This is a genomic window from Bradyrhizobium sp. 164, assembly GCF_023073715.1.
Lineage (GTDB): Bacteria > Pseudomonadota > Alphaproteobacteria > Rhizobiales > Xanthobacteraceae > Bradyrhizobium.
The window spans coordinates 56,751-111,699 of the sequence record NZ_JADPKA010000006.1 but is presented as its reverse complement, the minus strand read 5'-3'; the positions used below and the strand labels follow the sequence as shown (position 1 = coordinate 111,699).

Below are 54,949 nucleotides of genomic sequence, written 5' to 3'. Positions count from 1 at the left end.
GGCTGCGCCGGCCATCCTCGCAATGGCGCAGGCGGCGGCGCAAGGGAGCAAGATCACGCTCGTGGTGCCGTTTCCGCCGGGCGGATCGACCGACGCGATGGCGCGGCTGTTGCAGTCCAATCTGCAAACCAGGCTTGGCCGCATCGTCGTGGTCGAGAACAAGTCGGGCGCCGCTGGCGCGCTCGGAGCGGCGCAGGTGGCCAAGAGCCCCGCGGACGGCTCGACATTTTTGGTGACGTTCGATTCCCATGCGGTGATTCCATCCATCCTCGACAAGCCGCCGGTGGATGTCGAGCGTGAGCTGATGCCGGTCCTGCTGATCGGCACCGCGCCTTACGTCATCGCGGCCGGCGCCGGCCGTCCCTACAAGAGTTTCGCGGACGTGGTGGCGGCCTGCAAGGCGACGCCCGGCGCGGTGAAATATGCCTCGGTCGGCATCGGCACGCTCGGCCATCTCGCCATGACCGTGCTCGGCAGCAAGGCCGGTGTCGAGATCATGCACGTACCCTATCGCGGCGGCGGCCCGGCGATGAACGACGTGCTCGGGGGCCATGTCGATCTGATTGCGGGATCGGCGGCGCTGGTCGCAGCCCAGCTCGGCACCAACATGCTGCGACCGATCCTGCAGCTTGGCCGCGAGCGGCTGCCGGCACTGCCGGACACGCAGACCGCGATCGAGGCGGGCTTTCCGGACTTCGAGACGCTCGCCTGGTGGGGCATCTTCGCGCCCGCCGGCACGCCGCCGGACATCGTTTCGGCCATGGCGACGGCCTCCAAGGAGATCCTGAGTGAGCCCGCGACCGCCGCCCAGCTCAAGGACACCCAGCACATGACGCTGCTGCTCGAGGACGGCGCCGCGTTCAAGGGCTTCTTCGACAAGCAGGTCGCTTATTGGGGCAAGGTGGTAAAGGATAACAATATCAGGGCTTAGCTATCCGGCCTCTTCAAACTCCGCGGAGCGGCCGCGCGAAGCTGAGCTCATGGCCATCGGGGTCGGTGAGATGGAAATAACGTTCGCCCCATTCCGCATCGCGCGGCGTGGTCGAGGGCCGCCATCCGGCGGCGCGCGCCTGCTCAAAAGTCGCGTCGACATCGGCGACATAGAAGATGACGCGGCCCCACCAGGACCAGCGCTTGTCGTCCGGCTGTGCCGTCAGGTTGAGATAGCCGGTCCCGGCGCGAAAGCTGGTAAATGCCGCGGCTTTTCCGCCATAGAGGAGCTCGAACCCCAGCGAATGATAGAAGTGAACGGCGCGCGCCATGTCGTGCGTGCCGAGGGTGATAGCGCTGATGCTTTCGATCATGGGAGCTGCTCCGCAGGGTCAACCCAGACGCGATTGTACAGCCTCCTCGCTCGGCTTGGCGATGACCCGCCTTGCGGCTGGCGAACGGCATCCTGCTCTGCTATGAGGGGGCCGAACCCGCAACTCCGGGTTCCGCGGTCCCGTAGCTCAGCCGGATAGAGCGGCGGTTTCCTAAACCGTAGGTCGGAAGTTCGAGTCTTCCCGGGATCGCCATTTTCAGGGCACCGTTACGGTTTGCCACGCCGCTCGGCGCAAAAATTGCTAGAAGCGAGCGGCTTCCTTCCTTGCTGGCCCGGCCGACGTGCCCGCCACACCTCACAGCACTATCCGGAGACGACGATGCCTTTCGACCTGATCCTGCGCGGCGGCCGTGTGGTCGATCCGTCCCAGAAGCTCGATGCCGTGACCGATGTCGCTTTTGCCGGCGGCAAGGTGGCAGCGGTCGGCAGCGGGCTCAAGGCCGATCCGGGCACCGAGGTCCGTGACGCGTCACGCTACATCGTGACGCCGGGGCTGATCGATCTGCACACCCATGTCTATTGGGGCGGCACCTCGCTCGGCATCGATGCCGAGGAGTTCTGCCGCCTCTCCGGCGTCACCACGGCGGTGGATACCGGCAGCGCCGGGCCGGGCAATTTCGCAGGCTTTCGCAAGCATGTGATCGAGCCGAGCCAGGTCCGCATTCTCGCTTATCTGCACGTCTCGCATGCCGGCATCTTCGGCTTCTCGCACCGGATCATGGTCGGCGAGAGCGAGGAGCTGCGGCTGATGAATCCGATCGACGCGGCCAAGGTGGCGGATGCCAATCGCGATCTCATCGTCGGCATCAAGGTGCGTGTGGGCCTGCACTCCTCGGGCACGTCCGGAACCGTGCCGCTCGACATCGCGCTCCAAGTCGCGAACGAGGTCGGCATGCCCCTGATGGCGCATATCGATCACCCGCCGCCGAGCTATGAGGAGGTGCTGGCCCGCCTGCGCCCAGGCGACGTGCTCACCCACGCGTTCCGCCCCTTCCCCAACACGCCCGCGACCGCGCAGGGCACGGTGAAGAAGGCGGTGCTGGATGCACGCGAGCGCGGCGTGCTGTTCGACATCGGTCACGGCAAGGGCTCGTTCGCGTTCAAGACCGCGCGCGCGATGCTCGCCAACGGCTTCTATCCGGACACGATCTCGTCCGACATCCACATGCTGTGCATCGACGGCCCCGCCTATGACCAGGTCACGACCATGTCGAAATTCCTGTGCATGGGCATGGAGCTACCGGATGTGATTGCGGCTTCGACGGTGAATGCGGCGATGGCGCTGCGCCGCCCCGAGCTCGGCAGCCTCAAACCGGGCAGCGTCGGCGACGCCACGCTGATCTCGGTCAAGCAGGGCCAGTTCGATTACGAGGACGTCGTCGGCGAGCACCTGATCGGCGATCGCAAGATCGTCTCCGACGGTGTCGTTATCGGCGGCCGCTGGTGGCATCCGAATTGAGCAGGACGCGATTACAGCGACCTTGCAATCAACAGCTTCATGATCTCGTTGGTGCCGCCGTAGATCTTCTGGATGCGGGAATCGATGAAGATGCGTGAGATCGGGTATTCCTGCATGTAGCCGTAGCCACCGAACAGCTGCAGGCATTCGTCGGCGGTCTCGACCTGCTTCTCCGAGCACCAATATTTCGCCATCGACGCCGTGACCGTGTCGAGGTCTTTTGCGATCAGGCGCTCGATGCACCAGTCGACGAAGACGCGCGCGATCATCGCCTCGGTCTTGCGCTCGGCGAGCTTGAACGCGGTGTTCTGGAAGTCCATCAGCGGTTTGCCGAAGGCTTTCCGCTCCTTGGTGTAGTCGGTGGTGAGCTTGATCGCACGCTCCATCGCGGCGACGGCGCCGACCGCGAGCGCGAGGCGCTCCTGCGGCAATTGCTGCATCAGCTGGACAAAGCCCTGGCCTTCCTCCTTGCCGAGCAGGTTGTCCGGCGGCACGGTGACATTGTCGAAGAACAGCTCCGACGTGTCGGAGGCGTGCAGGCCGATCTTGTCGAGGTTGCGCCCGCGCCGATAGCCTTCAGTGCCCGCCGTCTCGACCACGATCAGCGAGATGCCTTTCGCGCCCGCCTCGCCGGTACGTGCGACCACGATGACGAGATCAGCGGCCTGGCCGTTGGTGATGAACGTCTTCTGGCCGTTGATGACGTAGGAATTGCCCTGCTTCTTCGCCGTGGTCTTCACGGCCTGCAGATCCGAGCCCGTGCCGGGCTCGGTCATGGCGATGGCGCCGACCATCTCGCCCGAGGCCATCTTCGGCAGCCAGCGCTTCTTCTGCTCCTCCGAGCCGTAATTGAGAATATAGTGCGCGACGATGGCGCTGTGCACGGAGACCCCCGTCGTCAGCTCCGGCACCGTGCTTTCGAGATCGTCCAGCACCGCCGCGTCATAGGCGAAGGTGGCGCCCAACCCGCCATATTCCTCCGGCACGCTTGCCAGCAGCGCCCCCATCTCGCCGAGCCCGCGCCAGGCGAAGCGGTCGACCATTTTCTGCTCGCGCCATTTTTGCGCGTGCGGCGCCAGATCCTTGGCGAGATATTTCCGGAACTGGTCGCGGAAGATTTCGAGCTCTTCGGTCATCCAGGAGGAGCGGTAGGACATGGTTACCTCGGTTAATGCGGCTGTCCGGCTTGGTAGGCCGGCAGGGCGCGGCAATTATTGTGTTTTCAGGCTGCGCCAGTGACGCTACCAAGGCGGCCGGAAATGCATCAGGGTGTCTGATTTTGGCTGCCAAAACTCAAGAGCTCAAGCTCGACATCGAGCGCATCGGCACAGTCTCGGCGATCCTGACGCAGCCGGCCGAGGCGCGCGCCTGCTACGTGCTGGCGCACGGCGCAGGCGCCGATATGCGGCATGCGTTCATGGAGAAGGTCGCACAAGGTCTCGCTGACCGCGGCATCGCGACGCTTCGCTTCAATTTCCCGTACATGGAGAAGAAGCAGCGGCGTCCCGATCCACCGGCGGTCGCCCACGTCGCGATCCGCGCGGCGGCCGTGGAGGCGGCGCGGCTGTGCCCGGGATTGAAGCTCGTGGCCGGCGGGAAGTCGTTCGGCGGGCGCATGACCTCGCAGGCGCAGTCCAAGGCCCCATTGCCTCACGTCAAAGGGCTCGCCTTCCTCGGCTTTCCCCTGCATGCCGACAAAAAGCCGTCGGTCGATCGGGCCGAGCATCTCGCCGCCATCGCAATCCCGATGCTGTTCCTGCAGGGGACGCGCGACGGGCTTGCCGATCTCGGCCATCTCAAGCCGGTCGTCGCGCGGCTCGGAGCGAAGGCGACGCTGCATGAGATCGAGGGCGGCGATCACTCCTTCGCGGTCCTGAAAAAGTCCGGCCGCAGCAATGACGAGGCGCTGACAGAGGTGCTCGACACGCTGGCGGCTTGGATCGATGGGCTTGCCTGAAGCTCACGCCGCATAGAGCCCCTTGTCGCGCGCCTTCTGGATCGCCAGCGCGGCGATCAGGTCGAGGGCAGGCGTCGATAGGCCGGCGGCGCGCGCGAAGGCGGCCGGCGCCTTCACCAGCACGTCGATCTCCATGGCGCGACCGAGCTCGTAATCCTGGAGCAGCGATGGCTTGTGATTGGGGGCGGGGCCGCTGCGGGTCACGCGCTTGACCTCGGGGATGAAGTGCTGGGCGATGTCGTTGGCCTCGTTCAGCATGCGCGGAATGACTTCAGTGAAGGCGGGATCGTCGCGCACGCCGCGCGCGGTCTGGCCGGTGAGCAGGCACAGCACCGACAGCGACATGTTAGTCAGGAGCTTTGACCAGATCGCCTCGCGGATCTCGGCCACCGGCGGCGATTCCAGCCGGGCATCGTTGAAGACACCGCGCAGCCTGGTGATGCGCTCGGAATTGCGGTCGTCGCATTCGCCGATCAAGAGGCGGTTGCGGTCCGGGGTGAGGTTCTGCACCACGCCGGGCGCGATCACCTCGTTGGACGAGAAGACGATGCCGCCGACGATGCGTTCCTTCGGGATGCAGGCGCGCAAGCGCCCGCCGGGATCGAGAAACGAAATGTCCGGCGGCGTGGGGTGTCGCGGCGGCAGGCCGATGCCGTACCACCAGGGAATGCCGTTCTGCGCGAACACGATCGCGGTGTCGTCTTGCAGCAGCGGCTTGATGCTGGAGACCAGTCCCTGAAGCGCGGTTGCTTTCAGCGTCGAGATCACGACGTCCTGCGGCCCGAGTTGGGCCGGATCGCCGGACGCGTTCACCTTGGCGCCGACCTCGGAATCGCCGACGCGCAGCTTGAGGCCGCCGGCGCGCGCCGCCTCCAGGTGCGCCCCCCGCATCACGCAACTGACCTCATGGCCCGCGCGTGCCAGCCGTACCGCAATGTGGCTGCCGACGGCGCCCGCGCCGAAAATGCAGATGCGCATGTCTGTGTCCCGTCCTGATCTCTTGCCGCCTGGTGCCAGCATGACACAAGCCGCCATGCGATGGACGCGGCCGCCCCACGCCGGAAAGATATGGATCAGGGCGCGCGGCCTCGGCCATAGTGCGCGGCAAACAAATCGACCGGAGGATCGCCGATGACCGCCAATCCAGTGTTGTGGACCCTCGACGAGCGCGGCGTTGCGACCGTCACCCTGAACCGTCCCGAGGTCAACAACGCCTATGACGGCGCGTTGATCGCGAGCGTGCTCGCGGCCATGGACGATCTCGGCAAGAAGCAGAGCCTCCGCGTCGTCGTGCTCCGGGGCAATGGCAAGCATTTCCAAGCCGGCGCCGACCTCAAATGGATCAACGGCGTGCGACCGCAATCGACCCAAGCGAACGAGGCGGCCTCGCGAGCGACCTTCGAGGCCGTGCAGCGGCTCAACACGCTGCCGGTTCCGACGGTCGCGCTGGTGCAGGGCGGCTGCTTCGGTGGCGGCACCGGCGTGATCGCGGCCTGCGACGTCGTGATCGCCGCGGACAACGCCCTGTTCTCGATCACCGAGGTGCGCTGGGGCCTGACCGCCGCCATCATCATCCCGCAGCTCTGCGACGCAATGAGTGTACGGCAAGTCCGCCGCTACGCGCTGACCGGCGAGCGCTTTGGCGCCGAGGACGCCCGCCGCATCGGCCTCGTCCACGAGGTGGTGCCGCTCGCCGAACTGGAGGCCGCAGGCAGCAAGGTGGTCGAGCAGTTGCTCGCCAACGGGCCGGAAGCGATGGCCGAAACCAAAATGCTCGCGATGGAGAGCTCGTTCGGCGGCATGGCGGTGGACGATGCCGCTTACACGCGCCTCGTGCACCTGCATTCGGTCAAGCGCCAGAGCGCAGAGGCGGCGGAAGGGCTGGCCTCGTTTGCCGAGAAGCGGGCGGCGAATTGGCGGGGCGGCAAAGGTTAGGCGTTCAGCAGCCGCGGCAGATGTTGTTGATGCTGCGATAGACGGCATCATCGTCCTGCCGCATCCGGCGCAGCGTTTCCAGTGTCCTGCGCTCGTCGATCGCGAGCTTTTTTGGTGGATTGTAGCTCAGTGCGCACTGATCCATAGTCGGCCTCAAGCAAGAGAGTTGTGAACAGGGACGCGTCATGCGGGCGATGATCGAAGAACCGGCACGACAGGTGCCGCTCTATGGCGAATATGAAGTCGTCGTGCTCGGCGGCGGCCCGGCCGGCATCGTTGCGGCGGCGTCAGCGGCGCGCGCGGGGCGGAAGACTCTGCTGGTCGAGCGCTACGGCTTTCTCGGCGGCATGGGCACGGCAGCCGGCGTCACCAATTTCTGCGGCCTGCACGGCAATGTCTACGGCGAGCATCGCCGCTTGGTGCAGGGCATGGCCTCGGAGCTGCTGGCGCGGATCGATCGGCTCAACGGTCTCAATGCGCCGCACCTGATCCTCGGCAAGGTCTTTGCCCAGGCCTATGACACCGCCGCCTACAAGATCGCGGCCGACGAGCTGCTTGCCAGCCATAAGGTGCACATCCTCTTTCACGCGCTCGGCGCCGGCGTGGTGATGGGCGATGACCGCCGCATCGATGCGCTGATGGTCGAGACCAAGGCGGGCCGGCAGGCGGTGCGATCTGAGATCTTCATCGACTGCTCGGGCGACGGCGATCTCGCGGTGTGGGCCGGCGCGCCGTTCGAGATCGGCGACGAGCATGGCCATCCGATGTACCCCTCGATGATGCTGCGTCTCAACGGCATCGATCCTGCGAAGGCAGGGGAGGCCTGGCGAACCATTCCGCAATTGATGGAGAAGGCCACTGCCGCCGGCACGCACAAATTCCCACGCAAGAGCGCGATCGTGCGGCCGCAAAAGTCCGGCATCGAATGGCGGGTGAATTTCACGCAAGTCGCGCGCGAGGACGGCCACGCCATCAATGGCGTCGAGCCCGACGACCTCACCCGCGGCGAGATCGAGGGCCGCAAGCAGGCGCTCGCCGCGTTCGAGTTCCTGCGCACTGTGCCGGGCTTCGAAAATTCCTACATCGTCGACCTGCCGCCGCAGCTCGGCATCCGCGAGACCCGCCGCATTAGCGGCGGCTACCAGCTCAGCGGCGAGGACGTGCTCGGCTGCGCTTCGTTCGAGGATTCGATCGGCGTCAATGGCTGGCCGATCGAGGCCCATGTGCCCGGCGACGTGGTCTTCACCTTTCCGCCGATCCCGGACTCGCGCGGCTATAACGAGCTGCCGTACCGGATGCTGGTGCCCGAAGGCGTCGACAATCTCCTGGTCGCCGGCCGCTGTGCCTCCATGACCCATGAGGGCCAATCGGCGGCACGGGTCTCCGGTGCGTGTTTCGTGATGGGGGAGGCGGCCGGTTCCGCTGCCGCCCTGGCGCTGGCCGGAAACCGGATGCCACGTGACATCGCCGTTGAAAAATTGCAGGAAACGTTGAAACGGCAGGGCGCCTTCATCGGGCGGGACCAGACGGTGCCCAAGGGCCTGTAGCGGACTGCAAGAGAATGCCCAAGAGAAGCACTGGAGGAAATGGGATGATGGGGATGGCGCGGCTCGCGCTGGTGGGCCTTTTGGCGATCACGGCGATGAGCACGGCCCGGGCCGAAGACGCGCTGAAGGCGAAGATCGGCGTGCTTCGTCTGTCGTCCTCCGCGCCGGTCTTCATTGCGCAGGACAAGGGCTATTTTCGCGAGGCCGGCTTGGAGGTCGAGCTGAAGTTCTTCGACGCGGCGCAGCCGATCGCGGTCGCCACCACATCGGGCGACGTCGATTTCGGCATCACCGCCTTCACCGCCGGTCTCTACAATCTCGCCGGCAAGGGGACGCTGAAGGTGATCGGCGGCATGAGCCGCGAGAAGGCCGGCTATCCCCTGATCGGCTATTTCGCCAGCAACAACGCCTATGCCGCCGGCCTGAAGACGCCGAAGGATCTTGCGGGCAAGCGCGTGGCGGTGACGCAGGTCGGATCGAGCTTTCATTACTCGCTCGGGCTGCTCGCCGACAAATATGGCTTCAAGCTCGCGGACGTGAAGATCGTGCCGCTGCAATCGCTGTCGAATGCTGCGGCTGCGCTAAAGGGCGAGACCGTCGATGCGGCGCTGCTTCCGGTCTCGACGGCGCGAAAGCTGATCGATGAGGGCGGCGCGAAATTTTTGGGCTGGGTCGGCGACGAGACGCCCTGGCAGTTAGGGGCGGTGTTCGCTTCGCCGAAGACGCTGACCAACAAGGCGCTGGTGACAAAACTGCTCGCCGCTCTGGCGAAGGCCGATCGCGAATATCACGACGTCATCCTCGCGGCGATGAAGGACGGTGTTGCGCCGGTCAACGACCAGACCAAGCCGCTCTTGGAGATCATTGCCAAGTATACCAACCTCCCGGTCGAGCAGGTGGTTGGCAACTGTGCCTATATTGACCCCGACGGCAAGCTGGATGTGAAGAACGTCGACAACCAGATCAAATGGCTCCAGGAGCAGGGTTTTGCCGACAAGGGCTTTGATGCGAACGCGATCATCGCGAAGGACTATGTGAAGGCGGATTGATGCTGACGATGCAGACTCTCGTGACGGGCAACCTGCCACCTTCCCCTGAAGGGGGAGGGTCGATCGTGCCGGCGATGCGCAGCATCGTCCGGAGCGAGCGGGGTGGGGTGAGCCATGGCGGTGGTCTGTCCGTCGTTCGCTCCGAGTACTCGCGGAAAGTCCGGGAGCAGGCATTGTCAGCATCCATGTGGATAGACCGCCACCCCATCCCGGTTTGCATTTCGCTTCGCCGCATGCAAACCGACCCTCCCCCTCCAGGGGACGGTGAAGAAGGCGGGCGCGCATGGATCTGATCGCCAACCACATCTCTCATCGCTTCGGCGACCTCGCCGTGCTCGACGACGTCTCGTTCACCGTCAGCGCCGGCGAGGTCGTGGCGATCGTCGGTCCCTCCGGCTGCGGCAAGAGCACGCTGCTGTCGATCCTCGGCGGCCTCTTGCAGCCGAGCTCGGGTGCGCCCGAGCTGCGCGGCCAGCCGCCGGCGGACAGCCTCAATCCGCTGACCTTCGTGTTCCAGGATTTTGCGCTGCTGCCATGGGCGACGGTCGAGGAGAACGTCGAATTCCCGTTGCTGCACACGCAGCTTTCAGCAACGCAGCGTCGCGCGCTGGTCGAGGACGCGCTGCGCCGCACCGGCCTGACTGAATTTCGCAAGACCTTTCCAAAACAGCTCTCCGGCGGCATGCGCCAGCGCGTCGGCATTTCGCGCGCGCTTGCGGTCAAGCCTGCGATCCTGCTGATGGACGAGCCGCTGTCGGCGCTGGATTCGCAAACCCGCGAACTGCTGATGGAGGATTTCGTTCGCCTGCTCGCCGACGGCGGCATGGGCGCGGTCTACGTTACCCATAATCTCGAAGAGGCAGCGCGGCTCGCCGACCGCATCGTGGTGCTGTCGCGGCGGCCCGGCCGCATTCGCGAGGTCGTGACCGTGCCGATGACGCGTGCAGAGCGCGGCGAAACCGCTGCGCGGGAAAAGCTGCTGGCGCTGCAAAGCCAGATCTGGTCGCTAATCCGCAACGAGGCGATCGACGCCGAACGCGAGGTTCAGCATGCTTGACCGTGCGCCGGCGGAAGGCGCTTCGAGGGACCAAGCGACTCGACGCGTCCGCTTCCGCGGTGCGGGCTTCGTGCCTGCGTCGAGCCGCTTCGGCGGCTGGATCGCGCTCGCGCTCGTCATCGCGATCTGGCAGGCCGCCGGCACCGCGGGCTTCGTCAATCCGCTGTTCCTGCCGGCGCCGTCGGCGATCGTACGTGCGATCTATCAGCTCGCGATCTCTGGCGCGCTCTGGCAGCACGTTTCGGCCTCGCTGCTGCGCATCGGCATCGGCTGGTTGCTCGGGACGGCGGCGGGCGTTGCCGTCGGGTTCGCCATCGGCCTGTCGCGGCTCGCGCGCAGCGTCGGCATCACCTTGATCTCGGCGCTGTTCCCGATCCCGAAGATCGCGCTGCTGCCGCTCCTGATCCTTTGGCTCGGCATCGGCGAAGAGCCGAAGATCGCGACCATTGCGCTCGGCGTCTTCTTCTCGACCGCGATCTCGGTCTATAGCGGCGTCGACGCGGTGCCGCGCAACCTGATCCGCATGGCGCAGAGCTTCAACGTTCCGTTTGCCACCATCGTGCGCAAGGTGATCTGGCCTGGCGCGCTGCCCGCGATCCTCGCTGGCTTCCGCATCACCGCCTCGGTCGCGCTGCTGCTCGTCGTCAGCGCCGAGATGATCGGCGCGCAATACGGCATCGGGGCCTTCGTGCTCCAGGCCGGCAATCTGATGCAGACGGATCAGCTGCTTGCGGGTGTGGTGATTCTGTCGGTGTTCGGGCTGGCCGTGGGGAAGGTGATCGGCTGGCTGGAGACAAGGCTGCTACACTGGCGGTGAGCACCGCTGTCATTCCGGGGCCCGCGAAGCGTGAACCCGGAATCTCGAGATTCTCAGGTGCGCAAGAGCGCACCATAGTTCGATGCTTCGCATCGTCCCGGAATGACGGGTCAACCCTCACGCGTTCCCGCGATCTTCCCGAAACAGATCCAGCTTCTGCTGCACCGGCCGGTCCGAAAAGCTGAACAGCACAGCGTCCTCATCCGCCTCGTGCGTGACCCAGTGCCAGCTCGGCACCACGAACAGATCGCGCGGGCCCCATTCGAAGGTCGCTTCCCCAATCCGGCTGCGGCCGCGGCCTTCGATCGGGCAGAACACCGTGGCATCGGTCGAGCGATAACGCGCGGTCTTAAAAGCCTTCGGCAGCAGCTGGATGAAGGTGCCGATGGTCGGCATTGCGAAATCGCCGGTCTCGGGATTGCTGAACTTCAGCTTCAGGCCGTGGCAGGCGTCCCATTCCTGACACACGCGGGCTTTCTCCAGCGCTTCGCGGGTGTAGGCATAGGGATAGCTGAAGATCGGCGAGGTCTTCGAGCTCCGCTTTACGTCGACCGGCAGCAGGTTGTGGCCGTAGCGCGCAAAGCTGTCGCCGGCAGGTCTTGTGATCTTCTGCTGGTCCTCCTTTGAGCCTTCCGCAAAGGAGCAATCGAAGAACTGCACCAGCGGGATATCGAGGCCGTCGAGCCAGAACATCGGCTCGCTGGTCTCGTTGGAATGATCGTGCCAGGTCATCGACGGCGTGATGATGAAGTCGCCGGGCTCCATCGCAGTGCGCTCGCCGTCGACCGCGGTGTGTGCGCCCTTGCCTTCGAGCACGAAGCGCAGCGCGGACTGGCTGTGGCGGTGCGCGGGCGCGACGTCGCCGGGCACCACCATCTGAACGCCGGCATAGAGCGAGGTCGTGATCTTGGACTGGCCGCGCAGGCCCGGGTTCTCCAGAACAAGCACGCGCCGCTCGGCTTCCTTGGCAGTGATCAGCTTGCCGGCTTCCGTCATGTAGTCGCGGATGATGTCGAACTTCCATAAGTGAGGCCGGCAGGCGCTCTTCGGCTCCGGCGTGATCAAGTCGCTCATCACCGTCCACAGCGCGGTGAGATTTTCGCCGTCGATCTTCCGGTAAAACGCCTCGCGTTCCGGCGTCTTGGTCACGGCTTCCATGGTGCGGCTCCCGCTCGTTTGTTGATTTGACAGTATACTGACGATATAGGTAGCGTCAACGTGAGGGATGTTGGTCGTACATTTCGGGGCGATGCGGCAGCATCGAACCCGGAATCTCGAGGTTCCGGGTTCTCGCTCCGCGAGCCCCGGAACGACAAGAACCAAGGGAGGTCTCAATGAAGCTGCACGGCTATTTCCGCTCCAGCGCCGCCTATCGCGTGCGGATCGCGCTGAACCTCAAGCGCCTCGGTGCCGAGCATCTGCCGCATCATCTGCGCAAGGGCGAGCAATGCGCGCCCGCCTATCTCGCCATCAATCCGCAAGGCCTGGTGCCGGCGCTGGAGGACGATGCAGGCGAAGTGCTGACCCAATCGGTCGCGATCATCGAATGGCTCGACGAAACGCACCCCAATCCGCCGCTGCTGCCGAAGGACCCGCTGCGCCGAGCCAAGGTGCGCGCGTTCGCGCTCGCGATCGCCTGCGACACACATCCGGTGCAGAACCTGAAGGTGCTGGCGCGGCTGCGCGAGCTCGGCCTTGCCGAGGAGAAGGTCCAGGACTGGGCGGCCTGGGTCAACCGCGAGGGGTTGTCGGCCTGCGAGGCGCTGATCAGGGACGAGCCGGGCCCGTTCTGCTTCGGAGACGCGCCGACGCTGGCCGATCTCTGTCTGGTGCCGCAGCTCGCCAATGCGCGCCGTTTCGGCGTCGATGTGTCGGCCTATCCACGCCTGCTTCAGGCAGAAGCCGCCGCCAAGGCAATGCCGGCCTTTGCCAATGCCGCGCCGGAGAAGCAGCCCGATGCCGAGTAAGCCTCTTCCTCCGATCACGATGGATGCGGTCTATGCCGCGCCAGGCTATCTGTTCCGGCGCATGCAGCAGATCGCGGTCTCGATCTTCATGGAGGAGTGCAAGGCGTTCGACCTGACGCCGGTGCAATATGCGGCGCTGATCGCGGTCCACACCCATCCCGGCATCGACGCGACGCGTCTGTCGGCGGTGATCGCCTTCGACCGCTCCACGCTCGGCAGCGTGATCGAGCGGCTTCAGGCCAAGGCCTATATCGAGCGCAAGCCGGCGCCCGAGGACAAGCGGATCAAGCTGCTCTATCTGACCAAATCAGGCGCCGCGATCCTGCGCGACATCATCCCCGCCGTGGAGCGAGCCCAGGCGCGCATGCTGGAGCCGTTGAAACCCGCCGACCGCAAGGCGCTGCTGGAGCTCTTGGTGCAGCTGGTCGATCTCAACAACGAAGCCTCACGCGTGCCGCTGCGGGCCGAGGATGCGCTGGAACATCTGGGGAAGGGCGGGTGACGGACTCCAGTTGTGTAGCGACGCTGTCGCCTCGATCTCAACTGTCATTCCCCGCGAAGGCGGGGATCCAGTACGCCGCGGCTTCTCGGCTGAATCACATTTGTCTCGGAATACTGGATCGCCCCCCTTCGCGGGCGATGACAGCGTGGTATGGTCACGTGAGCGTATCCCTCACATCCTCGGCCTCACATTCGCAGCAACGCCTGCCGGTCGATCTTCCCCGTGCCCGTCTTCGGCAGCTCGTCGATGAAGATCACCTCGCGCGGATATTTGTAGGGCAATAGCTTACCCTTCACATAATCCTGGAGCTTGCGCGTCGTCTCGCTCTGATCAGTGGTGCGGTTGTTCATCACCACCACGGCCTTCAGCGTCATGCGCCGGTCCGGCAGTTCGGCGGCGAACACCGCGCATTCGCGAATATCAGGGTGGTCGGCGAGGCAGAGTTCGACCTCCAGCGGATAGACCCACTGGCCGGAGATCTTGATGAGATCGTCGGCGCGGCCACGGAAGAAGTGGAAGCCTTCGGCATCGCGCACGAAGCGATCGCCGGTGTAGATCCAGCCGCCCTCGCGGATCGTCTCGGCGGATTTGTCCGGCCGGTTCCAGTACAGCGGCGTGTTGGAATCGCCGCGCACCCACAAGATGCCTTCCTCGTTGTTGGCGACGTCGCAGCCGTCCTTGTCGCGCAGCGCAACCTCGTAGCCGGGAACGCGCAGGCCGGCGGCGCCGAGCTTCTTCCGCTCGGGACGGTTGGAGAGATAGATGTGCAGCACCTCGGTCGAGCCGAGGCCTTCGACGATCTCGAGGCCCGTGAGCGTCTTCCAGCCGTTGAAGACTTCGGCCGAGAGCACCTCGGCGGCGGAGAGCGCCATACGCAGCGACGAGAAATTCGTCTTGTCCGCGTCTTCGGCCTTGGTCAGCGATGTATAAAGCGTCGGCAGGCCGAAGAACACCGTCGGCTTGTATTGCTCGATCGCCGAAAAGATCGATGCGGGCTTCGGCTGGCCTGGCAACAGCAACGTTGCCGCGCCCGCCGAGAATGGGAAGGTGACGGAATTGCCGAAGCCATAGGCGAAGAATATCTTCGGCACCGAAAAGCAGATGTCGCCAGACGTCAGCTTCAACACGCTCCGGGCAAAGGCGGCTTCGCTATAGGCCATATCGTGCTGGAGATGCACGATGCCCTTGGGCCGGCCGGTCGAGCCGGAGGAGTACATCCAGAACGCCATCTCGTCGCGATCGGTGTTGGCTTCCGCGAGTTCGGCCGGGAACTGCATGAGCCAGCTTGCCGCTGCGATCGCAACAGGCGCGGCGTGGTCGCGCACCTCGCCATTGACGACGATCAGCGTGTGCAGACCCGTGTCCCTGCAAGCTTCCGCATTGAAGCGCGCGCAGAATTCGGCATCCACCACCGCAACGGCAGCGCCGGAATCGGCAAGATAGAACTGCAAGAGGTCCGGCGGCGTCAGCGTGTTGATCAGGAGCGGCACGAAGCCGGCGCGCACCGCGCCGAAGAAGGCGGCGGGATAGGTCGGCGTGTCGTCGAGAAACAAGAGCACGCGGTCGCCGCGCTTGAGGCCGAGCGAGGCAAGCCCGTTGCCCCAGCGGCAAGCCTCGGCGCAGAGCTCGGCATAGGTCCGCGTGCCCGCCGGGCCGATGAGCGCGAGCTTGTCGCCGCGCCCCTTGTCGAGATTGTCGAACAGCACGCGGCCGGCGTTATAGATTTGCGGAACGGCAAAGCCGATCTCGCGTGCGCCGGGGCTGTCCGCGGGCACCTGGTCGCGAATCTCGTTGCTCATGCCGCACCCCCGCCGTTCTTGGCCGCCTCGTAGCGCGCCATGAAGGCCGGGGACATCGCCCGCAGCCGGGAATCGTCGATACGGCCGGACCGGGTGATGTAGCTATAGGCGAAATCCATCACGGGCAGCTTCATATGGTCGGCGAAGTGCTCGTACCAGAACGCGCTGGTGCGCGCGGCATCGACGAGTTTTTGCACGATCGGCTTGCGCGCGGCCTGGTACCGATGCAGCGCGGTCGACAAATGCGCATCCGATTCCAGCGCCTTGACCAGCGCGATGGCGTCTTCGATCGCGAGCCGCGTGCCCGATCCGATCGAGAAATGCGCCGAGTGCAGGGCATCGCCGAGCAGCACGATGTTCTTGAACGACCAGTGCTCGTTCCAGACCCAGGGAAAGTTGCGCCAGACCGATTTGTTGGAGACGAGGCAATGGCCGCCAAGCGTGTCGGCAAACACCTCCTCGCAAACGCCCTTGGACTGCTCGACGTCCTTGTAGGCGAAGCCGTAGGCCTGCCATGTCGCGTGGTCGCATTCGACCAGGAAGGTGCTCATGTTCGGCGAGTAGCGGTAGTGATGGGCGTTGAAGGCGCCGCGGTCGGTCTTCACGAAAGTCTGCGACAGCGTGTCAAAGCGTTTCGAGGTGCCGTACCAGACGAACTTGTTGGAGGAGTAGGACAGCGAGGTGCCGAAATCGCCCTCATAGGCCCGGCGCACCAGCGAGTTGAGGCCGTCGGCGGCGACGATGAGATCGTGGCCGTTCAGTTGGTCGATCGCATGGATCTGGGTGTCGAAGCGCGGGGTGACGCCGGCATCGAGCGCGCGCTGCTGCAGGAACTTGAGCAGCTCGAGCCGTCCGATCGAGGAGAAGCCGACCCCGTCGATGGCGACGCTGTCCCCGTGCAGGTTCAGCGTGATGTTCTCCCAGCTCTCCATATGCGGCGCGATCGCGTCGACCGTTTCGGGGTCGTCGGCGCGCAGGAATTCCAAAGCCTGGTCCGAGAACACGACGCCAAAGCCCCAGGTCGCGTCGGCCGGGTTCTGTTCGAACAGGTCGACTTGATCCTCGGGGTGACGCCTCTTCCAGAGATAGGCGAAGTAGAGCCCACCGGGCCCCCCGCCAATCACGGCGATCCGCAACGTCTGCCTCCCTAATTGACAGTATACTCACTATCTAGGGGTAGACTAATGTGCTCCGGCGTCCGGCGCCAGCGGAATTATGAAAGACGAGGCGCGCCGAAGCTCAGTCCCGAACGCGCGTTTGGCGCGTGTCCGAAGCAGTTTCGCGCCCAAGCATAGCCAAACCACGCGGGCTTGGCCATGCGCACCGTCAGACGCAGCGCTTCACGTAGACCCCGTTCACCAGCACCCTGGTGCAGCGGACGGCCGGAACCGGCTTGCGGACCACGACCGCCGCGTTCGGCCCGGCGCAGCCGGCGCGATACACGCCGCGGGCGCAGACCACCGCATTGGCGTCGGTGGCCTCGAACGTCATGGTTGCTGCGAAGGCGAGGAGTGCAGAAGCGACGAGCAGCAATGAACGCATGTTGTCCTCCCGGTCTGGTCGTGATCGAAATCGGATCCTTGCAAAAGACTTGTCGTTGCAGGCGTGCGGGAATTCATTCGCGCACGCTGCCAATCATTGCCCCTGTGCCTTGGCGCGCGATCGTGCGCCGCCTCATCGCACTGCGAACGGGGCGAGCACGTCCTTGCACGCGGGCGATAGCGAGGCGGCATTGCTGGAGATGCATTGAATGATGCGGCCGCCGCCGGGCGCGACGCCGGCGCAGAGCGTGCGGATGTCGGCGCCGCAGGCCGACCTTGCGATGAACAGTTCTTCGCGCGGCCGCAGCGGGCGCAAAGCGATCGCCGCTGGCGCGGCCGCCGGCGCTGCTGCCGCGGGAGCTGCACCCGCGGGCGCTGCCGTTGCAGCCGCGCCACCGCCGGACGCCGCACTCAACGCGCTCTGGCAGGCCGGCGAGACCTTGGCCTTGTTCTTCTCCAGGCATTCGAGCGCGGGGGCGCCGCCCGGCGGCACGCTGGCGCACACCTTAGGATAATCGGCGCGGCACGCGCTCCTGACCGCCGCAACCTGCGCGCTGCTCGGCTGCGTGGCGGCAGCAGCCTTCGGCGCCGGCGCGGCGGCCGGCTTTGCAGCGGGAGCGGAGTCAGCCTTCGGCGCGGCAGGCGCCGCTGCTGCCTTGGGCGCAGCCTCGGTCTTCGGCGCAGCGGGCGCAGCTTCGGTCTTCGGAGCCGAAGCAGGCTCTACCGCGCGGACCGCGATCTGGCATCCCGATGACAGGCTGGACATGTTCTTTGCCAGACATTGATACGCTTCCACGCCGCCGGGCGTCACGCTCGAGCAATGCGCCATGAAGTCCGAGCGGCATGCCGAGCGGATGGCGCTCTTCTGCGCCTCGGTCGGCGTTTGCGCCAACGCGCCTGTTGCAGTTGCGAAGAACGCTGCCGTCAGCAACACCTTGCGCGTTGATGCATGTTTCAACGTGTTGAACATCTGGCTGATTTCCTGCCCTGTCGGTCACGCCGACGACTCTTAAAATGTAATGCAATCGCAATCGTCGCGAATGATGCCTCGCGCGTGGCATCATTCGCCGCTTTGATCTCTCCTGCAAGTCAATTATGCTGGTGCAATTGCGCCGTGGCGGCGTCTCAGAGCCTTATCATGCGCTTGCCGCGGTTCTCGCCCGCCAGCAATCCAATCAGCGCGTGCGGTGTGTTCTCGAGGCCATCGATAATGTCCTCTTGCACCTTCAGCTTGCCCGATTTGACCCACGCTTGGAGGTCTGCCAGTGCGCGCTGGCTGTCCTTCATGTAGTCCATCACGATGAAGCCCTGCATGACGAGCCGCTTCACCACGATCAAGCCGGGCACGCCGCGCGGCCGTGTGCGGCGGGCGCGCCGTCATATTGCGAGACCGCACCGCAGCAGGCGATGCGGCCGTAATTGTTCATCTGCGGCAGGCAGGCTTCCAGAATGTCGCCGCCGACATTGTCGAAATAGACGTCGATGCCCTTGGCTGCAGCTGCGCGCAGCGCCTTGAACACCGCGCCGTCCTTGTAGTCCACGGCCGCATCAAAGCCGAGCTCGGAGGTCAGCCAATTGCATTTGTCGGCGCCGCCGGCGATGCCGATCACGAGGCATCCTTTGATCTTGGCGATCTGTCCGACGAGTGAGCCGACCGAGCCCGCGGCCGCGGAGACCACGACCGTCTCGCCCTCCTTGGGCTTTCCGATCTCCAGCAGGCCGAAATAGGCGGTCAGGCCGGCGATGCCGAACACGCTGAGCAGATGCGTCATCGGCTCGAGTTTCGGCATCTTGGTGAGATGCTTCGCCGGCACCGCGGCATATTCCTGCCAGCCGGTGTCACCGAACACGATGTCGCCCGCCGCCAGCTCCGGCGCCTTCGAGCTGACAACCTCGGCAATGGCGCCGCCGGCCATCACGCTGTTGGCTTCGACGGCGGAGCGATAGGTCGCGCCGTGCATCCAGGCGCGGTTGGCGGCGTCGAGCGAGATGTATCGCACGCGCAGCAGGGCCTCGCCGTCCTTCGGCTCCGGCACTGCGTTCTCCACCATCTTGAAATGCTCGGGCCCGAGCTTGCCGCTGGGCTTTTCCACCAGGAGAATCTGGCGATTGATGTTGCCGCTCATGGCGTTCCCCTCTCCGATCGTTTTATTGATGCAGCGGCAGCCAAGAAAACGTGCAAGCCGCATTTGTTGTGCGCTGCATGAAAGCTAGATCGCGGCGTTCCATTTCACAACGAGAACATCCGGCCAACACGAGCACACGCAAAGCGTGTTGCGTCGCTGTGATATCTGCGACATCATGAAGCGCCGGTGTACGTGGGGGTAAGCGATGTCCAACAGGTTCACGCAATACATTCTGGCCGCGATGGTGCTGGGCATTGTCATGGGCTCGGCGATCTACAATTTCCTGCCCGACACGCGCGCCGACTGGGCCTCGTCCATCAACCTGATCGCCATGATGTTCCTGCGCCTGATCAAGATGATCATCGCGCCGCTGGTGTTCGCGACCCTGGTCGGCGGCATCGCCCATATGGGCTCCGGCTCCAAGCTCGGCCGCATCTTCGCCAAGACCATGGGCTGGTTCGTCAGCGCCTCCTTCGTGTCGCTGCTGCTCGGCCTCATCATGGTGAATTTGCTTCAGCCCGGCGCGAACTTCCCCGGCACGCTGCCCGCGGCGGGCCAATCGACAGGCCTGCCGGTTTCCGCCTTCTCAATCGAGAAATTCTTGACCCATTTGATCCCGACCTCGATCGCGGACGCGATGGCGCAGAACGAAATCCTCCAGATCGTGATCTTCGCCGTGTTCTTCTCGGTGGCGATGGGCGCGATGCCCGAGCGCTCTAAGCCGATCCTGGCGCTGATCGACGACATCGGCCACATCATGCTAAAGGTGACGAGCTACGTGATGTTGTTCGCGCCACTCGCGGTATGGGCCGCCATCACCGCGACGGTCGCCAAGAACGGCCTCTTGGTGCTCTGGAAGCTCGTCGTCTTCATGGGCGGCTTCTATCTCTCGCTGGCGATCCTGTGGACCATCCTGGTCATCGTCGGCTTCATTGTGATCGGGCCACGCTACGGCCATCTGCTGAAGCTGATCCGCGAGCCCCTGATGATCGCCTTCTCGACCGCGAGCTCGGAAGCGGCCTATCCGAAGACGCTGGAGGGCCTCAACCGCTTCGGCGCCTCGTCGCGGATCTCGAGCTTCGTGCTGCCGCTCGGCTATTCGTTCAACCTCGACGGCACGATGATGTACTGCACCTTCGCCAGCGTCTTCATCGCGCAGAGCTACCACATCGACATGCCGCTCGGCACCCAGCTCGCCATGCTGGCGACGCTGATGATCACCTCCAAGGGCGTCGCCGGCGTGCCGCGCGCCTCGCTCGTCGTGATCGCCTCGACGCTGGCGCAGTTCAACATCCCCGAGGCAGGCCTCTTGATGATCATGGGCATCGACACCTTCCTGGATATGGGCCGCAGCGCCACCAACGTGATCGGCAACACGCTGGCGACCTCGGTCGTGGCCAAATGGGAAGGCGAACTCGGGCCCGAGCACGAGCTTGGACCTAGTGATGCGGTGCCCGAGGATATGGTGCCCGGTGAAGTGCCCGCAATGGCCGGCCATGGGTAGGAGCGAACCATGGGCCAGTTCCTGGCGAGGTCACTGACCTCATTCTGCCTGTGGCTCGCGGCATGTTTGCTGACGACTTCGTTGTTCGTGAGCTCGGCATTCGCCCAGACCGGCAGCGAAGGGCTCAGCCCGACGCTGTCGGCCATCAAGAAGGCGCACGCGGTGCGGCTCGGCTATCGCGAGAGCTCGCCGCCGTTCTCCTTCCTCGACCAGGCGGGTCGCCCGATCGGCTACAGCCTCGAGCTCTGCGAAGCCATCGTCGAGGAGATCGGCATCGAGGTCGACGATCCCAATCTCAGGATAGATTACGTCAAGGTCACCTCGGACGACCGCATCGAGGCCGTGCTCCAGAACAAGATCGACCTTGAATGCGGCTCGACCACCGCCAATGCCGAGCGCGGCAAGCGCGTTGCCTTCTCGCCACTGATGTTCGTCGCCGGCACCAAGCTGATGGTGCCGAAGGCGTCGAACGTCCGGTCGCTGACAGATCTGAAGGGCAAGACCATCGTGGTGACGAAGGGCACCACGAACGAGCAGGCGATCCAGGCAGCCGACAAGAAGCTCTCGCTCGGTCTTAACATCGTGACCGCGCCGGATCACGAGCAGTCGTTTCAGATGGTGAACGACGGCAAGGCGGATGCGTTCGCGACCGACGACATCCTGCTCTACGGCCTGATTGCGCGTCACAAGGCCCAGGAATATTTTCGCGTGGTCGGGGACTATCTGTCCTACGATCCCTACGGCATCATGTTCAGGAAGGGCGAGCCGCAACTCGCCGCCGTGGTCGAGCGCGCCTTCCGCAAGCTCGGTTCCAACCGCGACCTCATCCCGCTCTACAACAAATGGTTCACAGCCAGGCTTCCCACCGGCGAACGGCTGAACGTACCGATCTCGCTGCAACTGGAAGAAGCCTTCAAGGCGATGGACGATTCGCCGGGCGCGAATAATTAGGCGGCTTTCTCTCTTACCCTCCCCTTGAACGGGGATGGTCGAAGCGCGAGCGGGGGTGGGGTAATCTCTCCCCACGGGCAGTGTTCGAAGTGGAGAGATCACCCCACCCCGCTGCGGATTCCGCTTCGCGCCGTGCACAGCGACCCTCCCCCTCCAGGGAGGGTGGGCACCTGCGCCGCCGCTGCTAACGTCCGGCAAACACCCGGTCCAGCGCCGCGTCGTACGTCGCCTGCACCAACTCCGGATGCAGCTTCGCCAGCGACTCCATCATCACGCCGGAATTGATCTCGAGCACGCACCAATCGGCGTCGACGCGCACCACGTCGATCGACGCAAAGGCGATGCCGATCGCGCGCGCGGCATCGATCGCGAGCTTCACGCAAGCCGTTCGAACCTCGCCGCTCTCCAGCAATACCGGCTTTGCGCCGCCATCAAGATTGTGTCGCCAATCTCTGCCACGCTGCTTGCCGTAGACGACGAGGGGTACATCATCGAGCAGCACCACACGGACCTCGTCCTCGATCGCGACATAGGGCGAGATCACGAGGCCGGCACTCATCGAAAAAACCTCGCCAACCGCGTGATCCAGTTCCGCCTCCGTCGTCACCTTGAACACCGAGCGCCCCGATGTCCCCTCATTCGGCTTCACCACCACGCCTTGCGGATGGCCGTGAAGCAGCTCAAGCATTGCACCTCGCCAGGTGGGGCCAACGACATTCTGGCCGAGCTTCGGGTTGAGGAACAGTTGATGCGGAATGCACGGCACGCCCTCCAGCGCCAGCGCCTCGGCGGTGGCCGATTTGTCGTTGGCGAGACGATGCGCGATGGCGCTGTTGAGGCCGATGTCGTAGCCGAAGGCGAAGCGGCGCGTCTTGCCCCGGCGCATCGCAACCAGCCAGCCGCTGGCATGGACATCGACCGCAATGCCATGGTCCGCGCAATAGCGCCTGATCGCCTGGATGAAGATCCGCTCGCCGCTCGCCATGGTTTCGGTCGTTCCTGTCGCCAAAAGCCGCGAAAATGCGGGAAACGGCGCCAAACCGGGGTCAAAATCAGAGCTATTCTTAATGAAATTCTCGTTAGCGCCACGGAAATTAACTGCTGCCATCGAGCCCCCCAGGGAAAAGAAATTGCCCGCCGCGCGCGCGGGGCAGCAAATCCATTAATGATGCGCCCAATTCCGCCCAAATGCCGGTTTGGTCGGCACCAATTGCTTCCGAAACGAGGTTGATTATTGGTCTCAATGGCGTAGATCACACACGCGAAATCCTCCGCCAGGCAAATGGTGCTCGCCCCGCCGTCAGGGGCAGGGCGATGCTTTTGCCCGAAAACCGCAAATATTCGGAAGATCGAAAATCATGAGCGCGTTTTACCGAGAAAAGGTTCTTTCCGTCCACCACTGGACCGACACGCTGTTCAGCTTCCGCGCCACGCGTGATACCGGCTTCCGCTTCCAGAACGGCCAGTTCGCCATGATCGGCCTCGAGGTTGATGGCCGCCCGCTGCTGCGCGCCTACAGCATGGCGAGCGCCAATCACGAGGAACAGCTCGAGTTTTTCTCGATCAAGGTTCAGGACGGTCCGCTGACCTCGCGCCTTCAAAAGATCAAGGAAGGCGACACCATTCTGGTCGGTCGCAAGGCGACCGGGACGCTGATCACCGACAATCTGCTTCCCGGCAAGCGGCTGATGCTGTTGTCGACCGGAACCGGCCTTGCGCCGTTCGCGAGCCTGATCAAGGATCCCGAGGTTTATGACCAGTTCGAGTCGATCGTGCTGGTCCATGGCTGCCGCCAGGTCTCCGAGCTCGCCTATGGCGAGAAGCTGGTCGCGAATTTGCGCGAGGACGAGGTGTTCGGCGAACTGCTCGCGGACAAGCTCGTCTACTACCCGACCGTGACCCGCGAGCCGTTCCGCAACCGCGGCCGCATCACCGACCTCATCAACTCCGAGCAGATCTTCAACGACATCGGTCAAAGCCCGCTCGACATCGCAACCGACCGCATCATGATGTGCGGCAGCCCGGCGATGCTCGAAGAGCTGAAGCTGATGTTCGAAGGCCGCGACTTCGTCGAAGGCTCCGGCAACAAGCCTGGCCATTTCGTGATCGAAAAGGCGTTCGTCGAGCGCTAAGCCCTCGCTCTGTGTCGTCTCGGTGTCGTTCTGGCGAAGGCCAAGACCGGTACCCACCGTGAAGTTTGGCGAAGGCTGGTCGTTGCCAGTCTTCGCAACAACCCCCGCTTAGGGGTGTTGCTGGCTTTGCCCTGGCTTTCGCCAGGAGGACAGCGGCGGGTGAGGCGCCTTTGCCCGCTTAGCCGCGTCCCTTTCCCCTTCTGCTGCACTGCAAAAGCCCGCCCATCGGGCTGATTGATTTGTCTCAGCCGAATTCGCTAGCCTGAAACAAGGGCCGCGTCATATCCGTATGACAGGCACAGGCGTATCGTATCGCCTCATGCTGGCGAGAGGATCGGATCGTGGCCGAGGACAACAAGACGCACGAAGCTCCCAAACGCCTGCCCCTGGCGGAAGAGGGGGTCATGGAAACCCTGCTGCTTCCGTTCTCCCCGCGCTTCATCGTGCTGACGATCTGCGCGGTCGTCACCGCGCTGCTGATCGCCATCGGTATCGTCGACCGCAAGATCTTCGACATCCTGCTGGTCCCGATCCTGATCTTCGGCGCGCTGACCCTGCTCGGCGTCCGCGATCTCTTGCAGAAGAGTCACGCGGTGCTGCGCAACTATCCGATCTCCGCGCACATCCGCTTCCTCCTGGAAGAAATCCGCCCCGAGATGCGGCAATATTTCTTCGAGAGCGAGAAGGACGGCATGCCGTTCTCGCGCGATACCCGCGCGGTGGTCTATCAGCGCGCCAAGATGGAGCTCGACAAGCGTCCGTTCGGCACCCAGGAGGACGTCTATCGCGAGGGTTACGAGTGGATGCATCACTCGGTCTCGCCGAAGGCGCATGCCGAGGAAAAATTCCGGGTCGTCATTGGCGGACCGGATTGCGCAAAACCCTATTCGGCCTCGGTGTTCAATATCTCGGCGATGAGCTTCGGCGCGCTCAGCCCGAACGCGGTGCGTGCGCTCAATGCCGGCGCGAAGAAGGGCGGTTTCGCGCATGACACCGGCGAGGGCGGCGTCAGCCCCTATCACCGCGAGATGGGCGGCGACATCATCTGGGAGATCGGCTCCGGCTATTTCGGCTGCCGTCATCTCGACGGCAGCTTCGACCCTGAGGCGTTCGCGCGCGTCGCCGGCGAGGACCAGATCAAGATGGTTGAGCTCAAGATCAGCCAGGGCGCCAAGCCCGGCCATGGCGGCGTGCTGCCGGCCGCAAAGGTCTCGGAAGAGATTTCCAAGATCCGCGGTGTCGCGATGGGCGAGGATTGCATTTCGCCGGCCTCGCACCGCGCCTTCTCCACGCCGGTTGGCATGATGCAGTTCATCGCCGAGATGCGCCGCCTGTCCGGCGGCAAACCGGCCGGCTTCAAGCTGTGCATCGGCCATCCCTGGGAGTTCCTGGCGATCTGCAAGGCGATGATAGAGACCGGCATCTATCCTGATTTCATCGTCGTCGACGGCAATGAGGGCGGCACCGGCGCGGCGCCGCTGGAATTCATGGATCACCTGGGCATGCCGATGCGCGAGGGCGTCAATTTCGTCCACAATGCGCTGGTCGGCATCAATGCGCGCGACCGTATCAAGATCGGCGCGTCCGGCAAGATCGCCACCGCCTTCGACATGGCGCGCGCCATGGCGATTGGCGCCGACTGGTGCAATTCGGCGCGCGGCTTCATGTTCTCGCTGGGCTGCATCCAGTCGCTGAGCTGCCACACCGACCGCTGCCCGACCGGCGTCGCGACGCAGGACCCGACGCGCGCGCGCGCGCTCTACGTGCCGCTCAAGATCGACCGCGTGCACAATTACCACCATGCGACGCTGCACTCGCTGACCGAGCTGATCGCCGCTGCCGGCCTCGAACATCCGCAGCAGCTGCGTCCGATCCACTTCAGCCAGCGGACGGCGACAACCCAGGTGCAATCCTTCGCACAGCTCTATCCGGCGCTGCGCCCGGGCGAGCTGCTCGAAGGCACGGAAGATCCTCGGTTTCGCGACGCCTGGCGGATGGCGCGCTCCGAGACGTTCCAGCCCGCGCAGTGAGCGTCGCGCCGCCCCGCAAGGACGCCGGTCCCGGCGCGTAAAATCATCGCGAGCTGGACCGCGTTTAACTCTTGGTTCAACTTTGGGTGTAAATTGTGCCCATGGACGAACGGCGCGACAAGGCGAGACATCGCGTGCTGAAGGCCGGGACGATCGAGTTCGGCGGCGGCGCGATCGACTGCACCATCCGCAATCTGTCCGATACCGGCGCAGCCCTCGACGTCACCAGCCCGGTCGGCATCCCCGAACATTTCACCCTGTTCGTCCAGTCCGACGGGACGCATCGATCGTGCGCCGTGGTCTGGCGCAAGGAAAAGCGGATCGGGGTGAGGTTCGGGTGAAGGTTTTGCGTTTGGCCTGCGCCGGGACGAGTGGGTGCGGCGTCCCGCGCTGGTGCATGCAATGGCGCACCCTCACGCCGCCGCCTGTTCGCCCCTCCGGCTCGCCAGAATCTTGTCGATCCGTCGCCCGTCGAGATCGACCACCTCCATGTGCCAGCCGGCGAAATCGAAGGCGTCTCCGACGTTGGGCAGCATGCTGAACTGTTGCAGCACGAGGCCCGCCACCGTGTTGTAGCGATGCGGCGGCAGCTCGATGCCGAGCAGTTCGCCGAACTCGTCAACCGGCATCCAGCCGGAGATCAGGAGCGAGTCGTCGTCGCGCCTGATAAAGGCCGGCTCGGGCGGTCCTTCCTCGGAATGGAAGGCGCCGACGATCGACTCGAGGATATCGGCGGCTGTCACCATGCCTTCGAAGGCGCCGTATTCGTCGTAGACGAAACCGACGTGAACCGGCGCAGCTTTCAGGATGGTCAGCACGTCGCGGGCATCGGCCGAGGCCGGAATGCCCGGCGCCTCACGCACCAGCGCGCGCAGATCCGGCGTGCGCTCGTTCATATAAGCGATCAGCAGGTCCTTGGCCTGGAGCACCCCGATCGGCTTGTCGCGATCGCCGTCCGAAACGGGGAAACGCGAATGCGGGCTCTTCGCGATGATCTCGTGAATGGTCTTCACATCGTCGTTCAGGTCGATCTCGTCCACCTCGGTGCGCGGCGTCATGACCGCGCCGACTGGCCGATCGCCGAGCCGCATCACGCCGGCGATCATCTCCTTCTCGCCGGGCTCGAGCACGCCGGCGCTTTCGGCCTCGCTGACGAGGTGATGGATTTCGTCCTCCGAGACCTTTTCCTCGGCTCTGCCGCCGCGACCGAGCAGCGCGAGGATCACCTTGCCCGAGACATCGAGCAGGAAGACGAGCGGCAGCGAGATCCGCGCCAGCAGGTGCATCGCGGGCGCGACCCTGACGGCGATGCTTTCGGGGTCGCGCAGTGCCACCTGCTTCGGCACCAGTTCGCCGACGATCAGGGTGGCGTAGGTGATGAGCGTGACGACGATGCCGACGCCGACGATGTCGGCAATGCCTGGGGACATGCCGAGCTCAAGCAGCCATTGCGTCAGCCGCTGCCCGAGCGTCGCGCCGGAGAATGCGCCGGAAAGCACGCCGACCAGCGTGATGCCGATCTGCACCGTCGAGAGGAATTTGCCAGGATCGGCCGAAAGCGTCAGCGCCCGCTCGGCGCCGCGCACGCCCTTGGCGGCGAGCAACGACAGCCGCGCCGGGCGGGACGACACTACGGCGAGCTCGGACATGGACAGCAGGCCGTTGATGACGATCAGGACGACGACGATGACGAGTTCGATCGAGAGCATTGATGTTCCGAGGTAAGCGAGTGTGCTGGGCGCCCAGGCCTTGATATAGGTATTCAGCGAGACACAATCCCGCCGCATCTGGCGCCGCGGGAACCGCATGATCGATGGTTCCTGCGCGCTGGACGCGCGCAATGCGCGCTCCTCACAGGATGAGGACTGAGTGCGCGGTCGCAATTCGACAAGCACCGGCGTAGCTTAGCCTCATCCTGAGGAGCCCGCGCAGCGGGCGTCTCGAAGGACGAGGCGCGCATTCTGTCGCCAAGAAGCCTTGCGGTTGGCTCGCTACTCAGAACTCCCCGTGCAGCCGTCCCGAAAACACCGACACCGGTCCGCGGTCGGCGTTGTAGGCGGGATTGACGATGAGCTGGTAGTCGGCTGTGACGGTGAGGTTCTTGTTCAGCGCGTAGGCGTAATACGTCTCGAGGATGCGCTCCTTGCGGTAGTTGAGCGCGCCGTCGCCGATGAGCACGCCGAGGCCACCGGCGGCCAGGAAGTCACGATAATCCTGCGAGATCGCATTGACGGCGCCGCCGATGCCGATCACGTCGTCGGGCCGGCCCCATCTCGTGCCCTTGATCGAAAGGCCGGCGGACAGGCTGCGGTTGATGTCGGTGAAGGCAATCGTCTCGAACTTGCCGTCGTTCCAGCTCCAGCGGCCGAACAGTCCGAGGTCGTCGGTGATCGCCTGCTCGAGATTGACGACGTAGCCGACCTTGATGCGGCCGCGCCGGGTCTGCGCGATGTCGAGATTGAGCGCGGGATTGTCCAGCGTCTCGCGGAAGCTGCCCATGTTGGCGCTGTCGAGCCAGCCCATGGTCCTGAGCTTGCCGGGGTGGCCGAACAGCGAGAAGCGCGTCTCGAGCTCGACCACGTACTGGCCGCGCTCTGCGACCTTGGTGTCGAAATGATTCGAATTGGGCTCTGCGACCATCAGGAAATAGCCGCCGCGCAACGCCCATTGCTTCTGGTTGAGCTCGGCGGTGACGCCATAGGTGAGGCCGACCTTGTCGGCGGAATAGTCGAAGGCGCCCGGCGCCCATAGCGACCAGTTCATGAAGTCCTTGCGGGTGTCCTTGGCGTAGGCATTGCCGTCGAACACGTCGACCACCGCGAACTTGCCGGCCTGCAAGGTGAGGCGGGACACGTCGACCTTCTGCCCGAGCTGCAACTGGCCGCTCGCGAGCTCCTCTTGCTCGCCGCCGAAGCCGAAGGTCTGGCGCACGAATAGGCGCGAGGTATTGTAATGCGGATAGGGGAAGTTCGACTTCTGCGCTTCGCCGTTGGGGAAGCCGGCGGCGCCAACGGTGTCGTTCAGTCCAAACCCCTGGAGCAGCTCGGGATTGTAATAGACCTCGCCGCCGTCCCAGAGCCGTGCGTTCAGGAACAGGCTGTTGCTCCAGGTCGCTTTGGCCTGCGCCGACGGGGAGAGCGAATTCGGCCCCGTGTAGAGGGCGGGGAACGACGGATAGCCTTGCGGCAGATAGGTGCTCTGGCCGTGAATCTCCCAGCGATCCGATTCCGTGTCGGTCAGGGAGCTCTTCGGGACGTAGCTCGGCAGGCCCTCCCAATCGACCTTGCGGTTGAGGCCGAGCCTGATCTGCTGGAACTCCAGCGACGATGAGCTGTATTGGGCCCCCGTCGAGAAGGCGACGTTGGCGCCATCGAAGCGGCTGTAGAGATATTCGAGCCGCGCACTCCAATGGGGCGCGAAGCCGTATTCGATGCCGGCGCCTGCGACCCAGCCGGGCCGCGTGTTCAGGATTTTTGGGATTTCGGCACTGGAAGCCGGCGCGTCGAAATAGCGCTCGCCCATCCAGGCAAAGCCGCCGGTGACGTAGAGCAGCCACGGACCGCTGGTGTAGCCGACGCGGCCACGCAAGCTCGCGGTGTAGTCCCATTGCTGCGTGACGGTGTTGGCGGGGGTCGAAAGGAAGGAGACGATCGAGTTCGAGGTGATGTAATTGGGAAACGAAAAATCGCCTTCGATACCAACCAGCCACCCGGAATTGAGCCGGTAATTGTAGCCGGCCTGCACGCCGCCCATCATGCCGCTGAAGACGCCGCTGTCGCTGATTGCAGCCCCGTCGTTCAGCGCAAAGTGCGACGAACCTCGGCCATAGCCGGCATGCGCGCCGATATAGAGCCCCGTCCAGTCATAGACCGCTCTCAGCGCCGGGGCCTTCAGCGGCAGATCGGCCGCGGTGCCTGTGGCGGGAAAAGCCAGCACGCCCGTCGCAATCGCCGCGGCCGTCCGCAAGTACCGGTAACGGTGACCTCTCAACGTCAAAACGCACGCCCCCAAACGCGAATGTGTCCCGATGCTGCGGCATCCCTGCCGATTCGTGGCGACCCTGTCATCAGGTCTTGGTTGGCATGCGATCGGGCGAGATGATCTCGATTCGACGCGATTCCGTCCCAAGCACCTGTGCCTGTTGCGAACTTTATTGCGAGTAATTCTCAATAGCAACTGGTGTCAATTGCCGCAGGTGTTGGTTCGCACCCTCATGTGACGGGCCTGCAACAGGGTCGCGGCCCGAAAACAGATGACCCCGCCCGGGGGGACAGCCGGGCGGGGTCGGGGGCACGACACGGGGTGGATGAGGCGCCCGTGTCGGACGCAGGATCCACGTGAGATCGGCCTCAGGTACTCAAGTCAGTAGCAGGTACGAACGCGGCCGACGTACTGGCCGAAAGCGTTGTACTGGGCGACCCAGCCGCAGCGGTGATAGCCGTAGTAATAGGGATCGTTGCTGGCGGCGATTGCGGAGCCGACGACGGCGGCAGTGGCGGTGCCGGCGCCCACACCCCAGCCCCAGCCAAGCGGCTTGGCTTCGGCCTGCGAGGCGGTGGACACGATGCCGCCTGTCACGGCGAGGGCAGCGAGAGCGACAGCGGCAATCCTGGTCTTGATCGACATGTGAAACTCCATCCGGGGTTGAGGCGGTCCGTTGTGGCCCGCGTGCCCAATTGGACGGAGGCTGCGCGCGTCCGGTTCGAAGCCGGCAGATGCGGTCGCGGAGCCCTGTGCTTTCCTGAACAATTCCAGGAGCATGGGATCTAGCCGAGGGGCCCCTTGGCGAGCCTGTTCACGTCGAAGTTATCGACTTCAATCAGCAGCTTGCAAAAGGCCGTCGCGCCCTGATCGATCAGGCGTTCGCCCTTTTCTGCAACGGCCAAAGTCGCATTGCCGACTGCGCCACTGGCGTTGAGATCCTGCGCCTGCCAGGCGAACGGCGCGGGGCGCTGCGTCGACAGCCAGCGATATTGCTGCTCGATCGCGATGCTGCTCGCGGGAAAATCCGCGATCGCATCTTTGCGCACCTGATCGGGGTAGCGCGCCAGCATGATCGAGGTCTCGATCGCACCGCCATGAATGCCGTGGCGAACTTCGTCCGCCGAGAACAGTTTGTCGGCGCCCGACAGCCGCGACCACGACGTCGTCACCACGAACAGTTTCTGGTGCGCGCGAAGATCCTGCGCCACCAGCATCATCGCCGCGCTGTTGCCGCCATGGCTGGTGATGATGACGAGCTTCCTTAACCCGCGTCGGGCGACGTCTTCGCCGATGCCTGTCCATCGCTTCAGCGCAACGTCGGTCGGCAGCGTCTGCGTGCCCGGATAGTCGATATGCTCGGTGGAGATGCCGACTGGTTCAACGGGCAGGAAACTGGCCGGAACAGTTTCGGGCAGCAGCTCGCGCACGCGCGCGAGATAGGCATCCGCAATCAGCACGTCGGTTTCGAGCGGCAGATGCGGGCCATGCTGCTCGGTCGCCGCCAGCGGCAGCACCGCAATCCAACGCGAGGCCTCGGCCGGGGCAACATCGGCCCAGCGGATCTCGGTCCAGTCGCGGGACGGCATCATTGAACTTTCCTTGGAGGTTTCTTTGCCCGAATTTGTCACGTAATTTGGGGTATGAGGGGACGCGGGCCCGGACGGCTCGCGTCCCCGAACTTCATGCGGTTTTATCGCGTTGCGTTCACATGAGCCAGACGCGATTGGGCCAGCAACGATCGACGGAGTCCCTTCATGAGCCCTTCTCATCTGCGGCGAGCGTTAACGGCGGGCTTGATGGCCGCTTTGATCGGAAGCGTCCCGGTGGGGGCCGAAACGCTCGACAAGGTCACCTTCGGCACCAATTGGGTCGCCGAGGCCGAGCATGGCGGCTTCTTCCAGGCGGTCGCCGACGGCACCTACAAGCGTTACGGGCTCGACGTCACCATCGTCCCCGGCGGGCCCAACGAGAACAATCGGATGCTGCTGATCGCCGGCAAGATCGATTTCTTCATGGCCGCGAACACGCTGATGTCGTTCGATGCGGTCGCCAACGACGTTCCCGTCATCACCATCGCCGCGATCTTCCAGAAAGATCCGCAGGTGATGCTGACGCAGCCCGATGCCAAGGTCGCCAAGATTGAGGATCTCAAGCCGCTGACGCTGTTCGTCTCCAAGGAGGGCATGACCAGCTACTTCCAGTGGCTGAAGTCCGAATATGGATTCAGCGAGAAGAACGTCCGCCCCTATAATTTCAATCCTCAGCCCTTCATCGCCAACCCCAAGAGCGCCATGCAGGGCTACGTGACATCCGAGCCCTTCGCAGTCGAGAAGGCGGCCGGCTTCAAGCCCAACGTACTGCTGCTCGCCGATTACGGCTTCAATACCTATTCGACCCTGATCGAAACCCGCCGCGACGTGGTCGAGAAGAAGCCGGATCTGGTGCAGCGCTTCGTCGATGCCTCCATGATCGGCTGGTACAATTACATCTACCGCGACAATTCCGCTGGAAATGCCATGATCAAGAAGCTCAATCCCGAGATGACCGATGATCTGCTCGCCTACTCCGTCGCCAAGATGAAAGAGCACGGCATCGTCGATTCCGGCGACAGCCTGAAGAACGGCATCGGCGCCATGAGCGACGAGCGCTACGCTTCCTTCTTCAACAAGATGGTGAAGGCGGGCGTGGTGAAGCCCGATCTCGACTTCCGCAAATCCTATACGCTGCGCTTCGTCAACAAGGGCGTCGGCGTCGAGCTGCGCCCGAGCAAGCCGTAACGCATGTTGAGATCTGGCGCAGGCGGCTCGGTGTCCTACACCTCTCCCGAAGGGAGAGGTCGCATCGCATCGTCAGATGCGATGCGGGTGAGGGGTTACGCTCCCTGGTGTGACCTGAGCCCCCTCACCCGGCGCTGCGCGCCGACCTCTCCCCGATGGGGAGAGGTGAAGGACGCGGCCCGACCGCGTCTCACAACAGCCTGCGGCCAATGCTAGAGAGCTCAACCTCGCCCGCCGTCGAGGCCAGCCTGACGGCGCTCGCCGTCAGCCTCCGCGGCGTGACGAAAGCCTATGACAACGGCGTCATGGCCCTCGGCCCGCTCGACCTCGCCGTGCGCAAGGGCGAGTTCATCTCGCTGCTGGGTCCGTCGGGTTGCGGCAAGTCGACGGCGCTGCGGCTGATCGCGGGGCTCAGCACGCCCTCGTCCGGAATCGTGCGGGTGGCGCGCCGCGAAGGCGTGCCGCAGCCGGGCCACGGCATCGGCTTCGTGTTCCAGGAGCCGACCCTGATGCCCTGGACCAGCGTGCGCGAGAACGTGCGGCTACCCCTGAGGCTTGGTCGCGTTCCGAAGGCCGAGGCGTGCGCGCGTGCCGAGGCGGCGCTCGCCAGCGTCGGCCTTGCCGATTTTGCCGAGGCCTTTCCGCGCGAGCTCTCCGGCGGCATGAAGATGCGGGTGTCGCTGGCGCGCGCGCTCGTCACCGATCCCGATATCCTGCTGATGGACGAGCCGTTCGCGGCGCTCGACGAGATCACGCGCTTCCGCCTCAACAATGATTTGCTCGCGCTGTGGCGCAGCCTCGGCAAGACGGTCATCTTCGTCACCCATTCGGTGTTCGAATCCGTTTACCTGTCGCAGCGCGTGGTGGTGATGACGGCGCGGCCCGGCCGCATCCAGGCCGACCTCCGCATCGAGACGGTCGAGCCGCGGGGCGAGGAGTTTCGTACTTCAGTCGCCTATTCCGATTATTGCCGCAGGGTGTCGGCGGCCTTGGCGCCGTCCTATGCGGGGCAATCGACGCTATGAACGTGCAAGCTGCGGTCACCGCAAAGCCGTCCGGCGCGCAACGTGCAATGCGCCTCGTGCCGCCCGTCCTCGTGTTCGCGGCCGGCCTTCTCGCCTGGGAACTGGTGGTCCGTATCAAGGAGATTCCGCCCTACGTGCTGCCGGCGCCCTCCGTCATCTTTCTGACGCTGATCAAGGATTGGGCGGTGCTGTCGCAGTCGCTCGCCACCACGCTTCTGACCACGCTAGAAGGTTTTGTGGCAGCGAGCATCGGCGGCATCGGGCTGGCGCTCTTGTTCAACCAGTCGAAATGGGTGGAATATTCGCTGTTCCCCTATGCCATCGTGCTCCAGGTGACGCCGGTCATCGCGATTGCGCCGCTCTTGCTGATCTATCTGGAGCAGCAGACCGCGGTGGTGGTCTGCGCCTTCATCGTTGCCTTTTTCCCGGTGCTGTCCAACACCACGCTCGGGCTGAATTCGGTCGACCGCAATCTCGCCGGCCTGTTCCAGCTCTATGGCGCATCAAAGCCGCAGACGCTGCGCTTTCTCAAGCTGCCCGCGGCGCTGCCCCACATCCTCGGCGGCTTGCGCATCGCCGGCGGCCTGTCGCTGATCGGCGCGGTCGTGGCCGAGATTGCAGCGGGAACGGCCGGTGCCGGCTCCGGGCTCGCCTACAGGATCGCCGAGTCAGGCTATCGATTGAACATACCCCGCATGTTCGCTGCGCTGCTTTTGCTGTCGCTCGCCGGGATTGTCATCTATGGGGTGCTGGCGCTAGTTTCGCACCTCGTTTTACGGCGCTGGCATGAGAGCGCGCTTGGAAAGGAAAACTGATGACCGCCGGTTCGATTTCGTCCGAAAAGATCGATCTTTTGATTTATGGACCGGTGCGGCCGATCCTCGAGAACGGGTTTTCCGACCATTTCGTCGTGCACAAGGCCGAGACGCGCGGTGACCTCGAGCGGCTGACGGCGGCGGTCCGCGACAGGATCCGCGGCGTCGCCGTGACGTATCACACCGTGCGCGCCGACAAGGATTCACTGTCGCAGCTGCCGAAGCTGGAAATGGTGGCGAGCTTCGGCGTCGGCTATGATCACATCGACGCCAAATACGCGGCCGAGCACAATATCATCGTCACCAACACGCCCGATGTCCTCACCGAGGAGGTCGCCGATGTCGCGATGGGCCTTCTGATCTCCACGCTGCGCGAGTTCATCAAGGCCGATCGCTACGTCCGCTCCGGACTGTGGCAGACGCAGAACTATCCGCTCAGCGTCGGCTCGCTGCGTGACCGCAAGGTCGGCATCGTCGGCATGGGACGGATCGGCCAGGCCATCGCGCGCCGGCTCGATGCCTCGCTGGTGCCTGTGGTCTACCATTCCCGTAACCCATCCAAGGATGTCTCCTACAAGCACTACCCTGATTTGATCGAGATGGCGAAGGCGGTGGACACGCTGATGGTGATCGTGCCCGGCGGCGCCAGCACCGACAAGATGATCAACGCCGAGGTGCTCAAGGCGCTCGGCCCGCGCGGCGTGCTCATCAACGTCGCGCGCGGCTCGGTGGTCGACGAGCCGGCGCTGGTCCAGGCACTGAAATCAGGCACCATCCTCGCCGCCGGCCTCGACGTGTTCGCGGCGGAGCCGAACGTGCCGGACGAGCTCAAGACCATGCAGAACGTGGTGCTGCTGCCGCATATCGGCTCGGCCTCGGTGGTGACGCGCAACGCGATGGACCAACTCGTCGTCGACAATCTCAAGGCCTGGTTCGCCGGCAAGGCGCCGCTGACACCGGTTGCGGAAACGCCGTTTAGGGGGCGCTGATGAGAGCTCTTCGGGGCGTTGCATTGATGATCGCGGCATGTGCTGCCGCGATCGATCCTGCGCACGCGCAGGATGCGGCGACCCTGAAGAAGCAGATGCCCGGGCAGTGGGAGCTCTCGACAACCGAGCGCAACAAGACCTGCGTCGTCACCCTCAAGGGCGACGCCAAGGGCCAGGGTTTTAAGCTGGAGCTGGAGCCGGCCTGCAAGACCGCGCTGCCCTTCACCAAGGACATCGTCGCCTGGAACGTCCGGGGCCTCGACATCGTCCGCTTGCAGGACGCCACCGGTGAAGCCGTGATCGACTTTACCGAGGTCGAGGCCGGCATCTTCGAGGGCCTGCGCCAGGGCGAGGGTGTCTACATCCTGCAGGATCTCGCCGCGGCGCGATCGATGGCCAAATCGATGGACCAGATGATCGGCGACTGGTCGATGGTGCGCGGCAACGGCCAGCCGGTGTGCGGGCTGACGCTGACCAACACCGAGGCGGGCGCGGACAATTTCCAGGTCTTCCTCAAGCCGAAATGCGACGCGGCGATCGCGCAATTCAACCCGACGCAATGGCGGCTCGAGCGCGGCCAGATCCTCCTGATGTCGAAATCAGGCGAAGCCTGGCAGTTCGAGGCCGACGACAACGCGCAGTGGCGGCGCGTCCCCGATACCGCCGATCCCTTGATCATGCTGCGTCAATAGGCAAGCCTTCCGCGCTGCCGAACGACGGGTGTGAACGCGGAACCCGCTGCAGGGCAGCCCGTTGACGAAAGAGCGATTTCGTTGGGAGATCCGCATGGCCAAGCGCATCCTCGCGATCGGCATCGAGCCCGGCAATGCGGATTATAGCGCATTCCCGCAGCTCACGCCCGAACATGTCCGCAGCTACATCGAGGCCCAGCTCCTGCGGCTGCGCGGTCTCGGCTTCGAGGTCACGAGCTGTCTGATCGATCTCGATGCGACTGCGGAGGCTGCCGTGACGGCGGCGCTGCGCGACGAGCGCTTCGACTGCATCGTGATCGGCGCCGGGCTCCGCGAGCCGAAGGAACGGCTGCTGCTGTTCGAGAAGGTGCTCAACCTCGTCCACCGCCTGGCGCCGGAAGCCGCGATCTGCTTCAACACGACGCCGGCCGACACAGTCGAAGCGGTGCAGCGCTGGGTCGAGCCATGAATTGACGTCCCGGCCTGCTAGATCAAGCGCATCCCGCGCAGGCTGGCGTGGCCGCTTCTGCCGACGATGATGTGGTCGTGCACGGAAATCCCGAGCGGCTTTGCGATGTCGATGATCGCTTTCGTCATCTGGATATCGGCTTGCGAGGGCGAGGGATCGCCCGAGGGATGGTTGTGCACCAGGATCAGCGCGGTCGCGGAGAGTTCGAGCGCGCGCTTGATCACCTCGCGGGGATAAACCGGGGTGTGGTCGATGGTGCCGGTCTGCTGCACCTCGTCGGCGATGAGCTGGTTGCGCTTGTCGAGGAAGAGCAGGCGGAATTGCTCCTTGTCGGCGAAGGCCATGCTGGTGCGGCAATAGTCGATCACCTCGTTCCAGGACGAGAGCGCGTTGCGGCTGTTGACGTCGCCTTTGGCGACGCGGTGCGCCGCTGCTGCGATCAGCTTGAGCTGGTTGATCGCGGATTCGCCGATGCCCTCGACCTCGCGCAGGCGCGCCACCGGCGCATGCACGACCTCGGCGAACGAGCCGAAAGTCTTTATCAAGGTCTTTGCGAGTGGCTTGGTGTCGCGCCGCGGCAGCGCGGCAAACAGCGCCATCTCCAGCAGCTCGTAGTCGCTGAGCGCATCCGCGCCGGCGCTGTAGAAGCGCTCGCGCAGCCGCTCGCGATGGCCGTGATAATGCGGCGCGTCCTCAGGTTTGCTCTTGTCGTGGTCGGATTTGGCGGGCATCGGCCGCCAGCATTGCCGCGGAACCGCAGCTTTGCAACCGTCAATTGCGATAGCAAGCGCCGTTCATTGTAGGCCGGCGGCCCAAAGCCTCACCCGATCTGCTTCTCGCCATGCCGCTCCGACAGCGTGAAGATCTCGACGCCCGTCGCCGTCACGCCGACCGAGTGCTCGAACTGCGCCGACAGCGAGCGGTCGCGGGTCACCGCGGTCCAGCCGTCGGAGAGGATTTTGACATGCGGCTTGCCGAGATTGATCATCGGCTCGATGGTGAAGAACATGCCGGGCTTGAGCTGGACGCCCTCGCCGGGCCGGCCGATATGGATGATGTTCGGCTCGTCGTGGAACATGCGCCCGAGGCCGTGCCCGCAGAAATCGCGCACCACGCTCATGCCCTGCGGCTCGACGAAACTCTGGATGGCGTGGCCAATGTCGCCGGTGGTGGCGCCGGGCTTCACCGCGGCGATGCCGCGCATCATCGCTTCATAGGTGACTTCGATCAGCCGCTCGGCTTTGCGCGCGATCGGGCCGACCGCATACATCCGGCTGGAATCGCCGTACCAGCCGTCGACGATGAAGGTGACGTCGATGTTGACGATGTCGCCTTCCTTCAGCGGGCGGTCGCCGGGCATGCCATGGCAGACCACGTGGTTGAGCGAGGTGCAGGTCGAGTAACGGTAGCCGCGGTACATCAGCGTCGCCGGATAGGCGTTGTGGCTGAAGGCGAAGTCGCGGACGAATTCGTCGATGCGCGAGGTCGGCACGCCGGGGCCGACGATATCGGTGAGGTCGTCGAGGCACTTGGCCACCAGCGCCCCCGCCTTGCGCATGCCGGCAAAGGCGCTCGGCCCATGCAGCTTGATCTGTCCGGTCTTGCGCAGGGAGGTCTCGGTGGCTTCGACGTAACTCATGCGGGCGCGATCTTCCAAAGGGGCTCAATGTCGGCGGAAAGGCTTGATTTCAGGCTCCAATCTAATGATTGCGGGCCTTCATGCAAGCCAAGCGTGATGTTTGCACCCGAAAGCGGGCCTAATTCGGGACTTCTACGGCCGTTTCGACCGGCAGGGCGCCGCGCACGCGGATTTCGCGGACGGGGTAGGGAACCCGGATGCCCTCGCGCTTGAAGGCGTCCCACAGCGCCAGCATCACGTCGCTCTTGACGTTATCCATACCGTCGGGGTCCGCGATCCAGAACGTCAGCGAGAACTTCATGCCGGCCTCGGCGAACTCGGTCAAAATGCTGTTCGGCGGCTTGCCCTTCTGCGCGCGCGGATGGGCGGCGGCGGTCTCGGCGGCGAGCTTGCAGACGAGGCGCGGGTCGGCGTCGTAATTGGTGCCGAAGGCGATCTTCACCAGCGTGTTCTTGTCGGTATAGGTCCAGTTCACGACTTTCTGCGTCACCAGATCCTCGTTCGGCACCAGGAATTCGCGCCCGTCGCCGGCCGCGACGGAAATATAGCGCGTCTTCATCGCGCTGATCCGCCCGGTATTGTCGCCGATGGTGACGAGGTCGCCGGGCTTCACCGACTTGTCGGCGAGCAGGATGATGCCGGAAATGAAATTGGCCACGATCTTCTGCAGGCCGATACCGATGCCGACACCGACCGCGCCGGAGAATACCGCGAGCGCCGACAGATCGATCCCGACCGCCCCGAGCGCGATCACGATCGCGACCGCAAGCAGCCCGATGCGGATGATCTTGACCAGCAGCACCTGCACCGACGGCGTCAAATCGGTGGTCGCATTGATCCGGCTCTCGGCGAAATTGCTCGCGATGTTGGTCAGCCAGAGCGCGATCAGCAGCAGCGCGCCGGCCTTGAGCGCCAAGAGCGGGGTCAGGCGCAGGCCGCCGAGCACGATCGCGAAGGAATCGAGCAGCTCGACCGTCGCATCGAGCTGGCCGAGGATGGAGAGCGCGGCGATGAACCACGCCGTGATCGACACTAGCTTGACGATGAAGGCGTTGCGCAGCACCGAAGTGAGGAGCCGGATCACCAGCCAGGCCAGTCCGAGCTTGGCCGCGACCATCAACAGATAGCTGCGGCTCGGCCAGGTCGCGTGGTACATCACCACGCGCGAAATGATCACGAGCAGGGTGAAAACCGCCGTCGAGGCGCTCGCGACCATCACCCGGACGAAGTGCCGGAGCGGCAGCGGCCAGCGCATTGCCAGCGACGTCATGTCGAGGCGGCTGCGAATGGCGGCCTCCGCGGCATAGGCCATGCCGGCGGCGGCCAGGATGAGACCGAATTGCAGGTAGAACCAGGGTGAGGAGATTTCCGCCCCGACGCTGCGCGCGGTCGTCTGCACGAACTCCATGAAGTCCTTGAGGTCCATGTCCATCGGGTCGGTCTCGTCGGGAAGCGGGCGGGAGGATTTTGATTCGAGGGCGCCGCAGAATCCCACAAAGGGCACGGCCGGACCATCGATACACCGCGAAGTGATGCGCGTTAAGGCCGCAAAATGCGGGCAGATTGCCGCGAGCGGGAGAAAATAGGTTGGCGCGCGAGTCCGCCGACGATAAGGATGCAAATCCAGCGATTTTTACCCGGAAGGTGGATGGCCTCCCTCGACTCCGTCAGCCTCGCCATATTGCTCGGCGCTGTTCTCGTCATGGCCGGCATCCTCTCGAGCCTGCTTGCGCTGCGCTTTGGCGCGCCATTGCTGCTTGTCTTCCTTGCGATCGGCATGCTCGCCGGCGATTCGGGGCCCGGGCAGCTCCAGTTCGACGACGTCCGCACCACCTATCTGGTCGGCTCGGTGGCGCTCGCCCTGATCCTGTTCGACGGCGGCCTGCGGACGCGCTTTGCCAGCATCCGCACCGTGCTCGCGCCCTCCGTGGTGCTGGCGACCATCGGCGTGCTGCTGACGGCGCTGATCACCGCGCCATTCGCGAAATACGCGCTCGATCTCAACTGGTCGGAATCGTTGCTGGTCGGCGCTGTGGTCGCCTCGACCGACGCCGCCGCGGTTTTTCTGCTGGTGCACACCCAGGGCCTGCGCCTGCGCCCGCGCGTCGGTGCGACACTGGAGGCGGAATCCGGCACCAACGATCCGTTTGCGATCTTCCTCACGCTCATGCTGGTCGAGTACATCTCGCTCGGCTCGAGCTCGCCCGGCCATGTGCTGATGGAGTTCGTCCAGGAGGCGGTGCTGGGTGCCGTCGTCGGCGTGATCGGTGGACGCCTGGTCGTCATCGCGCTCAACCAGGTGGCGCTGCCGCAGGGCCTGCATGCGCCGTTCGTGACGACCGGCGCGCTCGTCATCTTCGGCGGCTCGCAGATCATGCACGCTTCCGGTTTTCTTGCAGTCTATCTCGCCGGAATCATTATCGGCAACCGGCCGACGCGCGCGCATAATTCGGTGGTGGCCTTCCTGGACGCCGCGACCTGGCTGGCGCAGATCGTGATGTTCGTGCTGCTCGGCCTCTTGGTCTCGCCGAGCCGGCTTGGCGCCAGCGTGCTGCCGGCCGTCGGCGTCGCGCTCGTCTTGATGCTGGTCGCGCGGCCGCTTGCCGTGTTCGTGTGCCTTGCGCCGTTCCGCTTCAAGTGGCGCGAGAAAGTCTTCATCGCCTGGACCGGCCTGCGCGGCGCGGTCGCGATCTTCCTGGCCTCGATCCCGATGCTGGTCGGCCTGTCCAAGGCCTATCTCTATTTCGACGTCGCTTTCGTCGTCGTCATCATCTCGCTGCTGCTGCAAGGCTGGACGCTGGCGCCCGCCGCGCGCAAGCTGCACGTGGCGCTGCCGCGCGCCGAGCGCGGCCCGCGCCGCGTCGAACTCGATCTGCCGGGCCAGCTCGAACAGCAACTGGTCGGCTATCCGGTGCGGCCGAAGAGCTTGTATTTTCGCCGCGGACTGATTCCATCCTGGTCCAAGCCGACGCTCGTCATCCGCAACGAGAACATCCTGACGCCGGTGGAGGCCGATCCAATCGCGCCCGGCGATTACATCTACCTGCTGGCGCCGCCGGAAAAGGCGGAGGCACTCGACCGCTTCTTCGTCGACATGCAGCCGAGCTCGGCGCCCGATCCGCATCTGCTCGGCGACTTCATGGTCTCGGGCGAGCACACGCTCGCCGAGCTCGCCGAGATCTACGGCGTGAAGGTCGACAAGGAGGAAAGTAAGCTGACGCTGGCTGATTATTTCGACGTTCATCTCGATCACGCGCCAAAAGAGGGCGCCGAGCTTGCGCTGGATACGATTGTGCTGGTCGCGCGCTCGATCTCCGGCGGCCGCGTCAACGTCGTTGGCCTGCGCCTGCCGGAAGAGGACGAGACCCCGACGCCGCTGACGCGTGCGCAGGCGCTACGGCGCAAGCTCGCCGACGTCTGGGCGTCGGTGGCGGGGGTCTGATTTGGGTGTCGTCCTGGCTTTTGCCAGGACAATCACGATGAGGAACCGCCACCAAATCGCCGCAACCGCCGAAGATTTGCGCGGTTTCGTGACGTCGAAACCCGGAACACTCTGCCATGCCGCTCGTTCTAAGCCGCGTAACAGCTTGGACCGCAGGAGTATGCCAATGCGAAAGTTCATCCTTCCGATCGCAACAGCCCTCGCGCTCGGCGCTGCCGCACCGGCGATGGCCTACGATACCGGCGATCAGATCTCGATGCAGGTCGCGCTCGACGTCGCGACAGATCTTGGCGTCGTGACGGTCTCCCACACCAACTTCCTCGGCGACGAATGGGAGGTTGATGGGCGGGATCGTGCAGGCCGCTGGATGGAAGTCTACGTTGACGCGAGGACGGGTGAGGTGCGCAACGTCGAGCGAGGCTGGTAGCTCTGAATGATATGGCCGCGCAGCCGGATTTCCGGCTGCGTCTTTATGTCAGCACCTTCACCCCGCCGAACGACGTCACGCGGCCCTGCTTCAGCATCACGATCTGCGTGGCGAGCTGGCGCAGCTCGGCGGCGTCGTGGCTGACATAGACCATCGGCACGTTGGCTTCATCGCGGAGCCGCATCAGATAAGGCAGGATCTCGAGCTTGCGGCCTTCGTCGAGCGCGCCGAGCGGCTCGTCAAGCAGCAGGAGGCGTGGCTTCGACAGCAGCGCGCGGCCGAGCGCGACGCGCTGGCGCTCGCCGCCGGAGAGCTTCCCGGGGCGGCGGCCGAGCAGGGTGCCGATATCAAGCAGGTCGACGATGCGCTTGTGCTGGGCCGGATCGGGTGCGAGGCGGTTCATCTGCCGTCCATAGTCGAGATTCTGCGCGACATTGAGATGCGGAAACAGCCGCGCATCCTGGAAGACGTAGCCGACGCGGCGGCGCCAGGTCGGCACATGGATGCCGGCCGCGGTGTCGTCGACGGTTTCGCCGTCGATCACGATGCTGCCGCGGTCGGGCCGCAACAGGCCTGCAATCATGTTGACCAGCGATGTCTTGCCGGCGCCCGAGGCGCCGAACAGCCCGATGACGCGTCCCTCGCCGGTGAAGGACGCGTGCAGCGAGAATTCGCCGAGCTGTTTTTCGACATCCACACGCAGCATGGTCAATTCCCGTGCAGCCGCGCGGTGGCGCGGCGGGCGAACCACTCGGCCGCGATCAGAGCGCCGAGCGCGAGCACGATCGAGACGATGACGAGTCGTCCCGCCGCGGCGTCGCCGTCGGGGGTCTGGATCAGCGAATAGATCGCAGACGAGATCGTCTGGGTCTCACCGGGAATGTTGGAGACGAAGGTGATGGTGGCACCGAACTCGCCGATCGCCTTGGCGAAGCCGAGCACCATGCCGGCGAGCACGCCGGGCAGCGCGAGCGGCAGCGTCACCGTGAAGAACACCTTCCACGGCGCCGCGCCAAGCGTCTCGGCGGCCTGCTCGAGCCGGCGGTCGATCGCCTCGATCGACAGCCGCATCGGCCGCACGAGAAGCGGAAACGACATCACGCCGCAGGCGAGCGCAGCGCCGGTCCAGCGGAAAGCGAAGACGATGCCGAGATTGTCGGCGAGGAAACCGCCGAGGAGGCCGCGGCGGCCGAAGCTAAGCAGCAGCAGATAGCCGGTGACCACGGGCGGCAGCACCAGCGGCAGATGCACGAGTGCGTCGAGCAGCGACTTGCCCCAGAAATCGCGCCGCGCGAGCAGCCATGCCAGCGCGATGCCGAACGGCGTCGCCACCAGCGTTGCGATGACGGCGACCTTGAGCGAAAGCAGGATCGCCGTCCATTCCGCGGGTGAAATCTCGGACATCAAGCCGGAGATATCATGTGGTGGGGCTGATAAGGAACTTGAAGCCGTATTTCTCCAGAATGGTCTTGGCGACCGTCGAGCGCAGGAAGGCAAGATAGTCGCTGGTCTCGCCCTTCGCGGTCGTGGTCGCGGCGACGGGATAGATGATCGCGGGATGCGAATCGGCCGGGAAGGTGCCGACGATCTTCACGTCCGGCTCGACCTTGGCGTCGGTCGCATAGACGATGCCGAGCACGGCCTCGCCGCGCGCCACCAGCGTCAGCGCGGCGCGCACGCTCTCGGCCATGGCGAATTTCGGCTCGGCGGCCCGCCAGGCGCCCAGCTTCTCGAGCGCAGCCTTGGCGTATTTGCCGACCGGCACGGATTTCACGTCACCGGTCGCGATCCTGCCGTCGCCGGCGAGCTTGGCGAGGTCGAGGCCTTGCGCGATCGTGACGTTATCGACCTTTGAGTCCTTCGGCGCGATCAGCACGATGCTGTTGCCGAGCAGGTTGACCCGGGTGGATTCGTTGACGGCTTTCTTGGCGATGGCGTAATCCATCCAGTCGGTGTCAGCGGAGACGAACACGTCGGCCGGCGCGCCCTGCTCGATCTGCCTCGCGAGCACCGAGCTCGCAGCATAGCTGACGCTGAACTTGACGCCGGTCTTGGCGGTGTAGGTCGCGTCGATCTCGTCGAGTGCGTTCTTCATCGAGGCGGCCGCGAACACGGTGATGGTCTTGTCCTCGGCACTAGCGGGCGACAGGCTCGCGCCCGCGAGGATGCCGAAGGCGGTGACAAGTGCGGCAATACGAAACATGGATAGCGCTCCGTGCGAGCTCGCGCGCGGTGACGCGCGCAAATTTGGCGTTGGGTGGGTCTGATGCGACGGGCGGACGCGCTGTTCCACGGAGCCCCACGGCGGCTTACGGCCGGCAGGGATATCGCTGCTCAAAGATAGCAGGCACACGTCTTAGGTCAAAGGCGACCGTTTGTCTAACCAGGGGGCGCCTATTGCGCCGGCAGGATCGCGATCGAGACCGAATTGTCCTTGGCGCCGCTGACCTGGAGCACGAAGGGCTGTGCCGACAGCTGATATTTCATGCTCTTGCGGATGCCGTCGCAATCGGTCGCGCCGCTAAAGGCAACGGGCTTGAGGACATGCCCGTCCTGGACCACGTCAACCCAAGCCCCGGCCGAGAGGCTGATCGAGTAGAGCCCGGCCTTCGGCGCCTTGACGCTGGTGAAGCCCGCGAAGGTGCCGTCCTTGGGCGCGCGCTCAGGCGGCGTCGGCAATTTTGCGTCCGCGGGCGGGACCAGCCCCAGCGTGATGGCGGATGACGGCACTGCCGCCTGTTCGCTGCCCGATGCGAATTTCGCACGGTCCGGCGCGGTGAGCGCCGTGCGGTCGCGCTCGATCGGCCATTTGAACTTGTCGCAGCCGCTGGGCTCCTCAGCGACAAGAACGGGGGCCGTGCCAAGCAGCAGCAGGGCCACGAGGAAAGACGATTTCATGGTCAATCTACGGCAATCATGACATCGGAGGCCTTGATCACAACGGTGACCTTGCCGCCTGCCCTTATGCCGAGGTCGTCGACGGCTTCGTTGGTGATCGAGGACGTCACGATCGTGCCGTCGCCGATGTCGACGCGGATGTGCGAGGTCGTGGCGCCCTTTGTGACCTCGACGACATTGCCTTTGATCTGATTGCGTGCACTGATGCGCATGGAGTTCTCGCGGTGGCTGGTGCTCGGCGATAGCGCCGCGCATGCGGACGGGATGGGCTGGAGCGGGATGCGCGTCCCGGCGGGTGTCGCACGCTTACGGCAGCGCAACGCTGCACCATAGCGCATTCGTGAGGTCATGGATCAGCCGCTGACGGAGTTTTTACCGCGCGCCTGTCACGGCTTCGCATCTGGCGCGTGCAGCACCGCCTTGCATGCGGCCGGCATCTCGGCCAGCGTCATCGGCGGCTTCGGTTTCGGTGGCTCCGGCGGCGGCTTTGGGTGCAGCACCGCATCCGAGAACCAGTAAGCAAGATCGGAAGGCTTGCAGCCTTCGTCCTCGGCTTGCGACGGCTGGCCCTCGCAGTCGCCAGCGCCCGCCGGGCAGTGCATGCGGATGTGGAAGTGATAGTCGTGGCCCCACCAGGGGCGGATCTTCGACAGCCAGGCGCGGTCGCCCTTGGCCTCGCGGCACAACGCCTTCTTGATCGCGGCGTTGACGAAGATGCGCTGCACCGCCGGCTCCCGCGCCGCGTCGCGCAGCACCAGCACATGGCCAGGTGTGAACACTTTCGGATCGATATCGAGTCGGTCGGGACGCACCATCATCACCGCCGACATCTCCTCGCGTTCCTCGCGCGAGAGCCGGCGGTCCGGCATCGGCGTCAACCAGATGTCGGCATCGAGACCGATCTGGTGGCTGGCATGGCCCGACAGCGCCGGCCCGCCACGCGGCTGGGCAATGTCGCCGACCAAAATGCCAGGCCAGCCGGCGTCCTTGTGCGCCTTGGCCGCGAGCCGCTTGATCAGGGCGATCATATCGGGATGGCCGTAGTTGCGGTTGCGCGACAGCCGCATCACCTGCCAATTGTCGCCGTTGAGCGGCATCTGCATGGCGCCACCGATGCAGCCCTTGGTGTAGGAGCCGAAGACATGCGCCAATCCTTTCGACGGCAGCAGCTTGCGCGCGAACAGCTCCTTGGCAGCGAGCGTGGGATCGTTCGGATTGCCGAGCGGCGGCAGCGGCTTCGGGGTGACGCTGCCCTTGTCCTGGGCCAGCGCGGTGCCGGCGATCAGAAGCGCAGCCAGAAGCAGGAGGAGGGTGAGACGGCGGGGACTCATGCTGGGGCTTTTATAGCCCAACGCCGTCTCAAGGGCCAAGAATTAGACTTTCAGCCCGCCGTAACCTGTATCTTCGGATGCCGCCGCGACGACCTTCGGCGCGGCATTCTATCTTCCGAACCGCTCGATGACCTTCGCGAGTTCAACGTCGCCCGCGCGCGCCCCGTTTCCACGGTTGGTCCCCCCTTTCTCCAGATCGGACGCATAAATGACGGCGGGATCGGCTTCCAGCCGCTGGCGCAGAGTCGCCATCTTCGGCCACCGTTCCTTGTCGGCAACTTTATGAAATTCGAGCCAGCGGGCTACGCCGATGAACGCGGCATCGGCCAAGGTCGGGCGGTCGCCGACCAGGAAGGTGCTTCCCTCAATCATCTGCTCGAGCTTGTCGTGGCGCTCAATCACTCGCTCGCGACCCCAGGTCCGCAACGCCGACTGCACCGCCGGGTCGGGCGACTTCATTTCCATCGCAAACCACAACGGGCTGAATGCGGCCGTGAAGCCGGTATTTAGGAATGCCATCAACTGGTGCATCCGGTCGGCCTCACGCGAGAGCGGGTCGAAGCTGATGCGCCGCTCCGGGTCTCGGGCCTCGAGCCAGGCGGCGATCGCCATGCTCTCCGTCAGCACGTGTCCCTCCGCGGTGATCAATACCGGCGTCTCGTGTCGGGCGTTTATGCGGGCGTAGGAAGGCTCGCGCATCTCGCCGAGCATATCGACGCGACACAGCCGGTAGGGTTTCCCCAGCCATTTGAGCGCGGCGACGAGCCCAATAGAGCTTCCCAACGGGAAGCCGTACAATAAGATCGGTTCCATGGCCTTTGTTCTCCGTGACTTCTGATGATCACGCTGCGCAGCGCAGTCAGACCCTACTCGGCCGTGCCGCCGAGTAAATTACGCACTTTTTGGTAACCACGAGCCCTCAATGAAAGATCTCGTTTCCCGCTGTCCCATCGAGGAAGTGATGCAGGTGCTCAGCGGCCGCTGGCCCACGCTTCTGATTTACTATCTGAAGGAGGGCACTAAGCGATTCAGCGATCTGCGCCGGGACAACCCTACCATTTCGCACAAGATGCTGGCCCTGGAGCTTCGCAAGCTTGAGGACGCCGGCATTGTCCAGCGCGCGGAATTCGAGGGATATCCGTTGCGCGTCGAATATGATCTGACCCCATCCGGCCACGCACTCGTGCCGCTGATAGATGCGCTGGGTGAGTGGTGGGCAGCGACCGACAGCGCTCGCGCGGAATTGGCGGATCGCAGCGAGATGGCGGATCGTCACGATTAGAGGAAGCCAGCTTAGGGATTGGACAGTACGAAGCGCCAGCGATCATCCGCTCCATGGTCAGCCTCGGCAAGGTCTCGGGGTCGCCATCACCGCCGAAGGCGTCGAGACCGAAGCCGAGCTCTGCTGTCTCCGCACCGAGGGCTGCGATGAGGGTCAGGGCTTTCTGTTCAGCAAGGCAAGGCCGAATGCGGAGATCATCAGCCTCCTCGCCGCACAGCGCGGCATTGATGCGGACGACGAGGACGCTATCAATGCCCCGCCAGAATCGCCTTTCCGACATCCTCATAATGCGTATCGCGCGCCTGGATCTGCTGCGCGATGGCATGCATGTCGCGAAACCGTCGCTCAAACGGATTGCTGCGGAACACAGCCGTCGCACCGGCCATGTGATAGGCGGCGTCGACCACCTTCGCCGATTGGTGGATGGTCCAGGTCGCGGCGAGGCGAACCGCGCTGCGATGCGTCGGACTGAATTCGCCGGTCGCGCTGAGATCGCGCCACATCGCGTGCGCGGTGGCGTAGAGATAGGCGCGGGCGGCGCGAAGATCGCCCTCGGTGCGGCCGATCAGTCCCTGGACCGCCCCGTTATCGCGCATGGCGCTGACCGCGAGTGACTGGTGTTTTCCACGCGCCAACGCGATGGCCGCATCCAGCGTGGCGCGCGCCACGCCGAGCGAGACTGCCGCAAAGCCGAGGCTGAAGGTCGAGCCGGTGCCGATTCTGTAGAGAGGACCCTGTTCGCGCAGCGCGGACGGCACGTCGCGGAACGCCGTGAAACGCTCGGGGATGAAGAGATCGGTGACCTCGTAGGAGTCGGTGCCGGTGCCGGCGAGCCCGATCGCCTGCCAGACGTCGTGCAGCACGGCGCTCGCGACCGGAAACAGAATGGTGCGCACCTCCGGCGAGCTATCGGCATTTTTCCGCGGCGTGCCGTCGGCATTAACGATACGGACATGCGCCCCCAGCCAGCTCGCCTGCCGCGAGCCGGAGGCAAAGTCCCAGCGCGCCGTGACGCGATAGCCGCCGTCCACGATGCGCGCCTCATGCCCGATCGCGCCCCAGGCAAGGATGCCGGGCGGCGTATTGAAGATCTCCTGCGCAGTATCATGATCGAGCCAGGCGGCGATCATCGCGCAGACGCCGCACTGGCCGAGACACCAGGCGGTCGAGGCGTCCGCCGTCGCGATCTCCTCCAGCATTTGCATGAAGATATCAATCGGGGCTTCAGTGCCGCCGAGGCTTTGCGGCAGCAGCGCGCGGTAGAGCCCGTTCTCGATCAGTGCGGCGACCACGGCAGGCGTCAGCCGCCGCGACTGCTCGATCTCGTCGGCTTCACGCGCGATGAGCGGCGCGATCGCCCGGGCACGTTCGACGAGATCGAAGGCCTGCGATCTGTTCATGCGCGACCTCGTCAGGCCGCAGCGCGGCCAAAGTCGAGCGATGGCCGGCGTCTGGTCGGAAAGCTCAGTGCCACCGCGACCGCTGCGAGCCCGATCGTGAACGAGCCGGCGTGCAGCCACGTGTAGCGCTGGAAATTGTCGAACACGAGCCCGCCGGCCCATGGCCCCAGTGCCATGCCGAGGCTGGCAAAGGCCGACACCGCGCCGAACACCGTGCCCATGATGCGTGCGCCAAAGAATTCGCGGACCAGCACCGCATAGAGCGGCATCACGCCGCCATAGGCGAGGCCGAACACGACCGAGAGCGCGTAGAACTCGCCGAGCTGCGCCACCGCGAGATAGGTCGCGATGCACATGGCTTGCACGAGCAGCCCGCCGACCAGCACGGGCTTTGCGCCGCTGCGATCGGCCAGCGCGCCCAGCAGCAGGCGGCCGCCGAGGCCTGAGACGCCGGCCACGCTGTAGACCGTCACGGCCGTCAGCGGGGCGATACCGCAGACCATCGCATAGGACACCATGTGGAAGATCGGACCGGAATGCGCGGCGCAACAGGCGAAATGGGCAGCGGCGAGCGCGACGAACTGCGGGGTGCGCAGCGCCTGCGCCGCGGTCAGCTCGACCTCCGGCGCCGCGTCCGCCGTTGCAGGGGCCGCCACTGCGGGTGCCGGACGCACCAGGAAGCAGGCGGGGATCAGCAGCGCCCAGGCGGCGATGCCGATCACCAGCATCGCGGTGCGCCAGTCATAGGCCGCGATCAGCCAGCTCGCGGTCGGCGCGATTGTCACTGGCGAGACGCCCATGCCGGCTGAGACCAGCGCCACCGCGAGGCTGCGGTTCTTCTCGATCCAGGCGCTCGCGAGCGCCATCATCGGCGCGTAGAAGCTGCCGGCGGCAATGCCGATCAGTACGCCGAAGCAAAGCTGGAATTGCCACAGGCTTGCTGCCTGACTCGCGCTCACGAGGCCGAGCCCCAGCAGCAGGCTTCCGGCAAGCACCACGATGCGGGTGCCGAACCGGTCCGACAGCGTGCCCCAGAGGAACGCGGCCACCCCCATGCAGAGAAAATCCAGCGTCGCGGCCGCCGACACGCCGGCGCGCGACCAGCCCATCGCTTGCGAGATCGGCTGCAAAAACACCGCCAGCGACAGCATCGTGCCGAATCCGACACAGGTCATCAGCGCACCCGCGGCGACAACGACCCAGCCATAGTCGAAGCTTGACGGCTTGCTCATGCGTTTCCTTAGCGCTTTTGATTTTGTTGATGGTGCGCGCAGGGGATGGTGGCCTATCTGCCGGGCGAGAGCAAGGCGGGTTGCCACCGCGGGCGACACGGCCCGTCCGCAATGATATCATATCTCACGTCACCGGCCTGCGATGTTGTTCTCACAAGCGCACACACATCAACGTGCGAGGAGGCAAATCCAATGAAATGGGGAGCGCTGTGCAGGCCGCGTGGGCGCCGCAGGCTTGCCTTGCCCGTCATTTTCGCCGCCGCAGTCTGGGCACCTTCAGCATGCGCAGAGGACATCCGAAGCGCCGAGCCGGGGCCGGTCTTTTCAGACAGCGGTCCCGATGCCGATCTTTACGGCGCGGCTGACGGCTATCCGGTCGGCACGCGGGGAGGCGTCCCTCAGCTCGACAAGCTCGTCGGGGTCTACAGCCATTTCGGCGAGATCTATCCCTCGCGCGCGGTCGTTCGCGCCACGGCGCCCTGGCAATTCAAACGCGCGCCGGAGCCGTCGATCGCCTACAGTTTTGGCACCGAACGTCTGAGCATCGCGGACTACCTCAAGCGCAACCCGGTGACGGGACTCCTGATCGCCAGGGACGACACCATCCTGTACGAGCACTATCAATATGCGCGGACCGACCACGACCGCTTTGTCTCGCAGTCCATGGCCAAGACGCTGGTGGCTATGCTGGTCGGGATCGCGGTCTCGGAGGGACGAATCAAATCGATCGACGACCTCGTCTCGACCTACGTTCCCGGCCTTGCAGGCACGGAATATGGAAACACATCGATACGCGCCTTGTTGACCATGTCTTCGGGCGTCCAGTTCTCGGAAATCTATGATGGGAACGACGACGTCGCCCGGCTTGGACGGGCCCTGTTCGTCGATGAGCCGAAAGATCCCGCGGCCATCGTTGCGCAATTCAACACCCGAACCGCACCGCCGGGCACCAGATGGCACTATGCCAGCGTAGAAACCGAAATCCTCGGCCTAGTCCTGCGCTCGGCCACGGCCATGCCGGTTGCCGACTATCTCCACGACCGGATCTGGGACCCCATCGGCGCCGAAGCGGATGCGTCGTGGGCGATCGACGGGAGCGGACAGGAGATTGCCTTTTGCTGCTTCAACGCAACCTTGCGCGACTATGCGCGGCTGGCGCGGTTGCTCGCACATGACGGCGCCTGGGAAGGTCGCCAATTGATCCCCCGGCAGCGGCTGCTGGATGCCACGACCGTCAGACCAGCCGATGGCCATCTCGCGCCCCGCGTGGCCACACCTTATTTCGGCTACGGCTACCAGGTGTGGCTGCTCCCTGGCGAGCAGCGCAGATTTGCCCTGCTCGGCATCCGCGGTCAGGTCATCCTGGTCGACCCGGCCTCCAAGCTCGTCATGGTGCACACGGCCGTTCGCCAAAGGCCATCCGAGCCGGCAGCCCTCAGGGAGCCGCTCGCATTGTGGTCCGCCGTGCTTCAGCAGCTCGGGCAATGATGATCCGACAGCTTTGAAACCCCATGAGGGCGCGTTTGCTCGCCTTCAGCGCTGCAGCGTCCGACGACTGGCATACGACCAAGGCGACGGTGACCTGCGGGAAGGCGGCGCCTTCTCGTCCCGGATGGAAGCCAAGGACGGCGGCATGGGCTTCGACTTCGCCGGCACCTACACCAAGATCGTCGAGCACAAGCGGATCGAACACGCGTTCGGCGATCGAACAGCCGAGGTCGAGTTCGTGCCCGGCCCAAATGGCACTGTCGTCCGCGTCGTCTTCGATAGCGAAGCGACTCACTCGGTCGAGCAGCAGCAAGGCGGCTGGCAGGCGATCCTCAATAATTTCGCGCGCTACCCGAGCTGCTCGCCTGCCACGAGCCCGAGGCAAGATCCCAGCGTGCCGTGACGCGATAACTGCCCTCGACCGCGCGCGCCTCATGCGCGATCGCGCCCCAGGCTAGGATGCCGGGCGGCGTATTGAAGATCTCCTGCGCAATGTCGTGATCGAGCGAGGCCGCGATCATCGCGCAGACGCTGCACTGGCCGAGACACCAGGCGCTCGTCCCGCTGTAGGGACGTCAGTAAATTTGGTCGACTGGGAGCCCAAGAGCCATTGCACCCGTATATCTTGCTTGGGCGCCGGGCTGCAGGGGATGATAGCGTGCGGCCTGTATGTCGCGGAAGCGCCGTTCTAGACCGGCCGCGCGATAGAACCCCGCGCCGCCAGCGAGCTCCATTGCTAACTCCACCGCTGCAATTGCATGCCGCGCTACGAGATGGCGGCCGATCACCACCTGGTTCACTGTTTCGGCCGACGGCTTATTCAGGCGCACAGCTGCAAGCATGGTTTGCCGTGCCATCCGTGCGCCAGCAAGCTCGGTATCCATGCGGCCAGCCAGCTGTATAACGTTATGATCGAGCTCTTTGCGCCGCGCGAGCAAGAGAGCAATATCCCGTGCGCTCTCGGCAACGCCCACATAGACCGAGTAAATCAGTGGCAGTGCGATGGTTGCGATCGTCTGGAATAAGGGATCCCACTCACCAGCCTTGCGACGCGCCGATACGGCACTTTCAGGCACTACGTAGCCATCAATCATCACGTCATTCGAACCGGTCGAGCGCATACCCAAAACTCGCCAAGTGTCCAAGATCTTCACCTGGGGTGAGCTCATCGGCACACCAAAGTGAAGCACCATTGGCGGCTCACACTCCTGTTGCAGCACCGCGCCCGTCATCATGAGAGTCCCGGCTGGCGAGCCCGAGGAGAAAACCTTTCGAGCGGTGATCTTATAGCCGCCGTCCACCTTCTCGGCTTTGCCGGAGCCGCCGACCCAATCCGAACCGCCGCTTGAGAGTAGGAAAATGCGTTCCTGGGCGATACGTGTCAGTAGGTTCTCCACCGCCGTCACTTTCTGATGCCGCCAGCGCCAAGCGGTGATGGCGACCTGGTGGGTGTGCATGGAGAATGCAAGCGCTGTGGATCCGCAGTGATACGCCAGGACACGGAGCATCTCGGCCAGCTCATCGACCTCCGCCCCACGGCCCCCGAGCTCGGTGGGGACGCCGGCTTCGACCAATCCCGACGATTTCAAGTCCTCATAGTTTTCGGCTACAAAGCAATCTTCGTCCGTCGCCTGCTCGGCCCGTCGTTGAAACACGGGCCCGAGTTCCCGCGCAACGTCGATCGAACTGCGCGGGCTCGCTGATTGGATATCGTGACCTTGATTGAGGCTCATGGCGGTCCTCCTCCGAGAAGATAGGAGAACCGTAATCCTCTAGGGCCGGACCTTTCCAGTTCAAAATCCGTACTAGCGGTAGCCCAGCTGGGACGGGCTCGATGCCTTCACGTCGGCCTGAGCCCCTTCGCAGAAGTCGAACGACACGTGCGGTGACGCGGCGGAGGGAGCTGTTCTTATGCCGCTAATTGACTCGTGGCGGATGATTATGCGTCAACACAGCTTTCCTGATGCATGAGCCGATACCCGCTATTCAGCAGGCGTCGCCATTTTGCGCGAATGCGAGTTCGCGACATGCTCCGCAACAGTCCGCTTTCTCGCGGCAATCCGAAATCGCAACCAACCGCCCCCATCGGCGCATTTGACCCTGAGCGGAAATGGAACCGCCCCTGTATCGTCATCTCTCCCTGCCACAAGCGGTGAGCATCGTGGCCCGGCCTGCACGAAGATCTTGGCGACATTCAATGACAAGAATGCGTTCATCACTTATCGCCTCACGACCAGCCTTCCATGAAGGCTGCATGGCAGTAGTGGACGCCGGTGTAAGCTTCACATCAGATTCACCTAACGTTCTTGGCCTGGCCACGCTGCAATCAGAGTCCGAACGGATAGGTGTCTGGGACAGCGCTGCGACGATGCTCAGGACCCAAATGTGTCACCGCATGTGTCTCGTCAAACCACACCAGCGCGTTAAACTGTTGAGGCAGTGAGGCCTCGGCATAATGGCTTTGCAGCTCGGTGTCCGGTCGATAGATCACGCCGATAAAGCGTTCCAGGCGCGGTTCGAGCAAGCGACGACGAAGGGCCTCCTCGCGGCGGAATTCGATCAAGCCGCGCGTCGCACCGGCATCGTGAAACAGCCGCTCATAGCTGTCTGGTCGAGACGGCCGAACCTGCATCACTTCCATTTCGGCGTCCCAATCTGAGGCCGCTGCCACCGTGCCGGTATGCGTGCTTAATCCGATCAGCGACGCCGCTTCATCGAATTTCTCCCGACAGAGCTGACCAATGTTGAGCTCGTTGCGGACCGCGCCCATGCTGGTAAAACGCGCATTTCCGATATGGGAATTGTGCGCCCAGACCACGGCCTTGGATTGGGGACCATGTGCGTCAAGTACATGGCTTAGCGTCTCGAACATATGCGTATCCCGTAGATTCCAGGACTCCGCGCCGCCGTAATACATGATCCGGTAGTAGCGCTCCGCTGACGCGATCAAGCGGGCGTTCTGCGCGGCATCGAGGAAGCTGTCTGGATCGTCCGCCGCATAGTCGAGCTGCTTCTTCAGAATATCCTGGCACTGCCGAACCACCTCCGCCTCGCATTTCCGGTAGCGCTCGGTCAGGACGGCGCGGCCATAGGTCGAAGGCTCGCGCTGCCACGGCGTCAGGCAGCCGTAGCGTTCGCGCGCCACCGCTGCCGATTGAGGATCGACCTTGTCGAGGTAAGTGAGAACGGCCGCGATCGAGTCGCGCATGTTGTAAATGTCGAGCCCGAAGAACCCGGCTCGATCGGTTGCCGGCATTCGTTCATTGCGACTGCGCATCCAGTCAACGAAGGAGGCGACATCCGTATTTCGCCACATCCAGGTCGGAAAGCGTTCGAACGGGGTCTGGCTTGACGCTCCGCGG

General features: G+C 64.4%; 53 protein-coding genes, 1 tRNA gene and 4 pseudogenes (2 of these 58 only partly in view). 28 read left to right on the top strand and 30 right to left on the bottom strand.

What is annotated here, in order from left to right:
* A protein-coding gene (locus tag IVB01_RS02255) for a tripartite tricarboxylate transporter substrate-binding protein (protein ID WP_247276342.1) crosses the window boundary here: on the top strand, positions 1–931 show its 3' portion. It extends 26 nt beyond the left edge of the window; 931 of the gene's 957 nt are visible here — the last part of the coding sequence; its start codon lies beyond the left edge, outside the window; its stop codon occupies positions 929–931.
* 13 nt (positions 932–944) lie between these two features.
* Here the strand turns inward: IVB01_RS02255 and IVB01_RS02250 are convergent, their stop codons facing one another.
* Complete coding sequence (locus IVB01_RS02250; protein ID WP_247276343.1) at positions 945–1,304, bottom strand: VOC family protein; 360 nt, start codon at positions 1,302–1,304, stop codon at positions 945–947.
* Positions 1,305–1,440: 136 nt separating this feature from the next.
* Here IVB01_RS02250 and IVB01_RS02245 point away from each other — a divergent pair.
* A tRNA-Arg gene (locus IVB01_RS02245) sits at positions 1,441–1,517 on the top strand.
* Positions 1,518–1,643: 126 nt separating this feature from the next.
* Positions 1,644–2,783, top strand: coding sequence for an amidohydrolase/deacetylase family metallohydrolase (locus IVB01_RS02240; RefSeq protein WP_247276344.1), 1,140 nt, complete (start codon positions 1,644–1,646; stop codon positions 2,781–2,783).
* A gap of 11 nt (positions 2,784–2,794) precedes the next feature.
* Here the strand turns inward: IVB01_RS02240 and IVB01_RS02235 are convergent, their stop codons facing one another.
* Positions 2,795–3,940 (bottom strand): acyl-CoA dehydrogenase family protein, encoded by a 1,146-nt coding sequence (locus tag IVB01_RS02235; RefSeq protein WP_247276345.1) that lies wholly within the window; start codon positions 3,938–3,940, stop codon positions 2,795–2,797.
* Between the two features lie 122 nt (positions 3,941–4,062).
* Here IVB01_RS02235 and IVB01_RS02230 point away from each other — a divergent pair, with 122 nt between their 5' ends.
* Entirely contained in the window at positions 4,063–4,740 is a 678-nt protein-coding gene (locus tag IVB01_RS02230; RefSeq protein WP_247276346.1) for an alpha/beta family hydrolase, read from the top strand.
* A gap of 3 nt (positions 4,741–4,743) precedes the next feature.
* On the opposite strand, the gene IVB01_RS02225 is transcribed toward IVB01_RS02230, so the two are convergent.
* Positions 4,744–5,718, bottom strand: coding sequence for a ketopantoate reductase family protein (locus tag IVB01_RS02225; RefSeq protein WP_247276347.1), 975 nt, complete (start codon positions 5,716–5,718; stop codon positions 4,744–4,746).
* Between the two features lie 153 nt (positions 5,719–5,871).
* Here IVB01_RS02225 and IVB01_RS02220 point away from each other — a divergent pair, with 153 nt between their 5' ends.
* On the top strand, positions 5,872–6,675 hold the full coding sequence (locus IVB01_RS02220; protein ID WP_247276348.1) for an enoyl-CoA hydratase-related protein: 804 nt from the start codon (positions 5,872–5,874) through the stop codon (positions 6,673–6,675).
* A 4-nt stretch (positions 6,676–6,679) separates the two neighbouring features.
* Here the strand turns inward: IVB01_RS02220 and IVB01_RS02215 are convergent, their stop codons facing one another.
* A complete protein-coding gene (locus tag IVB01_RS02215; protein WP_247276349.1) occupies positions 6,680–6,820 on the bottom strand; it encodes a hypothetical protein in 141 nt (46 codons plus the stop codon).
* Between the two features lie 40 nt (positions 6,821–6,860).
* Here IVB01_RS02215 and IVB01_RS02210 point away from each other — a divergent pair, with 40 nt between their 5' ends.
* The 4 genes from IVB01_RS02210 (at position 6,861) to IVB01_RS02195 (ending at position 11,145) form a co-directional block, all read left to right on the top strand.
* Entirely contained in the window at positions 6,861–8,222 is a 1,362-nt protein-coding gene (locus IVB01_RS02210; protein WP_247276350.1) for an FAD-dependent oxidoreductase, read from the top strand.
* A gap of 44 nt (positions 8,223–8,266) precedes the next feature.
* Positions 8,267–9,271 carry an ABC transporter substrate-binding protein gene (locus IVB01_RS02205; protein WP_247276351.1) on the top strand — a complete coding sequence of 335 codons (1,005 nt, stop codon included), beginning with the start codon at positions 8,267–8,269 and terminating at the stop codon, positions 9,269–9,271.
* A 283-nt stretch (positions 9,272–9,554) separates the two neighbouring features.
* Positions 9,555–10,328 carry an ABC transporter ATP-binding protein gene (locus IVB01_RS02200; RefSeq protein ID WP_247276352.1) on the top strand — a complete coding sequence of 258 codons (774 nt, stop codon included), beginning with the start codon at positions 9,555–9,557 and terminating at the stop codon, positions 10,326–10,328.
* Positions 10,321–11,145 (top strand): ABC transporter permease, encoded by an 825-nt coding sequence (locus IVB01_RS02195; RefSeq protein ID WP_247276353.1) that lies wholly within the window; start codon positions 10,321–10,323, stop codon positions 11,143–11,145. The genes IVB01_RS02200 and IVB01_RS02195 overlap by 8 nt, the downstream gene beginning before the upstream one ends.
* A 117-nt stretch (positions 11,146–11,262) precedes the next feature.
* Here IVB01_RS02195 and gtdA read toward each other — a convergent pair whose 3' ends face one another.
* Complete coding sequence (gene gtdA, locus IVB01_RS02190; protein WP_247276354.1) at positions 11,263–12,303, bottom strand: gentisate 1,2-dioxygenase; 1,041 nt, start codon at positions 12,301–12,303, stop codon at positions 11,263–11,265.
* Between the two features lie 176 nt (positions 12,304–12,479).
* On the opposite strand from gtdA, the gene maiA reads away from it, so the two are divergent.
* Positions 12,480–13,112, top strand: coding sequence for a maleylacetoacetate isomerase (gene maiA / locus IVB01_RS02185; RefSeq protein ID WP_247276355.1), 633 nt, complete (start codon positions 12,480–12,482; stop codon positions 13,110–13,112).
* Entirely contained in the window at positions 13,102–13,614 is a 513-nt protein-coding gene (locus IVB01_RS02180) for a MarR family transcriptional regulator (protein ID WP_247276356.1), read from the top strand. Before maiA ends, IVB01_RS02180 begins: the two co-directional genes overlap by 11 nt.
* A 185-nt stretch (positions 13,615–13,799) precedes the next feature.
* Here IVB01_RS02180 and IVB01_RS02175 read toward each other — a convergent pair whose 3' ends face one another.
* The 5 genes and pseudogenes from IVB01_RS02175 to IVB01_RS02155 all read right to left on the bottom strand — a co-directional run bounded on the left by IVB01_RS02175 (position 13,800) and on the right by IVB01_RS02155 (position 19,080).
* The gene (locus IVB01_RS02175; protein WP_247276357.1) at positions 13,800–15,413 is read right to left on the bottom strand and encodes a benzoate-CoA ligase family protein; all 1,614 of its coding nucleotides are present in this window, start codon (positions 15,411–15,413) and stop codon (positions 13,800–13,802) included.
* On the bottom strand, positions 15,410–16,549 hold the full coding sequence (locus IVB01_RS02170; protein ID WP_247276358.1) for an FAD-dependent monooxygenase: 1,140 nt from the start codon (positions 16,547–16,549) through the stop codon (positions 15,410–15,412). Before IVB01_RS02170 ends, IVB01_RS02175 begins: the two co-directional genes overlap by 4 nt.
* 190 nt (positions 16,550–16,739) lie before the next feature.
* Positions 16,740–16,955: a hypothetical protein gene (locus IVB01_RS02165; protein ID WP_018316432.1), complete on the bottom strand. Its 216-nt coding sequence runs from the start codon at positions 16,953–16,955 to the stop codon at positions 16,740–16,742.
* A gap of 132 nt (positions 16,956–17,087) precedes the next feature.
* Positions 17,088–17,924, bottom strand: a complete 837-nt coding sequence (locus IVB01_RS02160; RefSeq protein WP_247416945.1) for a cysteine rich repeat-containing protein — start codon at positions 17,922–17,924, stop codon at positions 17,088–17,090.
* 155 nt (positions 17,925–18,079) lie between these two features.
* A pseudogene (locus tag IVB01_RS02155) lies at positions 18,080–19,080 on the bottom strand (NADP-dependent oxidoreductase).
* 205 nt (positions 19,081–19,285) lie between these two features.
* Between IVB01_RS02155 and IVB01_RS02150 the strand changes: the two are divergent.
* Both IVB01_RS02150 and IVB01_RS02145 read left to right on the top strand, forming a co-directional pair.
* On the top strand, positions 19,286–20,584 hold the full coding sequence (locus IVB01_RS02150) for a dicarboxylate/amino acid:cation symporter (RefSeq protein WP_247276360.1): 1,299 nt from the start codon (positions 19,286–19,288) through the stop codon (positions 20,582–20,584).
* Positions 20,585–20,593: 9 nt separating this feature from the next.
* The gene (locus tag IVB01_RS02145; protein WP_247276361.1) at positions 20,594–21,535 is read left to right on the top strand and encodes an amino acid ABC transporter substrate-binding protein; all 942 of its coding nucleotides are present in this window, start codon (positions 20,594–20,596) and stop codon (positions 21,533–21,535) included.
* 184 nt (positions 21,536–21,719) lie between these two features.
* Here IVB01_RS02145 and IVB01_RS02140 read toward each other — a convergent pair whose 3' ends face one another.
* Positions 21,720–22,520 carry an ATP-grasp domain-containing protein gene (locus IVB01_RS02140; protein ID WP_247276362.1) on the bottom strand — a complete coding sequence of 267 codons (801 nt, stop codon included), beginning with the start codon at positions 22,518–22,520 and terminating at the stop codon, positions 21,720–21,722.
* A gap of 373 nt (positions 22,521–22,893) precedes the next feature.
* Here IVB01_RS02140 and IVB01_RS02135 point away from each other — a divergent pair, with 373 nt between their 5' ends.
* The 3 genes from IVB01_RS02135 (at position 22,894) to IVB01_RS02125 (ending at position 26,038) form a co-directional block, all read left to right on the top strand.
* Positions 22,894–23,667 (top strand): ferredoxin--NADP reductase, encoded by a 774-nt coding sequence (locus tag IVB01_RS02135; RefSeq protein WP_247276363.1) that lies wholly within the window; start codon positions 22,894–22,896, stop codon positions 23,665–23,667.
* Positions 23,668–24,071: 404 nt separating this feature from the next.
* Positions 24,072–25,697: an FMN-binding glutamate synthase family protein gene (locus tag IVB01_RS02130; RefSeq protein WP_247276444.1), complete on the top strand. Its 1,626-nt coding sequence runs from the start codon at positions 24,072–24,074 to the stop codon at positions 25,695–25,697.
* 101 nt (positions 25,698–25,798) lie between these two features.
* On the top strand, positions 25,799–26,038 hold the full coding sequence (locus IVB01_RS02125; RefSeq protein WP_247276445.1) for a PilZ domain-containing protein: 240 nt from the start codon (positions 25,799–25,801) through the stop codon (positions 26,036–26,038).
* Between the two features lie 72 nt (positions 26,039–26,110).
* Here the strand turns inward: IVB01_RS02125 and IVB01_RS02120 are convergent, their stop codons facing one another.
* From IVB01_RS02120 to IVB01_RS02105, 4 genes are all read right to left on the bottom strand, one after another.
* On the bottom strand, positions 26,111–27,406 hold the full coding sequence (locus tag IVB01_RS02120) for a hemolysin family protein (protein WP_247276364.1): 1,296 nt from the start codon (positions 27,404–27,406) through the stop codon (positions 26,111–26,113).
* Between the two features lie 286 nt (positions 27,407–27,692).
* Positions 27,693–29,663 carry a carbohydrate porin gene (locus IVB01_RS02115; protein ID WP_247276365.1) on the bottom strand — a complete coding sequence of 657 codons (1,971 nt, stop codon included), beginning with the start codon at positions 29,661–29,663 and terminating at the stop codon, positions 27,693–27,695.
* A gap of 396 nt (positions 29,664–30,059) precedes the next feature.
* Entirely contained in the window at positions 30,060–30,323 is a 264-nt protein-coding gene (locus IVB01_RS02110) for a hypothetical protein (RefSeq protein WP_247416941.1), read from the bottom strand.
* A gap of 140 nt (positions 30,324–30,463) precedes the next feature.
* On the bottom strand, positions 30,464–31,270 hold the full coding sequence (locus IVB01_RS02105) for a creatininase family protein (protein ID WP_247276367.1): 807 nt from the start codon (positions 31,268–31,270) through the stop codon (positions 30,464–30,466).
* 165 nt (positions 31,271–31,435) lie between these two features.
* Here IVB01_RS02105 and IVB01_RS02100 point away from each other — a divergent pair, with 165 nt between their 5' ends.
* The 6 genes from IVB01_RS02100 to IVB01_RS02075 all read left to right on the top strand — a co-directional run bounded on the left by IVB01_RS02100 (position 31,436) and on the right by IVB01_RS02075 (position 36,448).
* The gene (locus IVB01_RS02100) at positions 31,436–32,458 is read left to right on the top strand and encodes an ABC transporter substrate-binding protein (RefSeq protein ID WP_247276368.1); all 1,023 of its coding nucleotides are present in this window, start codon (positions 31,436–31,438) and stop codon (positions 32,456–32,458) included.
* 209 nt (positions 32,459–32,667) lie between these two features.
* Positions 32,668–33,483, top strand: coding sequence for an ABC transporter ATP-binding protein (locus IVB01_RS02095; protein WP_247276369.1), 816 nt, complete (start codon positions 32,668–32,670; stop codon positions 33,481–33,483).
* Positions 33,480–34,298, top strand: coding sequence for an ABC transporter permease (locus tag IVB01_RS02090; protein WP_247276370.1), 819 nt, complete (start codon positions 33,480–33,482; stop codon positions 34,296–34,298). The genes IVB01_RS02095 and IVB01_RS02090 overlap by 4 nt, the downstream gene beginning before the upstream one ends.
* Entirely contained in the window at positions 34,298–35,287 is a 990-nt protein-coding gene (locus IVB01_RS02085) for a 2-hydroxyacid dehydrogenase (RefSeq protein WP_247276371.1), read from the top strand. The genes IVB01_RS02090 and IVB01_RS02085 overlap by 1 nt, the downstream gene beginning before the upstream one ends.
* Positions 35,287–35,979 carry an AprI/Inh family metalloprotease inhibitor gene (locus IVB01_RS02080; RefSeq protein WP_247276372.1) on the top strand — a complete coding sequence of 231 codons (693 nt, stop codon included), beginning with the start codon at positions 35,287–35,289 and terminating at the stop codon, positions 35,977–35,979. The genes IVB01_RS02085 and IVB01_RS02080 overlap by 1 nt, the downstream gene beginning before the upstream one ends.
* A 94-nt stretch (positions 35,980–36,073) precedes the next feature.
* Entirely contained in the window at positions 36,074–36,448 is a 375-nt protein-coding gene (locus IVB01_RS02075) for a hypothetical protein (RefSeq protein ID WP_247276373.1), read from the top strand.
* Positions 36,449–36,465: 17 nt separating this feature from the next.
* On the opposite strand, the gene radC is transcribed toward IVB01_RS02075, so the two are convergent.
* The 3 genes from radC to IVB01_RS02060 form a co-directional block, all read right to left on the bottom strand.
* Complete coding sequence (radC, locus tag IVB01_RS02070; protein ID WP_247276374.1) at positions 36,466–37,179, bottom strand: DNA repair protein RadC; 714 nt, start codon at positions 37,177–37,179, stop codon at positions 36,466–36,468.
* A gap of 89 nt (positions 37,180–37,268) precedes the next feature.
* On the bottom strand, positions 37,269–38,087 hold the full coding sequence (gene map, locus IVB01_RS02065) for a type I methionyl aminopeptidase (protein ID WP_247276375.1): 819 nt from the start codon (positions 38,085–38,087) through the stop codon (positions 37,269–37,271).
* Positions 38,088–38,205: 118 nt separating this feature from the next.
* The gene (locus IVB01_RS02060; protein WP_247276376.1) at positions 38,206–39,519 is read right to left on the bottom strand and encodes a mechanosensitive ion channel domain-containing protein; all 1,314 of its coding nucleotides are present in this window, start codon (positions 39,517–39,519) and stop codon (positions 38,206–38,208) included.
* Between the two features lie 216 nt (positions 39,520–39,735).
* Here IVB01_RS02060 and IVB01_RS02055 point away from each other — a divergent pair, with 216 nt between their 5' ends.
* On the top strand, positions 39,736–41,529 hold the full coding sequence (locus tag IVB01_RS02055; protein WP_247276377.1) for a potassium/proton antiporter: 1,794 nt from the start codon (positions 39,736–39,738) through the stop codon (positions 41,527–41,529).
* A 166-nt stretch (positions 41,530–41,695) separates the two neighbouring features.
* The gene (locus IVB01_RS02050; protein ID WP_247276378.1) at positions 41,696–41,956 is read left to right on the top strand and encodes a PepSY domain-containing protein; all 261 of its coding nucleotides are present in this window, start codon (positions 41,696–41,698) and stop codon (positions 41,954–41,956) included.
* 43 nt (positions 41,957–41,999) lie between these two features.
* Here the strand turns inward: IVB01_RS02050 and modC are convergent, their stop codons facing one another.
* The 7 genes from modC to IVB01_RS02015 form a co-directional block, all read right to left on the bottom strand.
* Positions 42,000–42,662 carry a molybdenum ABC transporter ATP-binding protein gene (gene modC, locus IVB01_RS02045; RefSeq protein ID WP_247276379.1) on the bottom strand — a complete coding sequence of 221 codons (663 nt, stop codon included), beginning with the start codon at positions 42,660–42,662 and terminating at the stop codon, positions 42,000–42,002.
* A 2-nt stretch (positions 42,663–42,664) separates the two neighbouring features.
* Complete coding sequence (gene modB, locus IVB01_RS02040) at positions 42,665–43,360, bottom strand: molybdate ABC transporter permease subunit (protein WP_247276380.1); 696 nt, start codon at positions 43,358–43,360, stop codon at positions 42,665–42,667.
* 13 nt (positions 43,361–43,373) lie between these two features.
* Entirely contained in the window at positions 43,374–44,159 is a 786-nt protein-coding gene (gene modA, locus IVB01_RS02035; protein WP_247276381.1) for a molybdate ABC transporter substrate-binding protein, read from the bottom strand.
* A 191-nt stretch (positions 44,160–44,350) separates the two neighbouring features.
* Positions 44,351–44,854 carry a hypothetical protein gene (locus IVB01_RS02030; protein ID WP_247276382.1) on the bottom strand — a complete coding sequence of 168 codons (504 nt, stop codon included), beginning with the start codon at positions 44,852–44,854 and terminating at the stop codon, positions 44,351–44,353.
* 2 nt (positions 44,855–44,856) lie between these two features.
* Positions 44,857–45,066, bottom strand: coding sequence for a TOBE domain-containing protein (locus IVB01_RS02025; RefSeq protein ID WP_247276383.1), 210 nt, complete (start codon positions 45,064–45,066; stop codon positions 44,857–44,859).
* A 174-nt stretch (positions 45,067–45,240) separates the two neighbouring features.
* The gene (gene mepA, locus IVB01_RS02020; protein WP_247276384.1) at positions 45,241–46,185 is read right to left on the bottom strand and encodes a penicillin-insensitive murein endopeptidase; all 945 of its coding nucleotides are present in this window, start codon (positions 46,183–46,185) and stop codon (positions 45,241–45,243) included.
* A gap of 108 nt (positions 46,186–46,293) precedes the next feature.
* Positions 46,294–46,998 carry a glutathione S-transferase family protein gene (locus tag IVB01_RS02015; RefSeq protein ID WP_247276385.1) on the bottom strand — a complete coding sequence of 235 codons (705 nt, stop codon included), beginning with the start codon at positions 46,996–46,998 and terminating at the stop codon, positions 46,294–46,296.
* Positions 46,999–47,107: 109 nt separating this feature from the next.
* Here IVB01_RS02015 and IVB01_RS02010 point away from each other — a divergent pair, with 109 nt between their 5' ends.
* Together IVB01_RS02010 and IVB01_RS02005 are read left to right on the top strand one after the other, a co-directional pair.
* Positions 47,108–47,467, top strand: a complete 360-nt coding sequence (locus IVB01_RS02010) for a helix-turn-helix domain-containing protein (protein WP_247276386.1) — start codon at positions 47,108–47,110, stop codon at positions 47,465–47,467.
* Between the two features lie 29 nt (positions 47,468–47,496).
* Positions 47,497–47,714: pseudogene (locus tag IVB01_RS02005) on the top strand (EAL domain-containing protein); the annotation flags it as partial.
* 1 nt (position 47,715) lies between these two features.
* Here the strand turns inward: IVB01_RS02005 and IVB01_RS02000 are convergent.
* Positions 47,716–48,867, bottom strand: coding sequence for an acyl-CoA dehydrogenase family protein (locus IVB01_RS02000; RefSeq protein ID WP_247276387.1), 1,152 nt, complete (start codon positions 48,865–48,867; stop codon positions 47,716–47,718).
* A gap of 11 nt (positions 48,868–48,878) precedes the next feature.
* Positions 48,879–50,099 carry an MFS transporter gene (locus IVB01_RS01995; RefSeq protein ID WP_247276388.1) on the bottom strand — a complete coding sequence of 407 codons (1,221 nt, stop codon included), beginning with the start codon at positions 50,097–50,099 and terminating at the stop codon, positions 48,879–48,881.
* A 240-nt stretch (positions 50,100–50,339) separates the two neighbouring features.
* On the opposite strand from IVB01_RS01995, the gene IVB01_RS01990 reads away from it, so the two are divergent.
* On the top strand, positions 50,340–51,587 hold the full coding sequence (locus tag IVB01_RS01990; RefSeq protein ID WP_247494225.1) for a serine hydrolase: 1,248 nt from the start codon (positions 50,340–50,342) through the stop codon (positions 51,585–51,587).
* A 35-nt stretch (positions 51,588–51,622) separates the two neighbouring features.
* Positions 51,623–51,990 (top strand): annotated as a pseudogene (locus IVB01_RS01985) (SRPBCC domain-containing protein); the annotation flags it as partial.
* Here the strand turns inward: IVB01_RS01985 and IVB01_RS01980 are convergent.
* The 3 genes and pseudogenes from IVB01_RS01980 to IVB01_RS01970 all read right to left on the bottom strand — a co-directional run.
* Positions 51,935–52,147, bottom strand: a pseudogene (locus IVB01_RS01980) (acyl-CoA dehydrogenase); the annotation flags it as partial. The pseudogenes IVB01_RS01985 and IVB01_RS01980 sit on opposite strands and share 56 nt — an antisense overlap.
* A 15-nt stretch (positions 52,148–52,162) precedes the next feature.
* Entirely contained in the window at positions 52,163–53,320 is a 1,158-nt protein-coding gene (locus tag IVB01_RS01975; RefSeq protein ID WP_247276390.1) for an acyl-CoA dehydrogenase family protein, read from the bottom strand.
* A gap of 593 nt (positions 53,321–53,913) precedes the next feature.
* Positions 53,914–54,949, bottom strand: the 3' portion of a protein-coding gene (locus tag IVB01_RS01970) for a protein-L-isoaspartate(D-aspartate) O-methyltransferase (RefSeq protein ID WP_247276391.1). Its footprint extends 959 nt past the window's final position; 1,036 of the gene's 1,995 nt are visible here — the last part of the coding sequence; its start codon lies off the right edge, out of view; it ends in the stop codon at positions 53,914–53,916.

Excerpts from the sequence above, each read along its gene's own strand:
- IVB01_RS02250 (WP_247276343.1), bottom strand. The coding sequence starts at position 1,304 with ATGATCGAAAGCATCAGCGCTATCACCCTCGGCACGCACGACATGGCG.
- IVB01_RS02240 (WP_247276344.1), top strand. The coding sequence starts at position 1,644 with ATGCCTTTCGACCTGATCCTGCGCGGCGGCCGTGTGGTCGATCCGTCC.
- IVB01_RS02235 (WP_247276345.1), bottom strand. The coding sequence starts at position 3,940 with ATGTCCTACCGCTCCTCCTGGATGACCGAAGAGCTCGAAATCTTCCGC.
- IVB01_RS02225 (WP_247276347.1), bottom strand. The coding sequence starts at position 5,718 with ATGCGCATCTGCATTTTCGGCGCGGGCGCCGTCGGCAGCCACATTGCG.
- IVB01_RS02220 (WP_247276348.1), top strand. The coding sequence starts at position 5,872 with ATGACCGCCAATCCAGTGTTGTGGACCCTCGACGAGCGCGGCGTTGCG.
- IVB01_RS02215 (WP_247276349.1), bottom strand. The coding sequence starts at position 6,820 with ATGGATCAGTGCGCACTGAGCTACAATCCACCAAAAAAGCTCGCGATC.
- IVB01_RS02210 (WP_247276350.1), top strand. The coding sequence starts at position 6,861 with ATGCGGGCGATGATCGAAGAACCGGCACGACAGGTGCCGCTCTATGGC.
- IVB01_RS02205 (WP_247276351.1), top strand. The coding sequence starts at position 8,267 with ATGATGGGGATGGCGCGGCTCGCGCTGGTGGGCCTTTTGGCGATCACG.
- IVB01_RS02200 (WP_247276352.1), top strand. The coding sequence starts at position 9,555 with ATGGATCTGATCGCCAACCACATCTCTCATCGCTTCGGCGACCTCGCC.
- IVB01_RS02195 (WP_247276353.1), top strand. The coding sequence starts at position 10,321 with ATGCTTGACCGTGCGCCGGCGGAAGGCGCTTCGAGGGACCAAGCGACT.
- gtdA (WP_247276354.1), bottom strand. The coding sequence starts at position 12,303 with ATGGAAGCCGTGACCAAGACGCCGGAACGCGAGGCGTTTTACCGGAAG.
- maiA (WP_247276355.1), top strand. The coding sequence starts at position 12,480 with ATGAAGCTGCACGGCTATTTCCGCTCCAGCGCCGCCTATCGCGTGCGG.
- IVB01_RS02180 (WP_247276356.1), top strand. The coding sequence starts at position 13,102 with ATGCCGAGTAAGCCTCTTCCTCCGATCACGATGGATGCGGTCTATGCC.
- IVB01_RS02175 (WP_247276357.1), bottom strand. The coding sequence starts at position 15,413 with ATGAGCAACGAGATTCGCGACCAGGTGCCCGCGGACAGCCCCGGCGCA.
- IVB01_RS02165 (WP_018316432.1), bottom strand. The coding sequence starts at position 16,955 with ATGCGTTCATTGCTGCTCGTCGCTTCTGCACTCCTCGCCTTCGCAGCA.
- IVB01_RS02160 (WP_247416945.1), bottom strand. The coding sequence starts at position 17,924 with ATGTTCAACACGTTGAAACATGCATCAACGCGCAAGGTGTTGCTGACG.
- IVB01_RS02150 (WP_247276360.1), top strand. The coding sequence starts at position 19,286 with ATGTCCAACAGGTTCACGCAATACATTCTGGCCGCGATGGTGCTGGGC.
- IVB01_RS02145 (WP_247276361.1), top strand. The coding sequence starts at position 20,594 with ATGGGCCAGTTCCTGGCGAGGTCACTGACCTCATTCTGCCTGTGGCTC.
- IVB01_RS02140 (WP_247276362.1), bottom strand. The coding sequence starts at position 22,520 with ATGGCGAGCGGCGAGCGGATCTTCATCCAGGCGATCAGGCGCTATTGC.
- IVB01_RS02135 (WP_247276363.1), top strand. The coding sequence starts at position 22,894 with ATGAGCGCGTTTTACCGAGAAAAGGTTCTTTCCGTCCACCACTGGACC.
- IVB01_RS02130 (WP_247276444.1), top strand. The coding sequence starts at position 24,072 with ATGGAAACCCTGCTGCTTCCGTTCTCCCCGCGCTTCATCGTGCTGACG.
- IVB01_RS02125 (WP_247276445.1), top strand. The coding sequence starts at position 25,799 with ATGGACGAACGGCGCGACAAGGCGAGACATCGCGTGCTGAAGGCCGGG.
- IVB01_RS02120 (WP_247276364.1), bottom strand. The coding sequence starts at position 27,406 with ATGCTCTCGATCGAACTCGTCATCGTCGTCGTCCTGATCGTCATCAAC.
- IVB01_RS02110 (WP_247416941.1), bottom strand. The coding sequence starts at position 30,323 with ATGTCGATCAAGACCAGGATTGCCGCTGTCGCTCTCGCTGCCCTCGCC.
- IVB01_RS02105 (WP_247276367.1), bottom strand. The coding sequence starts at position 31,270 with ATGATGCCGTCCCGCGACTGGACCGAGATCCGCTGGGCCGATGTTGCC.
- IVB01_RS02100 (WP_247276368.1), top strand. The coding sequence starts at position 31,436 with ATGAGCCCTTCTCATCTGCGGCGAGCGTTAACGGCGGGCTTGATGGCC.
- IVB01_RS02095 (WP_247276369.1), top strand. The coding sequence starts at position 32,668 with ATGCTAGAGAGCTCAACCTCGCCCGCCGTCGAGGCCAGCCTGACGGCG.
- IVB01_RS02090 (WP_247276370.1), top strand. The coding sequence starts at position 33,480 with ATGAACGTGCAAGCTGCGGTCACCGCAAAGCCGTCCGGCGCGCAACGT.
- IVB01_RS02085 (WP_247276371.1), top strand. The coding sequence starts at position 34,298 with ATGACCGCCGGTTCGATTTCGTCCGAAAAGATCGATCTTTTGATTTAT.
- IVB01_RS02080 (WP_247276372.1), top strand. The coding sequence starts at position 35,287 with ATGAGAGCTCTTCGGGGCGTTGCATTGATGATCGCGGCATGTGCTGCC.
- IVB01_RS02075 (WP_247276373.1), top strand. The coding sequence starts at position 36,074 with ATGGCCAAGCGCATCCTCGCGATCGGCATCGAGCCCGGCAATGCGGAT.
- radC (WP_247276374.1), bottom strand. The coding sequence starts at position 37,179 with ATGCCCGCCAAATCCGACCACGACAAGAGCAAACCTGAGGACGCGCCG.
- map (WP_247276375.1), bottom strand. The coding sequence starts at position 38,087 with ATGAGTTACGTCGAAGCCACCGAGACCTCCCTGCGCAAGACCGGACAG.
- IVB01_RS02060 (WP_247276376.1), bottom strand. The coding sequence starts at position 39,519 with ATGGACATGGACCTCAAGGACTTCATGGAGTTCGTGCAGACGACCGCG.
- IVB01_RS02055 (WP_247276377.1), top strand. The coding sequence starts at position 39,736 with ATGGCCTCCCTCGACTCCGTCAGCCTCGCCATATTGCTCGGCGCTGTT.
- IVB01_RS02050 (WP_247276378.1), top strand. The coding sequence starts at position 41,696 with ATGCGAAAGTTCATCCTTCCGATCGCAACAGCCCTCGCGCTCGGCGCT.
- modC (WP_247276379.1), bottom strand. The coding sequence starts at position 42,662 with ATGCTGCGTGTGGATGTCGAAAAACAGCTCGGCGAATTCTCGCTGCAC.
- modB (WP_247276380.1), bottom strand. The coding sequence starts at position 43,360 with ATGTCCGAGATTTCACCCGCGGAATGGACGGCGATCCTGCTTTCGCTC.
- modA (WP_247276381.1), bottom strand. The coding sequence starts at position 44,159 with ATGTTTCGTATTGCCGCACTTGTCACCGCCTTCGGCATCCTCGCGGGC.
- IVB01_RS02030 (WP_247276382.1), bottom strand. The coding sequence starts at position 44,854 with ATGAAATCGTCTTTCCTCGTGGCCCTGCTGCTGCTTGGCACGGCCCCC.
- IVB01_RS02025 (WP_247276383.1), bottom strand. The coding sequence starts at position 45,066 with ATGCGCATCAGTGCACGCAATCAGATCAAAGGCAATGTCGTCGAGGTC.
- mepA (WP_247276384.1), bottom strand. The coding sequence starts at position 46,185 with ATGAGTCCCCGCCGTCTCACCCTCCTCCTGCTTCTGGCTGCGCTTCTG.
- IVB01_RS02015 (WP_247276385.1), bottom strand. The coding sequence starts at position 46,998 with ATGGAACCGATCTTATTGTACGGCTTCCCGTTGGGAAGCTCTATTGGG.
- IVB01_RS02010 (WP_247276386.1), top strand. The coding sequence starts at position 47,108 with ATGAAAGATCTCGTTTCCCGCTGTCCCATCGAGGAAGTGATGCAGGTG.
- IVB01_RS02000 (WP_247276387.1), bottom strand. The coding sequence starts at position 48,867 with ATGAACAGATCGCAGGCCTTCGATCTCGTCGAACGTGCCCGGGCGATC.
- IVB01_RS01995 (WP_247276388.1), bottom strand. The coding sequence starts at position 50,099 with ATGAGCAAGCCGTCAAGCTTCGACTATGGCTGGGTCGTTGTCGCCGCG.
- IVB01_RS01975 (WP_247276390.1), bottom strand. The coding sequence starts at position 53,320 with ATGAGCCTCAATCAAGGTCACGATATCCAATCAGCGAGCCCGCGCAGT.